The organism is Streptomyces sp. NPDC098781, from assembly GCF_044759995.1.
GTDB lineage: Bacteria > Actinomycetota > Actinomycetes > Streptomycetales > Streptomycetaceae > Streptomyces.
This window is the reverse complement of the sequence record NZ_JBIWAK010000005.1, coordinates 281,611-336,661: the sequence shown is the minus strand read 5'-3', so window position 1 is coordinate 336,661 and position 55,051 is coordinate 281,611. Positions and strand designations below refer to the sequence as shown.

Annotated in this window: 55 protein-coding genes and 1 pseudogene (2 of these 56 running past the window's edge); 28 read left to right on the top strand and 28 right to left on the bottom strand. The window is 73.4% G+C overall.

Going from position 1 to position 55,051, the window contains the following annotated elements; genetic code table 11:
• Positions 1-41 carry the final stretch of an LLM class F420-dependent oxidoreductase gene (locus ACIQWG_RS22340; RefSeq protein WP_404098499.1) on the top strand. It extends 916 nt beyond the left edge of the window, so the window shows 41 of its 957 coding nt (coding positions 917-957); the start codon falls outside the window, past its left edge; the stop codon is at positions 39-41.
• Positions 42-66: 25 nt separating this feature from the next.
• Entirely contained in the window at positions 67-669 is a 603-nt protein-coding gene (locus tag ACIQWG_RS22335; protein WP_404098496.1) for a cysteine hydrolase family protein, read from the top strand.
• A gap of 33 nt (positions 670-702) precedes the next feature.
• Here the strand turns inward: ACIQWG_RS22335 and ACIQWG_RS22330 are convergent, their stop codons facing one another.
• A complete protein-coding gene (locus tag ACIQWG_RS22330) occupies positions 703-1,434 on the bottom strand; it encodes a hypothetical protein (protein WP_404098493.1) in 732 nt (243 codons plus the stop codon).
• Positions 1,424-1,939, bottom strand: a complete 516-nt coding sequence (locus ACIQWG_RS22325) for a SigE family RNA polymerase sigma factor (protein ID WP_404098490.1) — start codon at positions 1,937-1,939, stop codon at positions 1,424-1,426. The genes ACIQWG_RS22330 and ACIQWG_RS22325 overlap by 11 nt, the downstream gene beginning before the upstream one ends.
• A 222-nt stretch (positions 1,940-2,161) precedes the next feature.
• On the opposite strand from ACIQWG_RS22325, the gene ACIQWG_RS22320 reads away from it, so the two are divergent.
• From ACIQWG_RS22320 to ACIQWG_RS22310, 3 genes are all read left to right on the top strand, one after another.
• Complete coding sequence (locus ACIQWG_RS22320; protein ID WP_404098487.1) at positions 2,162-3,214, top strand: sigma factor-like helix-turn-helix DNA-binding protein; 1,053 nt, start codon at positions 2,162-2,164, stop codon at positions 3,212-3,214.
• A complete protein-coding gene (locus ACIQWG_RS22315) occupies positions 3,211-4,884 on the top strand; it encodes a transglycosylase domain-containing protein (RefSeq protein ID WP_404098484.1) in 1,674 nt (557 codons plus the stop codon). The genes ACIQWG_RS22320 and ACIQWG_RS22315 overlap by 4 nt, the downstream gene beginning before the upstream one ends.
• 167 nt (positions 4,885-5,051) lie before the next feature.
• Positions 5,052-5,372, top strand: coding sequence for a GYD domain-containing protein (locus ACIQWG_RS22310; protein ID WP_404098481.1), 321 nt, complete (start codon positions 5,052-5,054; stop codon positions 5,370-5,372).
• 22 nt (positions 5,373-5,394) lie between these two features.
• On the opposite strand, the gene ACIQWG_RS22305 is transcribed toward ACIQWG_RS22310, so the two are convergent.
• Positions 5,395-6,759 (bottom strand): cryptochrome/photolyase family protein, encoded by a 1,365-nt coding sequence (locus ACIQWG_RS22305; RefSeq protein ID WP_404098478.1) that lies wholly within the window; start codon positions 6,757-6,759, stop codon positions 5,395-5,397.
• Between the two features lie 269 nt (positions 6,760-7,028).
• On the opposite strand from ACIQWG_RS22305, the gene ACIQWG_RS22300 reads away from it, so the two are divergent.
• From ACIQWG_RS22300 to ACIQWG_RS22285, 4 genes are all read left to right on the top strand, one after another.
• Positions 7,029-7,493: a hypothetical protein gene (locus ACIQWG_RS22300; protein ID WP_404098476.1), complete on the top strand. Its 465-nt coding sequence runs from the start codon at positions 7,029-7,031 to the stop codon at positions 7,491-7,493.
• Positions 7,494-7,550: 57 nt separating this feature from the next.
• Positions 7,551-8,105 carry a tellurite resistance TerB family protein gene (locus ACIQWG_RS22295; RefSeq protein ID WP_404098474.1) on the top strand — a complete coding sequence of 185 codons (555 nt, stop codon included), beginning with the start codon at positions 7,551-7,553 and terminating at the stop codon, positions 8,103-8,105.
• A 161-nt stretch (positions 8,106-8,266) separates the two neighbouring features.
• Positions 8,267-8,923 (top strand): RNA polymerase sigma factor, encoded by a 657-nt coding sequence (locus tag ACIQWG_RS22290; protein WP_404098471.1) that lies wholly within the window; start codon positions 8,267-8,269, stop codon positions 8,921-8,923.
• Entirely contained in the window at positions 8,920-10,026 is a 1,107-nt protein-coding gene (locus ACIQWG_RS22285; RefSeq protein WP_404098469.1) for a CU044_5270 family protein, read from the top strand. Before ACIQWG_RS22290 ends, ACIQWG_RS22285 begins: the two co-directional genes overlap by 4 nt.
• 27 nt (positions 10,027-10,053) lie before the next feature.
• Here ACIQWG_RS22285 and ACIQWG_RS22280 read toward each other — a convergent pair whose 3' ends face one another.
• From ACIQWG_RS22280 to ACIQWG_RS22265, 4 genes are all read right to left on the bottom strand, one after another.
• Positions 10,054-10,572 (bottom strand): universal stress protein, encoded by a 519-nt coding sequence (locus tag ACIQWG_RS22280; protein WP_404098467.1) that lies wholly within the window; start codon positions 10,570-10,572, stop codon positions 10,054-10,056.
• Positions 10,573-10,576: 4 nt separating this feature from the next.
• Complete coding sequence (locus ACIQWG_RS22275; protein ID WP_404099392.1) at positions 10,577-11,836, bottom strand: SLC13 family permease; 1,260 nt, start codon at positions 11,834-11,836, stop codon at positions 10,577-10,579.
• Between the two features lie 86 nt (positions 11,837-11,922).
• Positions 11,923-12,792 carry a DUF2993 domain-containing protein gene (locus tag ACIQWG_RS22270; protein ID WP_404098465.1) on the bottom strand — a complete coding sequence of 290 codons (870 nt, stop codon included), beginning with the start codon at positions 12,790-12,792 and terminating at the stop codon, positions 11,923-11,925.
• 14 nt (positions 12,793-12,806) lie between these two features.
• Positions 12,807-13,481 carry a TetR/AcrR family transcriptional regulator gene (locus tag ACIQWG_RS22265; protein WP_404098462.1) on the bottom strand — a complete coding sequence of 225 codons (675 nt, stop codon included), beginning with the start codon at positions 13,479-13,481 and terminating at the stop codon, positions 12,807-12,809.
• Between the two features lie 172 nt (positions 13,482-13,653).
• Here ACIQWG_RS22265 and ACIQWG_RS22260 point away from each other — a divergent pair, with 172 nt between their 5' ends.
• On the top strand, positions 13,654-15,279 hold the full coding sequence (locus ACIQWG_RS22260) for an MFS transporter (RefSeq protein ID WP_404098460.1): 1,626 nt from the start codon (positions 13,654-13,656) through the stop codon (positions 15,277-15,279).
• Positions 15,280-15,501: 222 nt separating this feature from the next.
• Here ACIQWG_RS22260 and ACIQWG_RS22255 read toward each other — a convergent pair whose 3' ends face one another.
• The 6 genes from ACIQWG_RS22255 to ACIQWG_RS22230 all read right to left on the bottom strand — a co-directional run bounded on the left by ACIQWG_RS22255 (position 15,502) and on the right by ACIQWG_RS22230 (position 24,006).
• Positions 15,502-16,158 carry a TetR family transcriptional regulator gene (locus ACIQWG_RS22255; protein WP_404099389.1) on the bottom strand — a complete coding sequence of 219 codons (657 nt, stop codon included), beginning with the start codon at positions 16,156-16,158 and terminating at the stop codon, positions 15,502-15,504.
• 109 nt (positions 16,159-16,267) lie between these two features.
• Positions 16,268-17,515, bottom strand: a complete 1,248-nt coding sequence (locus ACIQWG_RS22250) for a sensor histidine kinase (RefSeq protein ID WP_404098458.1) — start codon at positions 17,513-17,515, stop codon at positions 16,268-16,270.
• A 106-nt stretch (positions 17,516-17,621) separates the two neighbouring features.
• Complete coding sequence (locus tag ACIQWG_RS22245; protein WP_404098457.1) at positions 17,622-19,823, bottom strand: MMPL family transporter; 2,202 nt, start codon at positions 19,821-19,823, stop codon at positions 17,622-17,624.
• Between the two features lie 204 nt (positions 19,824-20,027).
• The gene (locus ACIQWG_RS22240) at positions 20,028-21,311 is read right to left on the bottom strand and encodes a VWA-like domain-containing protein (RefSeq protein WP_404098454.1); all 1,284 of its coding nucleotides are present in this window, start codon (positions 21,309-21,311) and stop codon (positions 20,028-20,030) included.
• Positions 21,308-22,549: an AAA family ATPase gene (locus tag ACIQWG_RS22235; protein ID WP_404098452.1), complete on the bottom strand. Its 1,242-nt coding sequence runs from the start codon at positions 22,547-22,549 to the stop codon at positions 21,308-21,310. The genes ACIQWG_RS22240 and ACIQWG_RS22235 overlap by 4 nt, the downstream gene beginning before the upstream one ends.
• A gap of 68 nt (positions 22,550-22,617) precedes the next feature.
• Positions 22,618-24,006 (bottom strand): hypothetical protein, encoded by a 1,389-nt coding sequence (locus ACIQWG_RS22230; RefSeq protein ID WP_404098450.1) that lies wholly within the window; start codon positions 24,004-24,006, stop codon positions 22,618-22,620.
• 202 nt (positions 24,007-24,208) lie between these two features.
• On the opposite strand from ACIQWG_RS22230, the gene ACIQWG_RS22225 reads away from it, so the two are divergent.
• Positions 24,209-25,138: an expansin EXLX1 family cellulose-binding protein gene (locus ACIQWG_RS22225; protein WP_404098448.1), complete on the top strand. Its 930-nt coding sequence runs from the start codon at positions 24,209-24,211 to the stop codon at positions 25,136-25,138.
• Positions 25,139-25,690: 552 nt separating this feature from the next.
• On the opposite strand, the gene ACIQWG_RS22220 is transcribed toward ACIQWG_RS22225, so the two are convergent.
• From ACIQWG_RS22220 to ACIQWG_RS22210, 3 genes are all read right to left on the bottom strand, one after another.
• On the bottom strand, positions 25,691-26,182 hold the full coding sequence (locus ACIQWG_RS22220) for an RNA polymerase sigma factor (RefSeq protein WP_404098445.1): 492 nt from the start codon (positions 26,180-26,182) through the stop codon (positions 25,691-25,693).
• Between the two features lie 94 nt (positions 26,183-26,276).
• Positions 26,277-26,924 carry a class F sortase gene (locus ACIQWG_RS22215; RefSeq protein WP_404098443.1) on the bottom strand — a complete coding sequence of 216 codons (648 nt, stop codon included), beginning with the start codon at positions 26,922-26,924 and terminating at the stop codon, positions 26,277-26,279.
• A complete protein-coding gene (locus ACIQWG_RS22210) occupies positions 26,921-27,310 on the bottom strand; it encodes a sortase-dependent protein (protein WP_404098440.1) in 390 nt (129 codons plus the stop codon). Before ACIQWG_RS22210 ends, ACIQWG_RS22215 begins: the two co-directional genes overlap by 4 nt.
• Positions 27,311-27,496: 186 nt before the next feature.
• On the opposite strand from ACIQWG_RS22210, the gene ACIQWG_RS22205 reads away from it, so the two are divergent.
• Together ACIQWG_RS22205 and ACIQWG_RS22200 are read left to right on the top strand one after the other, a co-directional pair.
• Entirely contained in the window at positions 27,497-27,904 is a 408-nt protein-coding gene (locus ACIQWG_RS22205) for a DUF6153 family protein (RefSeq protein WP_404098438.1), read from the top strand.
• A 116-nt stretch (positions 27,905-28,020) separates the two neighbouring features.
• On the top strand, positions 28,021-28,692 hold the full coding sequence (locus ACIQWG_RS22200) for a DUF305 domain-containing protein (RefSeq protein ID WP_404098435.1): 672 nt from the start codon (positions 28,021-28,023) through the stop codon (positions 28,690-28,692).
• Positions 28,693-28,750: 58 nt separating this feature from the next.
• Here ACIQWG_RS22200 and ACIQWG_RS22195 read toward each other — a convergent pair whose 3' ends face one another.
• Positions 28,751-30,706, bottom strand: a complete 1,956-nt coding sequence (locus ACIQWG_RS22195; RefSeq protein ID WP_404098432.1) for a right-handed parallel beta-helix repeat-containing protein — start codon at positions 30,704-30,706, stop codon at positions 28,751-28,753.
• Between the two features lie 208 nt (positions 30,707-30,914).
• On the opposite strand from ACIQWG_RS22195, the gene ACIQWG_RS22190 reads away from it, so the two are divergent.
• From ACIQWG_RS22190 to ACIQWG_RS22180, 3 genes are all read left to right on the top strand, one after another.
• A complete protein-coding gene (locus ACIQWG_RS22190) occupies positions 30,915-31,370 on the top strand; it encodes a VOC family protein (protein ID WP_404098429.1) in 456 nt (151 codons plus the stop codon).
• 86 nt (positions 31,371-31,456) lie between these two features.
• On the top strand, positions 31,457-31,825 hold the full coding sequence (locus tag ACIQWG_RS22185) for a DUF6479 family protein (RefSeq protein ID WP_404098426.1): 369 nt from the start codon (positions 31,457-31,459) through the stop codon (positions 31,823-31,825).
• Positions 31,826-31,914: 89 nt separating this feature from the next.
• Complete coding sequence (locus ACIQWG_RS22180) at positions 31,915-32,103, top strand: hypothetical protein (protein ID WP_404098424.1); 189 nt, start codon at positions 31,915-31,917, stop codon at positions 32,101-32,103.
• Here the strand turns inward: ACIQWG_RS22180 and ACIQWG_RS22175 are convergent.
• The gene (locus ACIQWG_RS22175) at positions 32,063-32,608 is read right to left on the bottom strand and encodes a hypothetical protein (RefSeq protein ID WP_404098421.1); all 546 of its coding nucleotides are present in this window, start codon (positions 32,606-32,608) and stop codon (positions 32,063-32,065) included. The genes ACIQWG_RS22180 and ACIQWG_RS22175 overlap by 41 nt on opposite strands.
• A gap of 182 nt (positions 32,609-32,790) precedes the next feature.
• Here ACIQWG_RS22175 and ACIQWG_RS22170 point away from each other — a divergent pair, with 182 nt between their 5' ends.
• Together ACIQWG_RS22170 and ACIQWG_RS22165 are read left to right on the top strand one after the other, a co-directional pair.
• Positions 32,791-33,249 carry a hypothetical protein gene (locus tag ACIQWG_RS22170; protein ID WP_404098418.1) on the top strand — a complete coding sequence of 153 codons (459 nt, stop codon included), beginning with the start codon at positions 32,791-32,793 and terminating at the stop codon, positions 33,247-33,249.
• Between the two features lie 72 nt (positions 33,250-33,321).
• A complete protein-coding gene (locus ACIQWG_RS22165) occupies positions 33,322-33,675 on the top strand; it encodes a VOC family protein (protein WP_404098415.1) in 354 nt (117 codons plus the stop codon).
• Between the two features lie 28 nt (positions 33,676-33,703).
• Here the strand turns inward: ACIQWG_RS22165 and ACIQWG_RS22160 are convergent, their stop codons facing one another.
• Entirely contained in the window at positions 33,704-34,513 is an 810-nt protein-coding gene (locus tag ACIQWG_RS22160; RefSeq protein ID WP_404098412.1) for a carboxypeptidase regulatory-like domain-containing protein, read from the bottom strand.
• 223 nt (positions 34,514-34,736) lie between these two features.
• On the opposite strand from ACIQWG_RS22160, the gene ACIQWG_RS22155 reads away from it, so the two are divergent.
• Positions 34,737-35,423, top strand: a complete 687-nt coding sequence (locus ACIQWG_RS22155; RefSeq protein ID WP_404098409.1) for a DUF4142 domain-containing protein — start codon at positions 34,737-34,739, stop codon at positions 35,421-35,423.
• A gap of 5 nt (positions 35,424-35,428) precedes the next feature.
• On the opposite strand, the gene ACIQWG_RS22150 is transcribed toward ACIQWG_RS22155, so the two are convergent.
• Entirely contained in the window at positions 35,429-37,075 is a 1,647-nt protein-coding gene (locus tag ACIQWG_RS22150; RefSeq protein ID WP_404098406.1) for a glycoside hydrolase family 13 protein, read from the bottom strand.
• Between the two features lie 249 nt (positions 37,076-37,324).
• Between ACIQWG_RS22150 and ACIQWG_RS22145 the strand changes: the two genes are divergently transcribed.
• A complete protein-coding gene (locus ACIQWG_RS22145; RefSeq protein WP_404098403.1) occupies positions 37,325-38,248 on the top strand; it encodes an LAETG motif-containing sortase-dependent surface protein in 924 nt (307 codons plus the stop codon).
• Positions 38,249-38,309: 61 nt separating this feature from the next.
• Here the strand turns inward: ACIQWG_RS22145 and ACIQWG_RS22140 are convergent, their stop codons facing one another.
• The 4 genes from ACIQWG_RS22140 to ACIQWG_RS22125 all read right to left on the bottom strand — a co-directional run bounded on the left by ACIQWG_RS22140 (position 38,310) and on the right by ACIQWG_RS22125 (position 41,394).
• Positions 38,310-38,603, bottom strand: coding sequence for a hypothetical protein (locus ACIQWG_RS22140; protein WP_404098400.1), 294 nt, complete (start codon positions 38,601-38,603; stop codon positions 38,310-38,312).
• A 68-nt stretch (positions 38,604-38,671) separates the two neighbouring features.
• Positions 38,672-39,655 (bottom strand): nucleoside hydrolase, encoded by a 984-nt coding sequence (locus ACIQWG_RS22135; protein WP_404098398.1) that lies wholly within the window; start codon positions 39,653-39,655, stop codon positions 38,672-38,674.
• A 116-nt stretch (positions 39,656-39,771) separates the two neighbouring features.
• Positions 39,772-41,025 carry a threonine--tRNA ligase gene (gene thrS / locus ACIQWG_RS22130; RefSeq protein ID WP_404098395.1) on the bottom strand — a complete coding sequence of 418 codons (1,254 nt, stop codon included), beginning with the start codon at positions 41,023-41,025 and terminating at the stop codon, positions 39,772-39,774.
• Positions 41,026-41,235: 210 nt separating this feature from the next.
• A complete protein-coding gene (locus tag ACIQWG_RS22125) occupies positions 41,236-41,394 on the bottom strand; it encodes a hypothetical protein (RefSeq protein WP_404098393.1) in 159 nt (52 codons plus the stop codon).
• 99 nt (positions 41,395-41,493) lie between these two features.
• Here ACIQWG_RS22125 and ACIQWG_RS22120 point away from each other — a divergent pair, with 99 nt between their 5' ends.
• The 5 genes from ACIQWG_RS22120 to ACIQWG_RS22100 all read left to right on the top strand — a co-directional run bounded on the left by ACIQWG_RS22120 (position 41,494) and on the right by ACIQWG_RS22100 (position 46,039).
• Positions 41,494-42,843 carry a tetratricopeptide repeat protein gene (locus ACIQWG_RS22120; protein WP_404098390.1) on the top strand — a complete coding sequence of 450 codons (1,350 nt, stop codon included), beginning with the start codon at positions 41,494-41,496 and terminating at the stop codon, positions 42,841-42,843.
• 73 nt (positions 42,844-42,916) lie between these two features.
• Complete coding sequence (locus tag ACIQWG_RS22115) at positions 42,917-43,921, top strand: permease (protein ID WP_404098387.1); 1,005 nt, start codon at positions 42,917-42,919, stop codon at positions 43,919-43,921.
• Positions 43,918-44,730, top strand: coding sequence for a TIGR03943 family putative permease subunit (locus tag ACIQWG_RS22110; RefSeq protein WP_404099387.1), 813 nt, complete (start codon positions 43,918-43,920; stop codon positions 44,728-44,730). Before ACIQWG_RS22115 ends, ACIQWG_RS22110 begins: the two co-directional genes overlap by 4 nt.
• A 144-nt stretch (positions 44,731-44,874) precedes the next feature.
• Complete coding sequence (locus ACIQWG_RS22105) at positions 44,875-45,735, top strand: GAF and ANTAR domain-containing protein (protein ID WP_404098385.1); 861 nt, start codon at positions 44,875-44,877, stop codon at positions 45,733-45,735.
• 25 nt (positions 45,736-45,760) lie between these two features.
• Positions 45,761-46,039, top strand: coding sequence for a ribosomal protein L7/L12 (locus ACIQWG_RS22100; protein ID WP_404098382.1), 279 nt, complete (start codon positions 45,761-45,763; stop codon positions 46,037-46,039).
• Between the two features lie 19 nt (positions 46,040-46,058).
• Here the strand turns inward: ACIQWG_RS22100 and ACIQWG_RS22095 are convergent, their stop codons facing one another.
• On the bottom strand, positions 46,059-46,829 hold the full coding sequence (locus tag ACIQWG_RS22095) for a hypothetical protein (RefSeq protein ID WP_404098379.1): 771 nt from the start codon (positions 46,827-46,829) through the stop codon (positions 46,059-46,061).
• A gap of 282 nt (positions 46,830-47,111) precedes the next feature.
• Here ACIQWG_RS22095 and ACIQWG_RS22090 point away from each other — a divergent pair, with 282 nt between their 5' ends.
• A complete protein-coding gene (locus tag ACIQWG_RS22090) occupies positions 47,112-49,109 on the top strand; it encodes an Ig-like domain repeat protein (protein ID WP_404098376.1) in 1,998 nt (665 codons plus the stop codon).
• A gap of 1,114 nt (positions 49,110-50,223) precedes the next feature.
• Here the strand turns inward: ACIQWG_RS22090 and ACIQWG_RS22085 are convergent.
• A pseudogene (locus ACIQWG_RS22085) lies at positions 50,224-50,862 on the bottom strand (hypothetical protein); the annotation flags it as partial.
• A gap of 70 nt (positions 50,863-50,932) precedes the next feature.
• Positions 50,933-52,159 (bottom strand): PP2C family protein-serine/threonine phosphatase, encoded by a 1,227-nt coding sequence (locus ACIQWG_RS22080; protein ID WP_404098373.1) that lies wholly within the window; start codon positions 52,157-52,159, stop codon positions 50,933-50,935.
• 143 nt (positions 52,160-52,302) lie between these two features.
• Here ACIQWG_RS22080 and ACIQWG_RS22075 point away from each other — a divergent pair, with 143 nt between their 5' ends.
• Positions 52,303-52,761, top strand: a complete 459-nt coding sequence (locus ACIQWG_RS22075; RefSeq protein WP_404098371.1) for a hypothetical protein — start codon at positions 52,303-52,305, stop codon at positions 52,759-52,761.
• A 197-nt stretch (positions 52,762-52,958) separates the two neighbouring features.
• A complete protein-coding gene (locus tag ACIQWG_RS22070) occupies positions 52,959-53,876 on the top strand; it encodes a hypothetical protein (RefSeq protein ID WP_404098368.1) in 918 nt (305 codons plus the stop codon).
• Here the strand turns inward: ACIQWG_RS22070 and ACIQWG_RS22065 are convergent.
• On the bottom strand, positions 53,791-55,051 hold the 3' portion of the coding sequence (locus tag ACIQWG_RS22065; RefSeq protein ID WP_404099386.1) for a PLP-dependent aminotransferase family protein. Its footprint extends 59 nt past the window's final position; only the last 1,261 of its 1,320 coding nucleotides appear in the window; its start codon lies beyond the right edge, outside the window; its stop codon occupies positions 53,791-53,793. The two genes, ACIQWG_RS22070 and ACIQWG_RS22065, sit on opposite strands and share 86 nt — an antisense overlap.

Here is a 55,051-nt window from a genome sequence, read left to right as displayed (position 1 = left end):
ACTTCTACCGCACCAAGATCCTGCCGGCCCTGCGCGGCTGACAGGCGTCCGAAGGCAGGCAAGGCCATGAACGGGTCCGCGGACAGCACGGGACCGGCCCTCGTCGTGATCGACATGATCAACACCTACGACCACGCGGACGCCGAACTGCTCGAACCGTCCGCCCGCCGCGTCGTACCCGTCCTGGTGGACCTGATCGGCAGGGCGCGGGAGGCGGACGTACCGGTGGTCTACGCGAACGACAACTTCGGGCTCTGGCGCTCCCACCACGGTGAACTCGTCGACGCCGCCCTGTCCGGCCCGCACGCCGATCTCATCGAGCCGATCAAGCCCGACGACAACTCCCTCTTCGTGGTCAAGGCCCGCCACTCGATCTTCTACGAGACCCCGCTGTCCTATCTGCTGTGGCAGCTGCGGGTACGGCACATCGTGCTGTGCGGCCAGGTGACGGAGCAGTGCGTCCTGTACTCGGCGCTGGACGCGCACATCCGCCACCTGGACGTCACCGTGCCGCAGGACGCCGTCGCCTCCATCCATCCCCATCTCGCGGAAGCCGCCCTGGAGATGATGGACCGCAACATGGGCGCCCGGATCGTGGCGGCGAAGGAGGTCGACTTCGCGCCTCCCGCCCGGAGCGGGGAAGCGGACCCCGGCCCACCCACCCGCTAGCGCGGCCGCACCGCCGCTCCTGAACGACCGCGATCACGGGCTCCGCTGAGCCCCGCTCCGCTCCACCCGCGCGGCCGACGCGCGGTCCGAGGGGATGGCGGTCGGTGTGGTGAGGGTGGTCAGGGCGATGCGGTCACCGGGGCGGACGCCGCTGTAGAACCACTTGGCGTCCTCGGGGCCGAGGGCGATCCAGTCGTCGGCGGCGGAGTAGGCGCCCAGGTCCAACTCCTTGGTGTAGGTGCCGATGTGGAGGAACCGGCCCTCTGCGTCGCGCAGCTCCACCACGTAGGGGACGCTCACCTTGCCGGACTCCTTGCCGGGCACGTCGACCGGCAGGTCGCGCGTGGTGTCCTTCGCGGTCACCGTCAGCGGGCCCGTGAGCCCCGACCGGTCGTCGGACACCGACAGGACCGGCAGCAGCCGGCCGTCGACGGTGAGGGTGCGTTCGGGCAGGGAGAGCGTGCCCGCGACGGGGTCGGGCGCGGACGAGGACGGGGACGGCGGTGCCGACGGGTCCGGCGGACTCACCGTGCCCTCCGCTGCCGGGATCCGGGGCGTGACCGGCTGGTCTGCCTGCCCGTCCAGGGCGGGCTTCAGGGCGAGGCCCAGCAGTACGAGGGCCGCGGTCCCCGTGCCGAGGACCACTGCGGTACGGCGGCGTCTGCGGCGCGTCGCGCGGACCCGGATGCCGGCGCCATCGACAGCCGGCGGCGTCGCCCCGTGCTCGGCCAACTCGCGCAGCGCGGCGGAGAGTTCATCGGACACGGCCGCTCTCCTCCCGTACCGGCCCCTCGGCCTCGTCCACCGCGAGGTGCTTCGCCAGCGCCGCCCGTCCCCGCGCCAGCCTCGCCTTGACCGTGCCCACGGGCGCACCGGTCTCGGAGGCTACCTGCTGGACGCTCAGGTCGCACAAATGGTGCAGGACGATCGCCATCCGCTGTGCCTCGGGCAGTTCGCGCAGGGCGGCCACGAGCGCGGTGTGCTCGGGGTCCGGCCCCGGCACGGACGTCGGCGGCGGCGTACGCCGTACCAGTTCCAGCCAGCGCTTCGCGCGCCGCCAGCGGCTCACCGCCAGCCGCATGGCCACCGTGCGGATCCACGCCTCGGGGGCGCTGTCCGCCAGGAACTGCGCCCGCCGGTCCCAGGCCCGTACGAACGCCTCCTGTACGACGTCCTGGGCCTCGCCGTGGTCACCGGTGAAGGCGTACAGCTGGCCGGTCAGCCGGGGGAACGCGGCAGCGTAGAAGGCGTCGAACTCGTCCTCGGTCATACCCCCACCGGAATCCGTGTCCTCTCGTGCAACCCGTCCGCCTCCGCCGTGCGTACAGGTCCCGTTGGTCGCACAGGTCGCATCCAGCGAAGCGCAACCCCACCTGAAAGACGGCTCACACGGGTTTCAGGCTCCCTCGGGTGAGGCGGGGTCGCTCATCGGCTGCTCAACCTACCCGCGCCCGCGACCACGACCGTGTTCCCGAGTCGAAGGACCGCCCACGTGCCACCCACCCACGACGTGCTCCCCGCCGGCCATGACTTCGCCGCCTACGCCCGTGCCAACTGGCCCCGGCTGGTGGTGACCGCGCGGCTGCTCACCGACGATCCGGGGGCGGCGCGGGAGCTGGTGCGCACCACGCTGGTGCGGATGTGCGCCCGGTGGCGCCGCGTTCCGCGCGACGATGTGGACTTCCATGTCCGGCGCGCTCTGGTGCGCGGCCATCTGCGCCCGCTGCGTGGCCGGCGGGCCGCGCGGACACGGGTCGTTCTGGTGCTGCGGATCTGGGAGGGGCTCGGGGACGCGGAGACCGCCCAGTTGCTGGGGTGTTCGGTGGGCGCGGTGCGGGCGCGTTACAGACACGGTCTCAGGACGGCCGGAGCCGAACCCGGGCGGCTGCGCGAGGAGTACGCCCGTGCCGTGACGGACGTCGTCCCGTCCGAGGTGCCGCTGGCGGACGTCGAGGCGCTGGGCCGGGTCCGGCGGCGACGCCGGGTGGCCGTCACCTCCGCCGGGTGCGCGGCGCTGCTCACGACGGCCCTGCTGCTCGCCGCCGGCCAGGTCGGCAACGGCGGTGCGCGGGACGGGCGTTCCGGGGGCGAGGCCCGTGCGGCGACGGTCCCGGTCCGGGTCGTGGCGCCCGGCGAGCGGGTGACCGCCGGGCCGGGGTTACGGGTGTGGCTGACCGCCGACGGCGGGCACTGGTCGGTGCCGGTGGCCGTCCCGGGGGAGCGGGGCCGGCTCCCGCTGGACGAAGCGGGCGTCGACGTACGGGTGGACAGCGTGGACGGCGGGTTCCTGCTGTCGGGCCTCTTCCGCGGGCTGGACGGCGAGCCGGGCCGGGTCCAGGTGCGGACCGGCGACGGTACGACCACCGCGAAGGTGCTGGTCCTGGCGGGCAGTCCGGGCTGGGGCCTGTGGTACGCCGGCACACCCGTGCCCGAACAGGAGATGAAGTCGCTGCTGTCCGCCGAGGGTGACGAGGAGCTCGTCACGGTGTACGACACCGCCGGCAAGGTCGCCGCGCGGTCGGACCGCGAACGGTGGCGCGTATGAACCGCGACGGAAGCGACCGGGCACGGCCGTCGAGGCGGAGGTCGCCGTCGACGCCCCGGCACCGCGAGCGCGCCCCGCTGCGGATCCGGTTCCGCCGCACCCGGGGCCGGCGGCTCCGCCAGCTGGGCTACGGCCTCGTCACGCTGGTCGCGGCCCTGTGCGCGGCGGCCGTGGTGGCGTACCAGCTGACGACCATCCCCGAGCCGCACCCCGAGACCGTCACCCAGAGCACCGTCTTCCTCGACACGGAGGGCGCCTATCTGGGCCGGCGCGGTCCGGTGGACCGCCAGGACGTCCCCCTGTCGGCGGTCCCCCGGCATGTGCAGGAGGCGGTGATCGCCGCGGAGAACCGCTCCTTCCGCACCGACCGCGGGATCTCGCCGCGGGCCGTCGCGCGGGCCACGCTCGCGACCCTGACGGGCGGCGCCCCGCAGGGCGGTTCCACCATCACCCAGCAGTACGTGAAGAACGCGCTGCTCAGCCCGGAGCGTTCGCTGTCCCGCAAGGCACGTGAGGCGCTCGTCGCGATCAAGCTGGACCGCACCCGGAGCAAGGACGAGATCCTCCAGGGCTATCTCAACACCGTGTACTTCGGCCGGGGCGCCGCCGGGATCCAGTCCGCCGCGCGCAACTACTTCGGCGTGGACGCCCGCCGGCTCACGGTCGCGCAGGGCGCCGCGCTCGCGTCCATCGTCAACATCCCGTCGTACTACGAGAAGGCGGGCTCCGATCCGAAGGTGACCGCGAGACTGCGGGACCGCTGGGAGTGGGTGCTCGACGCGATGGCGGCGAGCGGGAGCATCAGCGCGCGGCAGCGGGCGGCGGCGCGGTTCCCGGCGTTCCGGTTCTATCCGCCGGGCGAGACCGAGGGGCAGCGGCAGTATCTGATCGACGTCGCCGCGAAGGAGGCCGCCGACCGGCTCGGCATCACCGAGGACCAGCTGGCGAGCGGCGGCTACACCGTGACGACCACCTTCGACCTGGGGCTTCAGGACAGTGCCACGCAACTGGTGCAGGGCCACCCCGGCGGCAAGGGCGGTGTGCGGGTGCACACCGCCGTGGTGGGGATGGTGCCGGGCGACGGGGCGGTACGGCTGCTGTACGGGGGCTCGGACTACGCGCGCCAGCCGTTCAACGACGCGGTGAGCGGGGCCGTGGAGGCGGGGACGGCGCTGGAGCCGTTCAGTGGACTCGCGCCGCCCGGCGGCCCCCTGCGGCGGCTGCTCGGCACTCCGGCGCCGACCCCGCTGAACCTGACGTCGGCGTACGCGGCGCTGGCGGCGGACGGCACGTACGCGACGCCGTACACCGTCGCGCGCATCACCCGCGAGGGCCGCACCGTCTACCGGGCGCGGCCCGACGTCCGACGGGTGCTGGGCGAGAAGGAGGCACTGATGGCGGCCGCCCGGGCTGGAGCCCCGCCGTCCCCCGTCGACTTCGTCGGCCCGGCCACGAAGGGCTTCACCACCGGCGGCGCGGGCGGCGGCAGCACCCGCCGGACCGTATGGACCACCGCCTACGACAGCCGGCTCACCCTGACGGTCGCCCTGTTCGCCGACCGGCCGGGGCCGGGGAAGGGCACGAGGAGGCCGGCGCTGCTCCCGAACGAGCCGGCGCCGGTCGGGTTCGCGGAGGGGGTGGCGGCGGGGATCAGGGAGGCGGCCGACTGAGGCGGCGGCTCCCTCGGCGCCCGCCGCCGCGCGGCGGAACCGCTCAAGGAAAGTCCGGCTGCGGGCGGGTGAATCCGCGGGCGGGGCGAGTGGGAGCGGGCCGACGGCGGGAAGGGCATTGGCCGTAACGGACCGGCCATGGCGAGTGATGGGCAGGGAGCGTCCCGATGCCGAAGTTCCTGATCCAGGCGACCTACACCCCCGAGGGCACCAGGGGGCTGCTCGCGGAGGGCGCGAGTGGCCGGCGAGCCGCCGTCGAGCAGGTCGTCAGCGGCCTCGGTGGCACGGTCGAGGCCATGTACTTCGCCTTCGGGCAGGACGACCTCGTCATCATCCTCGACTTCCCCGACCCGGTGTCGATGGCCGCCGCCAGCCTCACCGTCAAGGCCAGCGGCGCCCTCCACACCCGGGCCACGCCGCTGCTCACCGTGGAGGAGATCGACGACGCGGCCCGACGGCAGGTCGCGTTCCGCGCGCCGGGGGCCTAGGTGTGCTGTCCGGACAGCACACCTAGGCCCCTCTCGCCTGCTTGAACCGTTCGGCCGCCGCCGTGAGATCCACGATCGGGGCGGGATAGTCCAGACCCGCGCGGTCGGCGTCGTCCAGGCCCGGGAGGCGGTGGATCGTCCGGGCGTCGAGGTCCCGGAGCTCGGGGAGCCAGCGGCGTACGTACTCCCCGTCGGGGTCGAAGCGGCGTTGCTGGACCAGCGGGTTGAGGATCCGGTTCGGCCGGGTGTCCGTGCCGGTGCCGGCGACCCACTGCCAGTTGAGCTGGTTGTTGGCGAGATCGCCGTCCACGAGCAGGTCCAGGAAGTGGCGGGCGCCCACCCGCCAGTCCACGTACAGCGTCTTGGTCAGAAAGCTCGCCACGAGCATCCGGGCCCGCCCGTGCATCCAGCCCTCGTGGCGCAGCTGCCGCATGGCCGCGTCGACCAGGGGGTATCCGGTACGGCCGTCCCGCCAGGCCTCGGTCTGCCGCGTGGCGCGGCGCCAGCGGTCGTGCCGGGGGCGGTAGTCGTGGCCGGCCGAGTCGGGCCGGGCCGCGAGGACCTGGTGGTGGAAGTCCCGCCAGGCGAGCTGCCGTACGAACGCCTGCGCGCCGGCGTTGTCCTTCGCCCGGGCCCGGTGCAGCAGTTCGGTCGGTGACAGACAGCCGAAGTGCAGGTAGGGGGAGAGCCGGGAGGTCGCGTCCGCGGCCAGGTCGTCGTGCCGCTCCTCGTACGCGGCCAGTGGGCCCGTCAGCCAGGACCGCAGCCGGCGCCGGGCCTCGGACTCGCCGCCTGTGGGCAGGCCCGGCGAGGCGCTGCCCGACGCGAGGGACCCGGCGCCCGGCAGCCGGTCCGAGCGGACCTCCGGCACCGGTACCGCCCTCGGGGCTTGCAGCACACCGCGCACGGAGGTGCTCTCCCAGCGGCGGAAGTACGGCGTGAAGACCGCGAAGTGGTCCTTGCCGCCCGGCGTGAGCGCCCCCGGCGGCACGACCGTCAACGAGGCGTCGTGGACGCGCAGTTCACGCCGGTCGTCGGCCAGCCGCGCGCGCAGCCGTTCCTCGCGCCGCGTCGCGTACCGGCTCACCCCGGCCGCGATGTGGACCGCGTCGGCCCCGGTCTCCGCCGCCACCCGGCACGTCTCCTCGACCACGTCCCCGGACCGCACCACCAGGCGACCGCCCCGCGCGCGCAGGGCGTCGTCGAGATCGGCCAGGCTGTCGGCGAGGAACGCCGCCCGGTTCGGCACGACGAACCCGGTTCCGCGCAGCCCGCTGTCGACGACGAACAGCGGCACCACGCGTTCCGCCTCCTTCAGCGCGGCCCGCAGGACCGGGTTGTCGTGCACGCGAAGGTCCGCGGTGAACAGGGCGACCGAAACCCGCACAGTCAGGTCCTTTCCCGTGCCGGAGGGAGGGGCTGTCCCGTCCTATCGCGGGCCCGCGGTCGTGCTCCGCCAGCACGCCCGGGAGTCGCCCGGACGGGGCAGGCGCGGTGCGGCTCTCCCCGGGACCGCTCCTCAGGACTGCTCCCCGGGACCCCTCCCCGTGGACGGGCCGTACGGTCGCGGCGCCTGTCCGCGGACCTTGTCGGACCTCGGACTTCGCACCTTCGGACTTCGCAGGTTCGGACAATCACAGTGTGAGGTGATCCTTGATGCAGAGCTCTCCGCGTCAGCCGGGGCGGATGCCCGCGGCGGTGGTCTTCGTCCTCGTGGTCGTCGCCGCGCACGCGCTGGGTACGGTCATCGGCGGCTGGGCGGTCCTCGACGAGAACCACAGCAAGCAGGAGCACGGCCAGGAACTGCTCATGCCGATGGGCCTGGCCTGGTTCACGGCACTGTTCGGCTGGGCGCTCGCGGCGCTTCAGGTGCACTGCGTCGTGCTGGCGCGCGGACGCCGCCCCTGGATCCGCGTGGTGCTCGCAGTGTGCCTGGTCTTCGTGGCGCTCTCGACGGCCCTCGGCTTCCTCGGCTCGCTCGCCGCCGGGACGCCCAGCGTCGCGGTCCTCCTGATCGCCGGGATCGACGTGGCCGCCGGGTGGGTGGTACTCGGTGAGAAGGGGCGGCGTTGGTTCTCCGGCGGTGGAACTCACTGGGCGGGGCGGACGTTGGCAGGGTGACACGCGAAGAGCGCACGGACGACCTGAACGACACGGGCTGAAGCCGAGGTGGCACGGATGGCTATGTGGGACCGGATCAAGGACCAGGCGAAGGGTCTACAGCAGCAGGCCCAGGGCGCTCGGGGCGCCGGGAGCGGGCACGGGCGGCCGGGCTCCGGGTCCCGCGGCGGATCCAAGGCGCAGCTGGTCAGCACGCTGAAGTCCCAGCTCACCTCGCTGAAGACGGAGCTGAAGAGCGGTGCCTACCGGGACGCCAGCATGGCCATGTGCGCCCTGGTCGCCGCGGCCGACGGGCACGTCGACCCCGCCGAGCGGCAGCACGTGGAGTCGCTGATCCTGAACAACGACGTCCTACAGAACTTCCCGTCCGAGCAGCTGCGCACGCGTTTCAACAAGCATGTGGACCAGCTGGCGTTCAACTTCCAGCAGGGCAAGACCGAGGCCCTCCAGGAGATCGCCAAGGCGGCGAAGAAGCCGGCCGAGGCCAGGGCGGTCGTCCAGACCGGCTTCGTCGTGGCGGGCGCGGACGGATACATCGCGCCGGCCGAGGAGCAGGTCCTGCGCGAGGCGTGCTCGGTCCTCGGTCTGCCCACCCAGGAGTTCGGCCTCTGACCCGACCGGTGACGACGACGTCGGCGGGGCCGTCGTAGGCTGCCGGGCGAGGCAGCCGGTCCCGCCATGTCGTCAGGAGTGCTCGGCCCTCGGCCGGAGTGTGGCGCACGTCACGGAAGTCGACGTGGGGTGCCGGACAGCTCATTGAGGTGAGCACTCATATGCGATCCCGGGTACGGGCCGGGGAATCGAGCGCGTTCGCGGAGCTCTTCGACGCTTACGCCCGCGCCGTCTACAACCATGCCTTCCGGCTCACCGCCGACTGGTCCGTGGCCGAGGACGTGATGGCCGCGACCTTCCTGGAGGCATGGCGGCTGCGCGACCGGGTGGAACCCGAGGGCGGCTCGCTGCGGCCGTGGCTGCTGGGCATCGCCACCAACACCGCCCGCAACCAGTACCGCAGCAACCGGCGTTACCGCGCCGCCGCCAACGCCGCCGCGGCGGCCGAGCTGTCGGTGCCGGACCACGCGGACGAGGTGGCCGACCGGATCGACGACGGGCGCCGCGTCGCCACCGCCCTCACCGCCCTGGCCAGGCTGCGCGGACCGGAGCGCGAGGTCGTCACGCTCTGCCTGGTCGAGGGCCTGGACTACGAGGCCGCGGCGGTGGCGCTCGGGATTCCCGTCGGCACGGTCGCCTCCCGGCTCTCCCGGGCCCGCAAGAAGCTGCGCGCGCACGCCGAGGACCGGTCGGTGCGGGCCGCGGGCGGGACGTCATACGAGAAAGTTCGTGGAAATCGGGAAGGCGGCCGTGCCGCCCGACAGACAAGAGGTGATCACACCAGCGTGATCCGGCCCGCGCAGGAGGGAAACCGATGACCGCGAACACGTCCCGGCAGCACCCCGCCGACGGGGAGCAGAGCACGACGGAGCTGCTCTCCCGGACGGCGCGTGACCTGCCGACGGGCCGCCATGAGTTCCACAAGGAGCGTCTGATGGCCCAGATCCACGACATGCAGCAGGAAGAGCGCACGGCGGCACCGGCGCCCGCGAGGACCCGGCGACTGCGGATTCCGCGCCCGGCGATAGCGCTGCCCGTGACGGCGGTCGCCCTGGCGGCGGCGGTCGTCGCCGGGGTGTGGCAGAGCGGGGCCGGCACCGGCGGGGTCCGGGACAGCGGCGTCGCGACCGGACCGGCGCTGACCACGCGGATCGGCGCGGCGAGCAGCGAGGGCGTACCGCGGCTGCTGGGCGAGATCTCGCTGGCGGCGGCCGATGTGTCCCACCCGGAGGTCAAGCCGGGGCAGTTCGTGTACATCGAGTCCAAGGCCGCCGACACCTTCGTCAAGACCGTCGACGACAAGTCCAGCCTGGCCTCCCACGCGCTGCACACCCGTCAGGTGTGGGAGTCCCCGGACGGCACCGAGGGCTGGCTCATCGACCCGGCGGTCAACGACAGCCCCGAGGGCGAGACGCTGAGCCTGCCCGACGAGCAGGGCAACACCCCGAAGGCCCACCTCAACGCCCCGTCGTACGACTACCTCACGAAACTGACCACCGACCCCGCCGCGCTGCTCGCCAAGATCTACAAGGAGACCGAGGGGATGGGCAACTCCCCCGACCAGCAGGCGTTCACCACCATCGGCGACCTGCTCGGCGAGAGCTACCCCCCGGCGGAGCTGTACCCGGCGCTGTTCAAGGCCGCCGCGAAGATCCCCGGTGTGGTCGTGGTGGACGACGCGGTGGACGCCGCCGGACGGCACGGGGTGGCGGTCGCCCGGCTCGACGAGACCAGCGGGCAGCGCGAGGAGTGGATCTTCGACCGCGAGACCCACGTCTTCCTCGGCCAGCGCAGCGTGCAGGTCCGCGAGGCCGACGGCGCGGACGCCCTCATCACCCCCGGCACGGTGCTCTACACCAGCGCCGTCATGCAGCGGGCCATCGTCGACGAGATGAAGCAGACCCCGGCCCAGGCGGGCTGACCCCGGACACTGCCGCCCCCGGCCCCCTCACCCGTGGTGTGGTGGCGGGGGCGGCAGTGTCGTGAGGTCGGGGGCCGGTTCGGGCCAGACCAGCAGGAGCGGGCAGGTGGCGTGGTCGACGACGAAGCGGCTCGCCGGGCCGAGGCTGGGCGGGCCGAGGCGGGTGCGGTCGCCGTCGCGGGCCAGGACGAGCAGGTCGGCGTCCTGCGTCGCGGCGACCACCTCCCGCTCGACCCGGCCGCCGCGCTCGACGCGGGTGCAGGGGCGGCCGAGGCGTTCGGCGGCAGCCTGGAGCAGGCTCTCGGCGGACTCGGCGGCGAGGTGCTCGACGCGGGTGCCGGGGTCGCTCCCCCAGCCTTCGGCCGGGCGGTGCCCCGACGGGTGCCCTCGGCCGAGCAGCCCGGCGAACGCGCCGTGCGCGGCGTCCGCGACATCGTGCCCGGTGACGTGCAGCAGCACGATCTCGGCGTCCTCGGGCGCGTGCGCCCGTGCGGCGTCCACACAGGCGGGCCAGGTGCCCTCGACGATCCAGACGACCACCGCCATGGGTTCAGCCTCCTCCGATCACGGCCAGTGAGGCCCACAGTGCCAGCACCGCGGCGCACAGGCTCGCGGGTACGGCGTACAGGCCGAGCCGGGTGAACTCCCCCAGCTCCACCTCCGCGTCGTGGGCGTGCACGATACGCCGCCACAGCAGGGTGGCCAGCGAACCGGCGTAGGTGAGGTTGGGCCCGATGTTCACGCCGAGCAGCACGGCGAGCACGGCACCCGGGCCGGAGTCGGCGGCCAGCGGCAGCAGCACCAGCACCGCCGGGAGGTTGTTGATGACGTTCGCCAGTACGGCGGCCAGCGCGGCGATCCCGAACAGCGCCGCGAGCCCGGTGCCGTCGGGGATCAGCCGGCCCAGCGCCGTGTCGAGCCCGTTGTCCACGACCGCCCGGACCACGATCCCCAGCGCCAGTACGAAGGCCAGGAACGGCACGGACGCGGACCGCAGCAGCGCCTTCGCCGTCGTACGGCGTCGCAGCAGCGCCCGCACGGCGAGGACCGTCGCCCCCGCCAGGGCGGCCCAGGCCGGGTCGATGCCGAGGGCCGAGGTCAGGACGAACCCGGCGAGCGTGCCCGCCACCGTCACCAGGGCGAACACCGGCAGTTCGGGCTCGTCGCCGCCGGGCCGCTCCTGGGCCCCGGCGTCCAGGTCGGTGGCGAAGAAACGCCGGAAGACGACGTACTCGACGGCGATGGCGGCCAGCCACGGCAGCGCCATCAGCGCGGCGAACCGGGTGAAACTCAGTCCGCTCGCCGCGAAGGCCAGCAGATTGGTGAGGTTGGACACCGGCAGCAGCAGGGAGGCCGTGTTCGACAGGTGGGTGCAGGCGTAGACATGCGGTTTGGGGCGGGCCCCGAGCCGGGCCGCGGTGGCGAAGACCACCGGGGTGAGCAGGACCACCGTGGCGTCCAGGCTCAGTACGGCCGTGATCGCCGACGCCGCCAGGAACACCTGGGTCAGCAGCCGCCGCGGCCGGCCTTTCGCGGTACGCGCCATCCATGCCCCGCAGGCCTGGAACAACCCCTCGTCGTCGCAGAGTTGGGCGAGGACCAGTACGGCCGCCAGGAAGCCGATCACCGGCCCGAGCCGTTCGGACTCGTCCAGCGCGGCGCCCGGGGAGATCGCCCCTGTGACGACGACCAGTGCCGCGGCCGGCACGGCGACCACGGCTTCCGGCCAGTTGAAGGGCCGGACGACGGCGCAGACCAGCACGAGCACGAGCATGGCCACGGAAAGGGTCTCGGCGAGCGGGGTGTTCAGATCCGGGTCCTTCCGTGCGGCGGCGGGCGGCGCCGCCGGTGCGTCTTCGCGCACGGTACCCCGCGGAAAAGTCGCTTTCGGAGCGCCTACCCCAGCGCCGCCGCCCGTGCCCCCGTGGCGCTCTCGGCCTTCCGCGACGCACCGTCCGGCCGGAAGGTGACGGAGCTGCCCGAGAAGTGGGCGCGCAGACCGTAGGCCGTGGTGGTGATCGAGCGCAGGCGCAGGCCGTCGGGGATGTTCCGCAGCTGGATCGGCTGCTGGAAGACCTTGTCGAGCACCGCGTTCCCGGCGGCGGGCAGTGCGCCGCCGGTGACCTCGAAGTCCTTGAAGGCGATGCGGTTGCCGGAGACGGCGGAGACGGTCGTCGTCACGGTGACCTGCCGGCCGAACGGCAGCAGGACGACCGCGCTCACCCGGCCCGGCCGGTCGCCCTGGGCGATCTCCAGCCCGAGCGAGTCCGAGACGTCCGGGTACGACAGGAAGGCGGTCGCCCGCGCCCGGCGGGCCCGCGCCTCGCTGTCGTCGTCGGACTTCGTCAACCCCTCCAGCCGGAGCGCGAGTTCGGACACCTTCAGCGGGCGGCTGGTGCCGTGGGCCGGTATGTCGTGGGCGGTGATGTCGACGCGGTCCAGTGGGCCGGAGGCGGCCTGGGTGAGCACGGGGAAGCCGCGGACGTGGACCTCCGGCGCCCGGGGTGTGCCCATGCCCTGCTGGAACGCCTTCGCCGTGCGCGACTCGATCCGCGCCGCCACGGCCCGGTCGACCCCGACGAGGAGGAGGGCGAACGCGACGAGGGCGGCGGTGACGAGGGCCACCGGCCGTCGCGGGCTCCAGCGGCGGCGGTACGACGGCTCGTACGGCTCCGTCACCTCGTCGAGAGGGGGGTGGTACGGCTCGTATCGCGAGCCGTCGTCGTGACGGGAGTCGTAGCCGTACTCGTGCGGGGAGTTGCGCATGGGCGGTGCCCTCCTCAGTGGGGTCGGTGGGTGCCGTGCAGACGGCGGACCGTGGCGGCGGCGGTGTGGGTGTCGACTCCGGCCGCGATCAGGGCGGCCGTGGTGGCGTTCGTGCCGTCGTCCGCCCAGATCCCGGCGTTGACCGTGCCGAGCAGGGCGAGCAGATGGGCCTCGATGGCGCCGCTGAGCGGGCCGGGTGGGACGACGGTGTGGAAGACGCCCTGGCGCTGGCCGTCCGCGAGGATGCCGGCGACGGTCTCGCGGGCCGGGGCGAGGAGTTCGCTCACCTGCTCGTGGCCGAGATCCTGATGGGCGAGGCCGATCAGGGTGCGGTACGCGTCACCGACCGGCCAGAGGGTGAGGACGAAGCGGGCGAGGGCGCGCGCGGGATCGGAACCGGAACCGGAACCGGAGCCGATGCCGGTGTCCGGGGCGGCTGTGCGCGCGACGGCCACCGCCTGCCGTATCGCCTCCACCGCCTCCTCGGCGAGGCCCCTGACCAGCGCGGCCCGTCCCTCGAAGTGCGTGTACAGGGTGCGCCGGGCCACCCCGGCGGCCGCGGCGATGTCGCCGAGGCTGGTGTCGGGATTGCGGCCCAGTTCGCGCAGGGCCGCGTCCAGGATGCGGGCGCGGGTGATCCGCGTCGTACGGCGCGTTCGGGCCGGTCGCGGGGGCGTCGTGCTGCTCACGTCGGCACCTCGTGCGGAGGAGGGGGGATGGGGCAGGGGCGTCAGGCGGGTGACAGGGGGCTCGGGAAGCGTCGGGGTGCCGGGGCCCTCGCCACCGATAGTTGCACACGGACGGGCAAGAAACTAGTCTGCTCATTGATGTGCAAATAAGTCACCGCTTCTGGGAGTCCCCGTGCCCTTCCTTGCCAACACACCCGTCGAGAAGATGACCGGGCCGTACGCGCGGCGCTGGTGGGCACTGCTCGTGCTGTGCCTGAGCCTGCTGATCGTCGTGATGGCGAACACGTCGCTGATCGTGGCCGCGCCCGACATGACCCAGGACCTGAGCCTGAGCAGCAGCGACCTGCAATGGGTCATCGACGGCTACACCGTTCCGTACGCCGCGCTGATGCTCGTGCTGGGCGCGATCGGCGACAAGTACAGCCGTCGCGGCGCCCTCGTCACCGGCCTGCTGATCTTCGCGGCCGGTTCGGTGATGGGCAGCCTGGTCGACGAGACCGGGCTGGTCATCGCCGCTCGCGCGATCATGGGCGTCGGCGCCGCCGTCGTCATGCCGGCCACCCTGTCCCTGCTGGTCGCGATCTTCCCGCGCGGTGAGCGCGCCAAGGCCATCACGGGCTGGACCGCCACGTCCGGCCTCGCGATCGCCGTGGGCCCGCTGGTCGCCGGCTGGCTGCTCGAGGACCACGCCTGGGGCTCGACCTTCCTGATCAACGTCCCGATCGCGGTCGTCGCGGTCGTCGGCGCGCTGGCGCTGGTTCCGCCGTCGAAGGCGCAGGGCATGGGCCGGATCGACTACGTCGGCGGTCTGCTGTCGATCGTCTCGGTCGGCTCGCTGGTCTACGCGGCCATCGAGGGCCCGCACTTCGGCTGGGGCGCCGGTCCGGTCGCCGCGGCCGTGGTGGCCGGGGTCGGTCTGCTGGCGTTCGTCGCCTGGGAGCTGCGGCACCCGCACCCGATGCTGGACGTGCGCAAGTTCGCCGAGCGGCCGTTCAGCGGGTCGATGCTCGCGGTGCTGTTCTTCTTCTTCGGCACCTTCGGGGCGCTCTACTACGCCACCCAGTACCTCCAGTTCGTGCTCGGCTACAACGCGCTGGAGACCGGCGTACGGCTGCTGCCGCTGGCCGGTGCCGTGTTCGTCGGCGCCGCGGCGACCGGGCGGCTGACCCCGAAGCTCGGGGTGAAGGCGATGGTCGTCACCGGCATGGTGATCGGCACCGCCGGTGTCCTCCTGCTGACCCGGATCGACGCGGGCTCGACGTACACCGACTTCCTGGCGTCGCTGCTGATGCTGGGCTTCGCGATCGGCCTGAGCGTGTCCCCGGCCACCGACACCATCATGGGCTCGTTCCCCGAGTCCGAACTGGGCGTCGGCGGCGGCGCCAACGACACCTCGCTGGAGCTGGGCGGCGCGCTCGGCATCGCGATCCTCGGCTCCCTGCTGGGCACCGCGTACCGCGACAAGCTCACGGATCTGATCGGCGGTCAGCTCCCGCACAGCGCGCTGGAGACGGCCCAGGACTCGGTCGGCGGCGGACTCGCGGTGGCCCAGGAGGTGGCGAAGAACCCGGCCGGCGGCGCCCAGCAGGCCCAGGCGCTGCTCGACGCCGTCCACGAGGCCTTCGCCCACGGCGTCGCCCAGACCAGCCTGATCGGCGGCATCATCATGGCCGCCGGCACGATGATCGTCCTCGCGGTCCTGCCCGGTCGCCGCAAGTCGCGCACCCCGTCCCGGGACGACATCCCCACGCCCCAGGAGCCGGCCGACCCGCAGAAGACCCCGTCGACGACGGCCTGAGCCGACATCACCCCAGAACGGGCCGTGCCTTGAGCGGCGCACGGCCACGGACGGTGCCGGAAGGGGACACCCGGCACCGTCCGGCTTCTCTCGTTCGGGAATCCGGCCCGGGCCGTGTCCGTACGGCAGGCGGGTACGGACCCTGTCCTGCGAGGCACGCCCGCCCAGGCCCGTCCCGTACGGACGCCCGTCCGGCCTCAGCCCGCGTACGGCCCCGCCCCGTCACTCCTCCGCAGGGAGCTTCGGCGCCGGTACCGTCGGCGCCACCTCCGCGACCACCGTCCGGGCCCGCTCCTGCGGTACGCCGGCCGCGATGAGGCTCGTGATCGCGACCCGGCTGCCGTCGTCCTCCAGTACGCCGGTGTTGACCGACTCCAGCAGGGCGACCGTCATCGCCTCCAGCGCGGCGCTCAGCGCCTCGGCCGGCAGATGGGTGTGGAAGACGCCGTCCTGCTGGCCGCGCCGCAGGATCGCGGTGGCCTTGGCACGGGCCGGGGCCAGGACCTCGGCCACGCGGTCGGCGCCCAGGTCGCGCCTGGCCAGGGCGAGGAGCAGCCGGTAGCGGTCGCCGACGGGCCAGAGCGAGAACACGAAGCCGGCCAGCGCGCGGTCGGCCGGTTCCGTCTCCATCAGCTTCGCGCCGTCCGCCAACGCGCCGCGCAGTGACTCGGAGGCCTCCTCGGCGAGCGCCTCCAGCAGCGCCTCCCGCCCGGGGAAGTGACCGAACAGGGTCCGCCGTACGACACCCGCGGAGCGCGCGAGCTCCTCCAACGTGATGTCGGGGTTGTGTCCGAGTTCCCGCCGGGCGGTGGCCAGGATGCGCGCCCGGTTGGCCCGCGCGTTGCGTCGCAGCGGTTCACGGGCGACGGACTTGGTCACGGGAACCTCGATGGATCGGTACGCGGGGGAACGGGCGGCGGGCAGGTGCATTCTCGCACGGTGAGCCGTGCCACCGGGAGGTCCGGCCACCCCGCCCAGGGCGGCCGGATCAGGCGCTCTGAGCCGGGTCCTCCCCCGCGCCGTGCGGTTGCAGCGGCAGCGCCGTGGTGACCTCGAAGCCGCCCCCGGGGCGGGGTCCGGCGTGCAGTTCGCCGCCGACGGAGTGGGCCCGTTCGCGCATGCCCATGACGCCGAAGCCGCCGCGCTCCCCGGTCAGGCCGCCGGCCCCGGGGGCGGCGGGGCCGTCGTTGGTGACGCTGATCAGCAGCCGGGAGCCGGAGTAGGCGAGCCGTACGGACGCGGCTTCGGCGGTGGCGTGCTTGGTGACGTTGGTGAGGGCCTCCTGCACGATGCGGAACGCGGTCAGATCCACCCCCGGGGACAGCGGCTGCGGCTCCCCCTCCGTGCTGACCGTGACGTCGACCCCCGCCGACGCGCACGCCGAGACCAGCTCGGGCAGCCGGGCGAGACCGGGCGAGGGCTCCAGGGGCGGGGAGTCCGGGTCGCCGTTCTGCCGCAGCAGCCCCAGGGTGGCCTTCAGCTCACGCAGCGCCGAGGAGGTGGTGCCGGTCAGGTCGGTCAGGATCCGCTGCGTCTGCTGGGGGTTGGTGACCGCGAGATGGGCCGCCGTGCCGGCCTGGGCGTTGGCCAGGGCCAGGTGGTGGGCGACGACGTCGTGCAGCTCGCGGGCGATGCGCATGCGTTCCTCGGTGACCCGCAGCCGCGCCTCCTCCTCCCGGGTGCGCTCGGCGTGCTCCGCGCGGGCCTGCACCGCCGTCAGATAGGCGCGCCGCAGCCGGGTCATGTTGCCGGCGGCCAGCGGCAGCAGCAGCCAGAAGAACGGGCCGATGGTCCGCAGCAGCAGCGACACATGCTCCATGGAGTCGGAGACAGCCGCGGCGACCGTCACCGCCACCATGGTCGCGACGCCGTAGACGCGGGTGGTCGCGCGGTCGGTGTGGGTCGCGAGCCAGTAGAGCGCCGTCATGACCGGCGCCAGCAACAGGGGAGTGAGCAGATAGCCCAGCGCGATCACGACCACCGTGCACACGCCGGTCACGGCGACCGCGAGGCGCGGGTGGCTGCGGTGCCGGAGCAGGGCGAGGCAGGCCACGCCCAGCAGGACCGAGGCGGTGGTGTCCTGGTCCGGTGGGTCGGCGCCGGGCAGGGTGAGCATGCTGCCGAGGGTCGCGGAGCCCATCAGCGCCGCGGCCAGGACCACGTCGACGACGACGGGGTTGCGGTCCGAGAAGCTCTCCAGGCGGTCCGCGTAGCGCCGCTCCGGGCTGGTGGTCATGGTGCTCTCCGGTCGGTGGGCTGGGTCCATGGTGGCCGTCCCCGGGAGGGAACAGCCGACGGGGCCGCCCGTGTCCTTCGTCACGGGCGGCCCCTCGGACGGTCGGTCAGACGCGCGCCACCACCGGCTCGGCGGTGGCCGGATCCGTATCCGGCCCTCGACCGAGCGCCTCGCCCTCGACATCGACCCGGGGCAGGATCCTGTCCAGCCACTTCGGCAGCCACCATGCCCTGTCGCCGAGCAGGGCGAGCACCGCGGGCACGATCGCCATCCGTACGACGAAGGCGTCGAACAGCACGGCGGAGGCGAGCCCGAACCCGATCATCTTGATCATCGAGTCGCTCTCGGCGATGAACCCGGCGAACACCGCGATCATGATCAGCGCGGCGGCCACGACGACCCGGGCGCTGTGCCGGAACCCGGAGACGATCGCCTGCCCCGGCCGCTCCCCGTGGACGTACGCCTCCCGCATCCGCGAGACGAGGAAGACCTCGTAGTCCATGGCGAGTCCGAAGACGATGCCCACCAGGAAGATCGGCATCAGGCTCATGATCGGCCCGGTCTGCTCCACGCCCAGCAGTTCGGCGGCGTGGCCCTGCTGGAAGACCACGACGACCGCGCCGAGGGCGGCCAGCACCGACAGCAGGAAGCCGAGGGCCGCCTTCAGCGGGACGAGCAGCGACCGGAAGACGACCAGCAACAGCACGACCGCCAGCCCGACCACGAGGACCAGATACGGGATCAGCGCGTCCTGCACCTTCTGCGAGATGTCGATGTTCATCGCGGTGGTCCCGGTGACCTCGAAGGTCGCCCCGGTCTCCGCCTCGATGCCCGGCCGCTCGTCCCGGACGAGGGTCACCAGGTCTTTGGTCTTCTCGTCGGTCGGCGCGGTGGACGGCACGACCGAGAAGACGGCGGTGTCACCGGCCTCGTTGAAGCGGGCCGGGGAGACGGACACGATCCCCTCGGTGCCGCCGATCTCGTCGGTGATCGTGGTGACGGCGCCCTTCGCGTCAGAGTCGCCCTTGGCGTCCACGACCACGGTCAGCGGCCCGTTGAAGCCCGGCCCGAAGGCCTCGGCGAGCGCGTCGTAGGCCCGGCGTTCGGTGGTGGACGTCGACTTCGCCTCGTCGCCGGGCATGCCGAGCTGGAGCTGGGTCGCCGGCACGGCGAGCGCGCCGAGGCCGACGACGCCGAGGAGCAGCACGGGAAGCGGGCGGCGCAGCACGAACCGCGCCCAGCGGGTGCCGCCGTTGTCGTCGGCGCTCTCCTTCACCCGGCCACTCCGGCGGGCCCGCCTCGAAAGGACGGCGTTGGGCCACAGGCCGAGGAACGCCGGGACCAGGGTCAGCGCGATCAGTACGGCGACGACGACCGCGCCCGCCGCGGCCAGGCCCATCTTGGTGAGCATCGGGATGCCGACCACCGACAGCCCGGCCAGCGCGATGACGACGGTGAGCCCGGCGAACACCACGGCCGACCCGGCCGTGCCGACGGCCATCCCGGCCGCCTCCTGCGGCGTACGGCCCTTCGCGCGCTCCTCGCGATAGCGCGAGACGACGAACAGGGCGTAGTCGATGCCGACGGCCAGGCCCAGCATCATCGCGAGCGTGCCCGTGGTGGTGGACAGGCCCAGCGCGTCGGACAGGGCGAGGATGGTGGCCATGCTGACGCCGACGCCGAGGACGGCGGTCAGCAGCGGAAGTCCGGCCGCGGCGAGCGAGCCGAAGGTGATCAGCAGCACGACCGCGGCTATCGCGACGCCGATGGCCTCGGCCGCGCCGCCCGCGCCGCCGCCGTCGTCCATGGCGCTGCCGCCGGCCTCGACGGTCAGCCCGGTGTCACGGGCCTGGTCGAGCGCCCGTTCCAGGTGGGTCTTGCTCGCGTCGGTGAGGTCGTTCGAGCCGACCTTGTAGGTGACGGTCGTATAGGCCGTCGCGCCGTCCTCGCTGACCGCCTTCGCCTGGAAGGGGTCGACGACGGACGCCACCTGCGAACCGTCGCCCAGCTCGGTCACGGCCTCCTCGACGGCCTTCTTGTGCTCGGCGGCGGTCACCTTCTGACCGTCCGGCGCGACGAAGACGACCCGTGCGGTCGCTCCGTCGGCCGTCGCCCCCGGGAAGCGCTCCTCCATCAGGTCGAACGCCTTCTGGGACTCGATGCCCGGCATGGAGAACCCCTCGTCGGAGGCTCCCGGGGCCTTCATGGCCCCCAGACCGACGGCGGCCAGCACGGCCGCCCAGACCAGGACGACGTACCAGCGCCGCCGGAAGGCCAGACGGCCCACGCGATAAAGGAAAGTAGCCACGGCAGGGGGTCTCCACATCTGGGACTCGAACGTGAGCCCAGGTTGTCCGGGAGCGGGGTGCCGTGTCGTCGTGCGGCTGCCGACAATCGCCGGTACTGAGAATGCAGTACGGGGTGGGGGTGGGTCGGCCAGGAGTACGAGGGGCGGGGGGCCTGTGGTCGCACACGGCCGTGCGCGGCGGCGTGCGGAAGGGGGAGGCCGGGGTCACCTGCTCGCCGCGCCTGCCCCGATCTCGACCACGCGTGCCCACGGGGGCGGTGTGTCCGGCACGTACGCGGAACCGTCCTCGTCCGCCGGACCGGCCCCGGCCCGCCGGGAGTGCCGGGGGAAGCGGGGGAACAGCCCCACCACCGTCCGGCACGGCGGGCGGGTGCTCGGCCACGGCGTCTGTCCGTCCGTCAGGGCGACGACGACATCGGGCCGGGGCCAGGTCCGCAGCGCCTGGGCGAAGCCCTCGCGCAGGTCCGTGCCCCCGCCCCCGACCAGCGGAATTCCCTCGGCCCGGCACAGCCGGTGCACCCCGCCGGCCGCCGCATCGCAGGAGACCACGCTGACCAGGTCACGGCGCCCGCCCACGGCCCGGGAGATCGCGGCGACCTCCAGCAGCGCGCTGCCCAGTTCGGCGTCGCTGACCGAGGCGGACGTGTCGATGACGACGCTCACGTGCGGCGGCCTGCGCCGCAGGCTCGGCAGGACGGCGCCGGGCACCGAGGCCGAACGACGTGACGGGCGGCCGTACGTGTAGTCCTCGCCGGCACCGGAGCCGGACGCGGCCGAGCGCACGGCCGCACCCAGCAACTCCCGCCAGGGCTGCGGCGGATGGAACACCTCCTCCGCCCACCGCCGCCATCCGTCCGGGGCGTTCCCCGGCCGGCCGGTGATGCCCCGCGCCACCCGGAACCGGACGGCGTCGCGTTCCTGAGCGCTCAGCCCGTGCGCGCCGTCCGGCCCGAGGTCCCACTCCCGTTCCAGCCCGTCGGCCCCGCTGCCGCAGTCCAGCCAGGCCAGTTCCTGCGTCCTCGCTCCCAGCCGGAAGCGGCGCAGGTACTCCTCCATGAGCCGGCCGTCGCCGAGCAGCAGCGTCGCCGGCAGGACGGCGCCCGCGGGCCGGGTCAGCCCGTCGCCGTACACGTCGTCGTTGATCTCGCAGTCGGCGGCGATGTTCATCCGCAGCCGCTCGCCCGGCCCGGTCAGCCCGCGTTCACGCGCCACCCGGTCGCTGCGCCCGTGATGGTCCCGCAGCAGATGGGACACCTCGTGCACCCACACCCCGGCCAGTTCCTCGACCGGGGTACGGGCCACGAACGCCGGCGACACATAGCACCGCCAGTGCCGGTCGACGGCCATCGTCGGCACACGGCGCGACTCGACGACGTGCAGGGCGAACAGGGCGGTGGCGAGGTAGGGGCGGACCCGGACGGCGTGCAGGCGGGCGGAGAAGAGCTTGTCGCGGTCGAGGGGCGCGGCTTCGGCGGGGTGCGGGCTCATCGGACGCCCGCCTCCGTCTTCCCGACGCCGGTGCCCGCCGCCCGTCCCGCCTGGTCCGCACGCCGGGACAGGGAGACGACCCCGGCGAGCCGGTCGATCGACGCCGGCACGTCCCAGTCCTCCTGCCGCAGCGAGGCGAGCGTGCTCGCGGGTACGACGATCAGGTCCGGCGCACCGGTCTGCACGGCCCGGACCAGCAGCGCCCAGGCCGCGTCCCAGCGGGCCCGGTCGGGACGCGCCCGGACCGCCTCGACGACACCGTCCAGCGCGGCCTGCCGCAGATCCCCCCGCTCGGGCAGCTCGGCACCCGCCGGATCGGCGAGCAGCAGTTCGGGATCCGGCAGATCCATCCGGTCCACGCAGGCGAGCAGCTCCAGCCCCGGCCCGTCCCCGACCGTGCCCCTGACCAGCAGGGAGAGCACCTCACGCGAGGACCCGGCCGCCGTGGCGAAGGCGACCAGACACTGGGTCATCTCCCAGCTCCGGGGTGAGGGCCACGGCCCGCCCCGCCGCGCCTCCCCGCTCGGCAGCCGGTGCACCAGCGCCGGCCGCCCGCCGAGCAGTCCGCCCACCGCCCGCCGGGCGAAGTCCACGGCCTGGGGCAGCTTCTCCGGGTCGAGCCGGGGCAGGGTGGCCCGGGGCCAGGTCCCGCCGAGTCCGCGTACGACGACCTCGTGGTCGTGGGACCAGTGCAGATGCACGAACCGGTTGGCGAGCGGCGCGCTCAGCTCCCAGCCGTCGGCCGCCGAGGAACGCGGGTTGGCGGCGGCCACGATCCGCACCCCGGGCGGCAGCCGCAGCGCCCCGATCCTGCGCTCCAGCACCAGCCGCAGCAACGCGGCCTGCACCGCGGGCGGCGCGGTGGACAACTCGTCCAGGAACAACAGTCCCCGCCCGGCCCTCACCAGCCGTACGGCCCAGTCCGGCGGCGCCATCGGAACGCCCTGCTCCGCCGGGTCGTCCCCGACGACGGGCAGCCCCGAGAAGTCGGACGGTTCGTGGACGCTGGCGATCACGGTGGTCAGCGGGAGGTCGAGCGCCTCGGCGAGCTGGGTGAGCGCGGCGGTCTTGCCGATCCCCGGCTCGCCCCACAGCAGGACCGGCAGATCGGCGGCCACGGCGAGGGTGAGGGCCTCCAGCTGGGTGTCGGGGCGGGGTTCGGTGGTGGTGTCGCGCAGGAGCGCCAACAGGTCCGCGGCGACGGCGAGTTCGGAGGTGGGCTGGGTGCGTGTGGGCATGTGTGATCACCTGGGGTGGAGTGAGAGGGCGAGCTGGGAAGACGTACGAGGTCCGGCGGTGCCGGGGATCAGCGGGCCGCTCGGCGTGGATCAGGGAAGTTCGCGTGCCGCGGGCGGGCCCGGTCCGCGGGAGAACGGCGGCCGCCGGGACCGTCGTAGGCGAGACGCCGCGGCCGCCCGGGACCGGGACCGACGAGCCCGGCCCTGAAGAGGCCGTAGGTCACCCGCCGCCGCGCGGCCGCCTCCAGTTCGTCCCGCAACGCACCGTCGCGCAGCACCGCGTCCGGTCCCAACAGCCCCTCGACGACGGCCAGCGCGCCGGCGAAGTCGCCGTGCGAGAGCCTGTCGCGGACGTCGGGCAGGCACTCAGGATGCCGGTGCGCCTCGTCGATGGCCCGGAGACAGGGCAGGGGAGTGCCGGTCAGCGCGGCGAGGAGTTCCTCGCGCCGGATCTCGTCGGGTGCGTGGTCGAGCGGAGCCAGTACGCCGTCGACGAGGCCGATCCGATGCCGGGCACCCCGGCAGTCGACTAGCCGTGGCTGCCCAACCCGGCCCCGGGGCGTGGCAGTTGCGGCCCCCGAGGCCTCGGGTACGAGCGCGGAGGCGACCAGCGGATGCAGCCGGTCGGCCTCGATGGCACCGTCCCGAAGCAGCCGCAGGTCGGGCAGCACCCAGGTGGCGGCGTCGGGCAGTACGGGTAGTGCGTGACCGCGTCGCCCGTCGGACTCCACGATCCGCGTTCCGGCCGCGGACACCTCCAGGACCAGCCGCTGCCCACGCCCCAGCCGCACGAGCACGGCACCGCTGGAGCGCCCTTCGGCCCGGAGCAGCAGCAGCGCCTCGTCCGCCCACCGGTCGACGGCACATCGACGCCAGTCGTCCGGCCCGAAGTGGCTCGGGCCTCCCCGTCCGGCCCGCACGCGCAGTTCGCCGGCCCTGCCCGCGTCCCAGAGATGACGGTGCAGATCGAGCCGGAACCGCCGATGGGGCCGAGGATGCGGATGCGAGGTGAGGCGCCCCCGGGACGAGGCCCGGTCCCCGCCCCATACCGCGAGACTGATCCGCTGCCCGGCGTCCGCCCACGCGGGCGGAGTCCGCGCCACGAGGAACAGCGGCCGCCCCGCGCTCCCGTACCGGGCGAGCGCGAGGGTCAGCCCCGGACGCAACAGCCCGTCGGGAGCGATCCGGGGCATGTGCCAGCGCAGCAGATCGGGAGCGAGACAGCGGAGGTCGTCCCGAACCCGGCCGGCGAGCTCGGGCCCGTGATCACGGGCCAGGGAACGCAGGTTGAGATCGACGTCGAACCCGGCGGCGGCACACGCCCCCGCCCAGTCCCCGGCGAGCCGGCGACGGGTCGCGGTCTCGATCATGGAGGCCGGCACAGCGAAGTCCCGCACGCGCGGCCAGAAGGAAAGCTCCGAAAGCCGGGAATCCCCGTTCGCGGTCCAAGTGCCCATCAGCACTCACCTTGCGCGGACGGGACCCCCGATCTGTCACCAGAGTGAGTAGTCATCGCCCCGAGCGTAGGACGGCACCCGCCCGCCCCGCGAGGCATTTTCGACCCGCCCGGCCACGGCAACCTTTCCGCCCCCGGCGGCCACTGACACACGGCCGCCCCCGGCTCCCCGTCCACACCCCGAACCGCGGAAGGACTCACCCGTGGCATCCCGCGCCCACCACCGGTCCCCCCGAAAGCGGCACCCGGCCCTGGCCCCCGCCGCGGCGGTGGCGGTGGTCGCGGTGGCCGTATCCGTGCTGATGGCCCTGCGCCCCGGCGCGCAGACCACGGCCGCCCGGCCCACGACCACACCCGTCACCACCCACGCCTCCGCCGCCCGCACGACACCGAGTCCCGCCGAGCCGTCCCGGTCCCCCTCCGCCTCGCCGTCGCCGACGAAGGCCGCGAAGAGCCCGAGCACCCGCCCCGCCGTGCCGGCACCCGCACAACCGGCGTCCGGCTCGGCCCCGTTGGCCGGAAGGATCCGCCCCAAGATGACCTACGAGGGGATCGCCACCTTCTACGACACCGGAGACGGCGACGGGGCCTGTCTGTACGGCCCCACCGACGACGTCATGACCGCGGCGATGAACCACACGGACTACGAGACCTCGCGGGCCTGCGGGGCATACGTCGAGGTCCGGGCCGCGAACGGTGCCTCGGTGACGGTCCGCGTCACCAACGAATGCCCCCTTCCCTGTGCCCCCGGCCAACTCGACCTGAGCCCCCAGGCCTTCGCCCGACTGGCCACCCCCGAGACCGGCCGCCTCCCCATCACCTGGACCCTGCTCAGCCCCGCCACGTCGGAGCGGATCTCGATCCGCTACAAGACCGGCTCCAGCCGGTACTGGTGCGCCATCCAGGCGGTGGGCCACCAAAACCCCTTGGCCCGCCTGGAAGTCAGAACCACCGACGACGGCTGGCGGCAACTGCCCCGCACCGCATACAACTACTTCCTCTCCGAACAGGGAGAGGGCTGCGGGTCGGCGATCAGGCTCACGGACATCTACGGGGAGACGCTGACGTTCGAGGGCGCCTCGATACGACCGGACGCCGTGCAGTCGACGGGGCTCCAGTTCGCGGCGCGGTGACCGTGACCAGACCACGGGATGGGCTGGGGTGCCTACGGTCGTGGCGTGCCCGTGCCCGTGGTCGAGGCCCCCGGGGTCGGGTCCGCCGACGGTAGTGCTCCGTCTGATGTCCGTGGCGACGACGGCTCGACCGTCGGTGCCGCCGTGGCGGTCGGGGTGCGGGATCCCGTGCGGCCGGGGTCCCGGGGGGTGGGAGTCGAGGTCGCCGTTTCGGGTGGGGTCGGGGGGGCCGTTCGGGACCGGGATTCCGACGGGGACGGGGATGGGGACGGAGGCCGTGTCGGGTCGGTGGTGGCGGGCGCCGGGGCGAGTGGGGGGGCCGGGTTGCGCGAGGGGTCGGACGGGCCCAAGTTGAGTTGCAGGGCGGCCAGTACGGCCACCGCGCAGGTCACCGCCGCCCCCGTCGCCGTACGCACCAGCCGTCGGCGGGACGCCCTGCGGCGGACGGTGTCGTAGTGGCCGGGGGGTGGGGCGAGGTGGTCCGTGGGCGGGCGGAGGATGATCGCCAGGGGGTCGTCGGGGGCGAGGTCCGGCGCGTCCGGGTCGTCGTCGTCAAAGCGTGTGGTCAAGGCTTCTCCTGAGGTGGACGCGGAGCAGTTCGCGGGCCGCGTGGAGGTCGGCCTTGACGGTTCCTTCCTTTCGTCCGGTCAGCGCGGACACCTCCCGGATCGGCATGTCAGCGTAGTAGTGCAGGAGAATCGGGGTCCGCAGGCGTTCGGGGAGGGACTGGACCAGGAGACGGACCGACGGATCCGACTGTTCCGTGTGCGCGTTGACCGCGGCCTCCGACTTCGCCCGGCGCATGGCCTTGCGCTCCCGCTCCAGTTTGCGCCAGTGGTCCCGGACCAGGTTCGCGGCGGTGACGTAGAGGAAGCCGCGCGGTTCCTCCACGCGGCTCCAGCGGGCCCACAGCCTGGTGAAGGCCTCGGAGGCGATCTCGTGCGCCGTCTCGTCGTCGTCGACGAGACGGCGGCACCAGCCGGCCAGGCGCGGGTACAGGGCGGCGAACAACTCGGACGCTGCCGTGTCTCGGGACCGTTTCAACGCTCTCCATGGTGAGGGCTCGTCGGGCTCATGAAGGAGGATGCCGGGCGGTCGGCTCGCGTTCCCTCGACCGGCCCGGACCCCACTCGACACGTCAGGGCGCCGCCCCGGCCAGGGTGGCGAAGACGATCACGTTGTCGCGGTACTCCTCACCCGTGCGCGGGCCCCCGCAGGTGATCAGGCGCAACTCCGGCCGGTCCACGTTCCCGTAGACCTCCTTCGCCGGGAAGTCGTCCTTGGCCACCGTCCGTACGGAGCTCACCGCGAACTCCGCCGATGTCCCGTCCTGCCTCCGCGCCACGATCCGGTCTCCCCGGCGCAACTCCCCGAGGCGGCGGAAGACCCCGTCCCCGTACGCGCCGACCGTCACATGGCCGAGGAGCACCGACGGGCCCACCTGACCCGGCGTGGGCGAGTGCCGGTACCAGCCCGCCCGGTCGTCGGCCGTGATCGGCGGCACTTCCACCGTGCCGTCCGCCGCCAGGCCGAGGTTCAGCACCGGGGTGTCCACGTCGATCGCCGGGATACGGAGCCGGACCGGGGCCGAACGGCCCAGCGCGCGCGCCGAGTTCGCCGTCGACGACGAGTCGGACGACGAGCCGGAGGTCTCCTCGGCGTCCTCCTGGCCCCTCGTGCGCCGGGAGTGCGCGCTCGCCGCGGGGTCCGCTCCCTGGCCGCCGCACGCCACGAGCAGCGAGGCGATCGCCGCCGTGCCGAACGCCCGCCTGGAGAGCGCCGTCATGCGCCGTTCGCCCTCCGACGCCGTACGACGAAGGTCGTCGCGCCCCCGGCGAGCAGCAGCGCCGCCGCGCCCCCGCCGATCAGACCACCCTGGCCGGAGCCGTCGCTCGACGTCGGCGTCACGCCGGTGTCGGGCGCTCCGGACGGGACTACGGAGACCTGGCCGCGGCCGGGCGCCCGGGTCGGCTCGGCCGGCGCCGGGGTGGAGGGGGCCGCGGAGGGAGGCTCGGTCGGCTCGGTCGACGGGGTCGGCGAGGCCGAGGCGGAGGAGTCGCGGGTCGGGCTGGGGGCCGGGGTCGGGGAGGCCGAGGTGGCGAGGGCCGGCGTGGCGCTCGCCAGGAGGGCGGTGCAGGTCAGGGCCAGGGCGCTGAGGGTTGTTCGGCGCATTGCGTCGCTCTCTTTCGTCTGTCCGCCGGTACGGGCGTACCGGGCGGGCCGGTGACGGGTCGAGCGGAGAGACGACGCGGGAGTGGGCCAGGTTGTAAAGAGATGGCAAAGTCACCGGAGGGGCCGAGGAGTTGACGGCCGCCTGGCCGATGAGTCGGTCCCGCCTCCCGTCCGTACGATGAGGGCGTGACCGCCCGTGCGCAGCATCACCGCGCGCCGCGGCCTCCGTTGACGGGGGTGTGGCGCACGTTTCTGCTGCTCGGGCTGCTCGCCGGACTGTTCGGGATGCACGCCCTCGGACCCGGCACCGTGGTCGCGGGCGCGTCCCACGCCGCCCACTCCGCCTCCCACACGTCGGCCATGACCGACGAATCCGTCTGTCACGGCACCGACTCCGGCGGCGGACACGCCCAGCACTCCGACCCCACCTGCGCCTCCGGCGCCGTCGCCGGCGCTCCCGCGCTGCCGGCGCCGTTGCCCGATCCGGCCGGCAGCGGCGTCGCGGGCGACCTCGACCCGCGCTCCCCGGTCACCGCGCCGGAAGGCGGGCGCGCGCCTCCCTCGCCGGCCGAACTACAGATCCTGCGGACCTAGGACAAGGCCGAGCCGTCCGCCTCCCCGCACCGCCGGGGGCGTACGGCACCCAGCCATGCCCGTGCCACGCCCTCCCGGGGGCGCGGCAGTTCACGTACACCGCAGGAGTTCTCAGCATGACCAGTACCCGCACCCGTGCCCGCGTCCGCCGGGCCGCCCTCGCCGCGACGGCCGGCACCGCCGTCCTCGTCCTCGCCGCGTGCGGCGGTGACGGCGGCTCGGACACCGCGGCCGACGCCCCCGCCTCGTCCTCAGCCGCCTCCGCCTCCGCCTCCGTGAGCGCCGACGCGCACAACGACCAGGACGTCTCCTTCGCGCAGGGCATGATCCCGCACCACCGGCAGGCCGTGGAGATGGCGGAGACGGCCGCCGGCCGGGCCTCCACCGCCGAGGTGAAGGACCTCGCCTCGCGCATCCGGCAGGCCCAGGCCCCGGAGATCCGGACCCTGTCGGGGTGGCTCAGGGCCTGGGGTGAGGACGTGCCGTCGGCCACCCCCGGCATGGACCACTCCGGCCACTCCGGCGGTGCCGGAACGGCCGGGATGATGGACGACGAGGACATGGACAGGCTGTCGGAGGCGTCCGGCAAGGCCTTCGACTCCCTGTTCCTCACCCTGATGGTCGAGCACCACGAGGGCGCGGTCGAGATGGCCCGCGCCGAGAAGGCCGAGGGGCGGTACGGCCCGGCGACGAAGCTCGCCGACGCCGTCATCACCGCCCAGACGGCCGAGATCGAGGAGATGGACAGGCTGCTCGGCAGAACCGACCGCGGACGTTCCGGCAGCTGACGCCCCGGCAGGCAGGTGGCGGCCCCACCCCCGTTCGCCGGGGCCGCCACCCACCGCCTCACCTCGGTCCCAGTCCCCAGCCCCGCCGGTACGGCTCCCGCGGCCCCGCCCGGTCCACGATCGCCGCGCAACCCGCGCGCGCCGCGCAGTCCCCCGCCGGGCCGGCCGCGGTGAGCAGCGTGTTGCCCCTGAACTCCAGGTTCTTGGGGTCCCCGCAGTCCGGTGCGGGCGGCCAGCCTCCGGGGTAGTCCCGGCGGGGCAGCCAGTCGGGCACGGTGTCGTCCCAGAAGTTGCCGTGGAAGCGGACGTTCTGGACCGGCCGGTCGCCCCAGTCCTCGCTGCAACCGCCGATCGAGGCCCGGTAGTCGTGAACGGCGTTGTCGCGCACGGTGATCCAGTTGCTGCTGTCGTCGGTGTAGATGCCGACGTTCCAGATGCCGTACGCGCTGTCCGTGACCGCGTTGCCGCTGACGAGCGCGCCATCGCCGTACGACGTGCCCTGCTCGCCGCGCAGGTAGATGCCGCCGCCGTCGGCCAGGAGCCGGTTGGTGGTGAACACCCGGTTGCCCACGATGCGGTTGCCGCTCATCAGGCCGCGTACGTCCTCGGCGGGGCCGGAGAGGATGCCGGTGTAGGGCAGGTGGTCGATCTGGTTGTGCGCGATGGTCGTCCGCCGGCTGCCGCCGTCCCAGATGCCGGAGGAGGCGTGGTGGTCCGCGCCGGTGTGGTGGATCCAGTTGTCGGTGACGCGGTTGTCCCGGCTCGTGCTCCTGGTGTCGGGCGGCAGGACGCCGAGGGCGACACCGCCGTCGGAGATGTCGGTGAAGACGTTGCCGGTAACGGTGTTGTGCGCGCTGTTCCCGGAGAACCGCAGGCCCTGGGCGCCGAGGTGGACGAACCGGTTGCCCTGGAAGGTGATGCGTTCGGCGGTGTGGAAGGCGACGTTCCCGGGCACGGTCAGCAGCCGCATGCCGTCGTCGCCCTTCCCCGGCCGCAGGTACATGCTCCACGCGGCGGCGAACCCGGCCGGCTCGCTCGGCCTCAGCCACCCGGCGTGCGCGAACGTCAGCCCCCGGAAGGCGATGTCGTGCACCGGCCGCCCCGCGCTGCCGGTCCCGCCCACCAGCGTCTGGAGCACCGGCGCCGTCACCTGCGCGCTCCGCATGTCCTCGCCCGCCCTGGGCCGGTAGAGCAGCTGGTGGTGCCCGGCGCGGGAGCGGTCGAGGTACCAACTCCCCTTCCGGTCCAGGAAGTCCGGTGAGTTCTCGACGTCGGACGGCAGCGCCAGCAGCTCCGGGCCGTACAGGGCGTGGGCCATCCGCCAGCAGGGCTGGTCCATGGTGATCGTCGATCCGGGTCCCGGCCCGCGCGAGACGTCCGCGATGCCGCAGCGGCCCTCCAGGTAGTCGAAGCGGAACCGCAGTTCCATGTCACGCGGGGCGTGCCAGCCGCGCGGGACGGCGCTGGTGGTGGTGAGGCCGGTGTCGGTCACTTTGAGCCTGCCGGGGATCCCGTCGCCCAGACTCGCCCGGCCGGCCCGCTTCCCCCCGACGTAGAGCTGACGCGTGTTCAGCGTCCCGACGTCCGTCCGCCACACGCCTCGCCGCCGCGGGTCGGGCCGCCAGCCTCCGATGTCCCGGCCGCCGCTGAGGGTCACCGGCTCCTGCCGGGCCGTCCCGTAGCCGTACGCCTGGTAGACCACCCGGTGTCCGCCGCGACGGGAGTCACCGGCGGCCCGCGACATCCGCAGGGGAGCGGTGAGCCGGTACGTCCCGCCGCGCAGGTTGACCACGATGTCCGAGGTCATCGAGGCCGTCCTGGCCCGCACGGCCTGCTGGGCGCGGGCCGGCGTCGCGAACGGACGCTCGGCCGTACCCGGCCACCGGTCGTTCCCCCAGGGCGCCACGTAGACCTGCTGCTCGGCCCCCGCCCGCCCGCTCGCCGCCGGCGCCGTGCCGGCCGCCAGCACCACCACGATCGCCGACACGACCGCCCCGACCCGCAGGTCCGCCATGTTCCCGCTCCTCCCGTTCGCCGGACGTGTCCATGGTCGAGCGGGGGCCCGGCGCCGAGCGTCGGCCGATGGTCGCTCGCGGTGCGTCTTTGGTCGCCGGTGTGGCCTACGGAGGTTGCGCCGCCCGCCCCCGGCCGGGGGCACCCTTGGGAATCAACGCGCCGTCCCCACCGGTTCACCCGGCACGACCGTCGAAGAGGAGTCCGTCATGTCCGGTACACCGAGCGAATCCCCCGCCCCCGTGCACGAGCTCCGTCTGGTGGTCACCGCGGCCGACTACGACGAGGCTCTGCGCTTCTACCGGGATGAGCTCGGCCTGCCCGAGCGGGCCGCGTTCGCCTCCCGCGACGGCCGGGTCACCATCCTCGAAGCGGGCCGGGCCACGCTGGAGCTGACCGATCCGAACCATGCGGAGTTCATCGACGAGGTGGAGGTCGGCCGACGCGTGGCCGGGCACATCAGGGTCGCCTTCCAGGTGGACGACTCCACGGCCACCACGGCGCGGCTGGCGGCGGCCGGCGCCGAGGTCGTCGCGGAGCCCACCCGCACTCCGTGGAACTCCCTGAACTCACGCCTCGAAGCCCCGGGCGCCCTCCAGCTGACGCTCTTCACGGAACTGGACACGGCGGAGGCGGCCGGATCCCCCGGCGAGGAACGCGCGTAGACCTGCTGCCACCTGCGGCCACCTCCGGCCACGGAATCGATCGTTCCTCCGGGAGCTTATTCGCCCGTTTCGGTGATAATTGGGGCATGGGTACGACAACGCTTGAACTAGCGGCCACGTCGAGCGAAGTACTCAACGTGATCGCCGCCTTCGTGGGTGGAATGATCGTCGCCGGCGCACTGGTCTGGGCGGTGCAGTTCGGCATGCGGGTCCGTGACCGGGAACTGCCACGGCCCACTCCGGACGAGCAGTCGCATCTGCCCGACACCGGGCCCGTCCGCGAGGAACGGGAGGTCAGGGAGCCCGACGAGGTCCCGCACGGCAACGGCCGGGAACGCCTCCTGCCACACGAATTGCACCCCGCGAGCAGCCGGCGCAGCGAGGACCAGCACCGCAAGCGCTGGCTGCCCGGCAAGAGCGGGTCCTTCGGCGGGGGCGGCATCGGGCACGCCTGAGCCGGGAAAAGCGGGCGACGGGGGTCACCGGCTGATGCCACCCTGTCCGGACGGACAGGGTGGCATCAGGGCGAGGGCTGGGGGGCGATGTGAGCCGACGACGTTTTGTGGCCAGGGGCGTGCCCGGCGGCTACCGCGTCTGGGACAACCACGGTCGCCGTTTCTGGGGCGACCACTACGAGCTGTGCCCCGACGACCTGCTCACCGAGCTGAACGGCCGCAAGGACCCGGCCCGGATCAGCGAACTGCTGAGGCGTTACCGCGCCCTGAAGCGCTAGCGGTGTCCGGTGCCAGGGCCAGCGCGAGGATCACGAAGAAGTCGATCCCGACCATGACCACGGACCAGACCGGCGTATACGGCAGGAACAGGAAGTGGGCGACCATGTTCAGGGACGCCAGGAAGATGCCGGTGATGCGGGCCCACCAGGCACCCTGGAGCACGCCGTAGCCGACGCCGACCGCGAGCACGCCGAGGACCAGCAGGATCCAGCCCCACGCCGTGAGGTTGGCCTCGAAGACGTACTCGCCGATGGTGGCGTAGACATCGTCGTCGGCGATGGCGCCGATGCCCTGGAAGATGGCCAGCAGCCCGCCCACCACCAGCAACACACCGGCGAAGAGAAGCGCGCCGGGGCCCCAGTCGGAGGTGGGGGCGGCGTCGGACGTGGTCTCGCGGGAGGACCAGGCCGCCTGGGACGGACCGGACCCGCCGGGCGCTCCGGGCGCCGGCGCCCCCGGAGGGCTGTGGGCGGCGTCGCTGGCATGCGGCTGCGGCTGGCTCATGGCCGTACCCCACTTCTCGCGGGTCGCGCGATCGGGTTCTGCGGTCGGTACGACGATGCGGCGGCCCGGGGTCGCCCACCACGGGGGGCGGGCCGATCGGGTGAGGCCGGAGTGCGGTCCCGGGCGTTCCGCATTTCACTGAGGGCACCGGATCGCACCCTCTGGAGTCCCCTGGAGTCGCCATGCCCGGTCCCCGCACCCGAGGGACGACGACCGCCGCCCTCCTGGCCGCCGCGGCCCTGGCCGTCCCCGCCCTGACCGCGTGCTCGGACGACGACACGCCCACCTCGGTGGCGAGCAAGGCGGCGTCGGCCTACGCCACGGCGACGGCGGAGCCCGGACGCCGACTGGACGACATCACGGGCGGCGTCGACGTCAAGGGCTCGGTGAGCGTGGGCAAGGCGACGACCGACTCCGGCGGCCGTGCCTCGGCGGAGGTCACGGCGCGGAACACGACCGGCTCGACGCGGTCCTTCGCCGTGCAGGTCGACTTCAAGGACGACAGCGGCAACCTTCTGGACGCCACGGTGGTGACCTTGTCGGACGTGGCGGGGGGCGAGTCGGGCAAGGGCACCGCGCGCAGCACCCGCGATCTGAGCGGGGACGTGCGGGCCGAGGTGGCGCGGGCGGTGCGCTACTGACCGGGCACTGAGTCCGCCGGACGAAGCCGCCCTAACGCGCCGCCCGGACGGCCGTCCTGGCACGATGGCCACATGGAACGTGTGCTGGGAATCGGTGGTTACTTCATGCGGGCTGCCGATCCGGCGGCCCTGAGCGCCTGGTACCGCGACTGCCTGGGTCTGGACGCCGACGAGAACGGCCTGTGGGGCCAGGAGGCCGGGCCCACGGTGTTCGCGACGTTCGAGTCGGAGACCGAGTACTTCGGGTCCCGCGCCCAGCGGACCATGCTCAACTTCCGGGTGCGCGACCTGGACGCGATGCTCGGGCAACTGCGGGCCCGGGGCGCGGACGTGGCCGAGGAGACGCAGGACATGGACGGGGTCGGCCGGTTCGGCTGGGTCACCGACCCCGAGGGCAATCGGATCGAGCTGTGGCAGCCGGCCTGACCGCGTCCGGCCCCCCGGCCGAGGTTCCCTAGCCCGGGAGCCGGCCGCCCCCGCCGTTCGACACCGTGTCCTTCTGCGCCGCCCCGGCCCCGGACACCATGATGTCGATCTGCTCGCTCAGCGCGCTGACGCCGTTCAGCGTGGCAGTCGCCTGGAGGCGGCCCGTACCGGTGGGCAGCGCGAAGCCCGGTACGCAGGACCAGGCGCCGTCCGGTGCGGCGGTGGCCGCGCAGACCTCCTGCTCCAGCGCGTCCCGCACCGTGACCTGGGCGCCCGGGTAGGCCGTCCCCGAGGCCCGCGGAGTCGCGCCCAGCGGCACGCCCGACGCGGGGCCGGACAGGGTCGGCGCGGGCAGGCCGACCGTGACGGAGCAGGTGCCGCGCTGCCGTACGGTGCCCTTCGCGTCCCGCAGGACGAGCGTGCAGTCGGGCAGCCGGGTCCCGGGCTCGGCGTCCGGGGCGAGCGACAGGACGAAGGGGAACGCGAGGTCCTTCCACCCCGCGGCGGACGCGCCGCCGAAGGTGTACGTCCCGCTGCCCCCGCCCCGCACCACCGCCCCCCGGTACCCGAGCCCGGCGTACGGCGCACCCGTCACCCGGGTCCTGGCCGGGGCCGACAACGTCAGGACCGATCCCGCCCCGAGGGCCTCGGCGCCGAAGCCCCTGACCTCGACGACGCCGGACCGTCCGGGCTCGATGGTCGCGACCGCCCACAGGCCGTCGCCGCCCGCGCCGGCCGGGGCTCCGGTGCCGTGCGCCGTCCCCGGCACGGCGATCACACCGGCGGCGGCGAGCGAGGCGAGAAACGCTGACTTCCGGGATCTGCGGGACCTGCTCATCGTTGGCGGAGCTCCTCACACACGCGGCGGGCACCCCCACCGGCGATTGTTCCGACCGCTCCCGCCGCCGACACCCGTGTTCGGCCGTACGGACCAAGGGAGGGCAGCACGGGCATCGCTTTACGGACCCTGTACCAACCCAAGAGGTCCCGCACCCCCGGGTTCTCCGTAACTCCCTGCGTACGACCACGATCCCGGCCCGGCAGGAGGCAGCACGGTGGGCATGACGCGGCACGCAACCGGAACTCTCTTCGTGGGCGGCGCCCTGAGTCTCACCCTCGCCGCCCTGGCCTGTCCGTCGGTGCTCGGCTTCAGCACCGTCTCCCAAGCGCAGGACCGGGTCATCGCGCAGACCTCGACGGGACCGCTGACGGAGGCCGACCGTGACTTCGTGGTGAAGGTGCGGGCGGCCGGGCTGTGGGAGTACCCGGTGGGGAAGATGGCCCTGCGCAAGGGCACGACCGACGCGGTGCGCACGGCCGGGCGGCATCTGGTCCTCGGGCATGCCGCGCTGGACGCCACCTGCCGCAGGATCGCCGTACGGCTGAACATCACCCTGCCCGACCGGCCCAGCCCCCAGCAGCAGGGCTTCGTCGCGACGCTGGACGCGGACACCGGCAGGCAGTTCGACAGCGACATGGCGAACGTCCTGCGCACCACGCACGGCCAGATCTTCGGCACGATCGCGAAGATCCGGGCCACCACCGAGAACTCCCTGGTCCGGCAGCTGGCCGAGCAGGCCAACGACACCGTCCTGGACCACATCACGGTGATGGAGAAGACGGGGCTGGTCGACTTCGACCAGGTCCTCTTCCAGGAGACGACTCCGCCGAAGCTCCCGGCCGAGGACCTGACCCCGCCCCCTCCCACGGCGGGCGAACCGCAGGTCTCCCTCACCCCCGTGAGGTGACCCGGTTACGTCAGCCAGGCCGTCGTGTCCGGGGCCAGCCTGCCGTCCTCCAGTGGCGAGCTGGTGATCAGCACCTCCCCCGGCGGCAACTCCACCGCCCTGTCCGACAGGTTGGCCACGCACCGCCACCCGTTGGTGCGGGCGAAGTGCAGGACGCCGGGCGGGCTGTCCGGCGCCCAGTCCAGTGCCTCGCCCTCCAGCAACTTGTGGCGCAGGCGCAGGGCGCTGCGGTAGAGCTCCAGGGTCGAGCCCGCCACACCGTCCTGGGCCTCGACTGCGTACGCCGCGAAAGCCGACGGCTGCGGCAGCCAGGAACCGCCCGCGCCGAAGCCGTACGACGGACCGGTCGTCGTCCACGGCAGTGGCACCCGGCAGCCGTCGCGGCCCTTGCGCACCCGGCCCGTCTGCTCCCAGATCGGGTCCTGGAGCACCTCGAAGGGCAGGTCGGCGACCTCGGGCAGACCGAGCTCCTCGCCTTGGTAGACGTACGACGAGCCGGGCAGCGCCAGCATCAGCAGGGTCGCGGCGCGGGCGCGGCGCAGGCCCGCGGACTCGTCGACGGCCGGCGCGTGGCCGCCGGACAGCAGCCAGGCGTTGTCGTCGGTGCCGGGCGGGAGCATCAGGCGGGAGGTGTGGCGTACGACGTCGTGGTTGGACAGCACCCAGGTGGCGGAGGCGCCTGCCGCGCGGGCCGTGGCGAGCGAGTCGGTGATGACCTGCCGCAGCTCCTCGGCGTCCCAACCCGTCTGTAGGTACTCGAAGTTGAAGGCCTGGCCCAGTTCGTCGGGGCGGGCGTACAGGGCGCGCCGGTCGCTCGGGTTCACCCAGGCCTCGGCGACGGCCATGCGGGGCGGGGCGTAGGCGTCGAGGATCTTGCGCCAGTCGCGGTAGATCTCGTGGACCTCGTCGCGGTCGTAGAAGGGGTGGTCGCCGGGCGGGAAGTCCGGCAGGGAGGCCTCACCGCTCAGTTCGGGGGCGCCGAGGTCGCGCAGCGGTTCGCTCAGGTCCTTGGCCAGGGCGTGGGCGACGTCGACGCGGAAGCCGTCGACACCGCGGTCGGACCAGAACCGCAGGGTGGTCCGGAAGTCGGTGCGGACCTCGTCGTTCTCCCAGTTCAGGTCGGGTTGCTGGGGGGTGAAGAGATGGAGGTACCACTGGCCGTCGGGGACCCGTTTCCAGGCGCTGCCGCCGAAGACGGACTGCCAGTCGGAGGGCGGGAGTTCGCCGTGCGGGCCGCGGCCGTCGCGGAAGACATAGCGGTCGCGGGCGGCGGAGCCGGGGCCGGAGCGCAGCGCCTCCTGGAACCAGACGTGCTGGTGGGAGGTGTGGTTGGGGACCAGGTCGACGATCACCTTCAGGCCGAGGCGGTGGGCCTCGGCGACCATGGCGTCGAAGTCGTCGAGGGTGCCCAGGCGCGGGTCGACGTCGCGGTAGTCGGCGACGTCGTAGCCGCCGTCGGCCAGCTCGGAGGGGTAGAAGGGGCTGAGCCACAGGGCGTCCACACCGAGGGCGGCGAGGTGGTTCAGGCGCTGGACGACGCCCTTGAGGTCGCCGAGTCCGTCGCCGTCGGCGTCGGCGAAACTGCGGGGGTAGACCTGATAGATGACGGCCTGGCGCCACCAGTCGGGGTTGCTGGAGGAGAGGTCGGGCACGCGGGCTCCTCGAGGTTCGTACGGACGACAGTGAGAACTCTGTCCACTTGGTCGGAAAAGTGAACCCCACGAAGAGCGGAGTAGATCGTTCCCCGCGTGACGGAATTGTGATTGCCTCTTGAACTTCCGTTGCGTTTTCGCAGGTTGACACCGGTCCCCCGGCCCCCGACGATGTGCTCACTCTGAGGCGCATGTGACCACTGCGCCCAGTGTTCCTGCTTCGATCTCTCACCCCACGATGGGATACGCATGTCCATAGCGAGACGTGTCATCGCGCGACGCCTGTTGGGGACCGGCGCCGCGTCGCTCGCCCTCTGCGCGGCCACCGTCGCCGCCGCCTCCGGCGCCTGGGCCCACGGCACGCCCGGCGGAGACGGTTGGAAGTCGGGCGGCACCTACAAGCCCGGCACCGGCGCCGGCACCGAGACCGCCACCGACCGCTGCGAGTTCTCGCTCGACGGTACGAACTTCTACGACTCGGTCAAGGTCGACGACCAGAACCTGAAGGTCACCGACGACGGCAAGGTCCACATCACGGTCCGCGCCGCCGCCGACGCCACCACCTGCACCGCCTCGCTCGCCTCCTACCTCGCCCACGGGGCGACCTTCGCGACCTCCGGCGAGCAGGTCTTCGTCGACTTCGACTCGGTCACGGTCAAGCCGGGCGGCACCGACACCCTCGACATCGCGGTGCCGGACGCGGGCTGCTTCGCGCAGATCGACCTGTACCGGGGCGCGGTGAAGTTCGACGGCAAGCTCGACGCGAACGACGGCTTCGAGCACGGCGACCTGCCCAAGGGCCCGGACCGCCCGGTCATCAAGGACAAGCTGATCGCGGCCTGGAACGGCGGTTCGAAGGACTGCACGACCGAGCCTCCGGCGACCGAGGAGCCCCCGACCACCCCGCCGGCCGAGCCCTCGGAGCCGGCGACCGACGAGCCGTCGACCCCGGCCGAGGAGACGACCCCGCCGGCCTCGGAGACCCCGTCGACCCCGGAGCCCTCCGAGTCGACGTCGGCCCCGGCCCCCTCCCCGAACGGCGGCGACGACGACCTCGCCCAGACCGGCGGCAGCAGCGCGACGGGCCCGATCGCGATCGGCGCGGTCGTGCTGGTCGCGGGCGGCGTGGCATTCGTGGCCGCGTCGAAGCGGCGACGCACGGCGCGTTCCTGACCGACGGTCATACGAAGGGCCCGGGGTGATCACCCCGGGCCCCTTCTCGTCCGATGAGCCGTCAGGCCCAGGGGAAGCCGTGGCTGATGCCGAAGAGCACGGTGAACAGGGCCATTCCACCCGCCGGGACGATCACGAACGAGTCGGGCCGCTCATGCCGCACCGCGCCCCAGACGAGGGCGGCGATCGGGCCGAGCAGTCCGGCCGCCATCAGTGACCACCCCGCCGTGTTGTGCCCGAACACGTTGAACGCGACGAACGCCGCCGTGATGAAGCAGAAGGGCGAGGCCCACAGAGTCTTGAGTGGGTCGCGTGCGGCGGCTTCGGAGGCCGGGGCCTCGGGCGTGGCGGTCATGGCTGTTCCCTCGTTCGTGCTGGTCAGGCACGCTCACCCTACCCAGGGCCGGATAGCTCGGATGATCCTCAGCCTTCTTGAGAGACGCGTTCCACCGTCTCCAGGTACAACTTCGTGAAGCGGGCCACGTCCACGTCCAACGCGACGTCGACGAGGGCCTGTTCACGGACACCGACGTGGATCTCGGACTCGCCGGGGCGTGGGCGGCGGTCGACGATCGTCTGGCCTCGGGTGGGGCCGGGGGTCAGGGAGACCTCGACCGGCAGCAGGCGGCTGGTGATGCCCGCCGGGTCCACGACCGTGCAGACCGCGCCCGCGTCACCGATGCCGCCGGCCTCGGGGTCGGCGGTGACGTCCGGCGCGGCCGGCCGGTGGGCGAGCAGGTCGCCGGCCATCCGGGCGCCGGGTTCCGTGCTCGCCCGCAGCCGCCGTACGTCCGTGCCGGGCACCACGACCCGCTGGAAGACGTCCAGGCCGTACATGGTGATCGGCACCCCCGCGGTGAGCAGGATCGCCGCGGCCTCCGGGTCGTGCCAGACGTTGAACTCCGCGACCGGCGTGGCGTTCCCGCAGGCCACCGCGCCGCCCATGAAGACGATCCGCTCGATGTTGCGGGTCACCTCCGGATGGGTGCGCAGCAGCAGCGCGATGTTGGTCAGGGGAGCGGTGGGAATCAGGGTGACCGGACGCGGGGAGGCGAGGATCTCGCGGCGCAGCAGCGTCACCGCGTCCACGTCGGCCGGGGCGCGCGTCGGGGCGGGCAGGCCGATGTCGCCCATGCCGTCCTCGCCGTGCACGTGCCGCGCCGAGCGCGCGGACTCGATCAGCGGGCGGGCGGCGCCCCGGGCGACGGGGATCTCCGGGGCGCCGGCCTGCTCCAGCACGGTCAGGGTGTTGCGTACGACGCCGTCCACGTCGGTGTTCCCGGCCACGCAGGTGACCGCGCGCAGGTCCAGCCCCGGATGGCGGACGGCGAACAGCAGGGCCAGCGCGTCGTCGACGCCGGTGTCGCAGTCGATGATCACCGGAATGGGCGTGCCGTCGTTCGTCACGGCGGGGCTCCCCTCGCGCGGGTGCGGTGGCGGGCTCTACGCAAGCGACCTTACGGTGTGCCTCAGGTGGAGTGCGTCGCCGTATGGCGTCGCCGTACGGCTTCGTGCGGGCGGCGTCATACGGCGTCTCCGCGTTCCGGGGCGTCCCACAGCTCGGGACCGCGCGCGGCGACGCGGGCGGCGATCCGGTCCACCAGCTCCGCCGCCGGTACGGCCCCGGGCCTGCGCCCGTCCCGCAGCCGTACGGCCGCCGGTTCGCCCTCCGCCCCGGCCTCCCGTTCCCCGATGACCGCCTGGTACGGCACCAGGCGGGCCGCGCGGACGCGGGCGCCGAGGGTGCCGTGCTCGGGACCGGCGATCTCGGCCCGCAGACCCATTCGGCGGGCCCGGCGAAGAAGTTTCTCCGCCTGCCCGGTCTGGGCCTGCGCCACCGGGAGGATCAGCAGCTGCACGGGGGCCAGCCAGACCGGGAAGGCTCCGCCGTGCTGCTCGACGAGGTGGGCGACGGCCCGCTCCACGCTGCCGATGACGCTGCGGTGGACCATGACCGGCCGGTGTTTGGCTCCGTCAGGCCCGATGTAGTGCAGGTCGAAGCGTTCGGGCTGGTGGAAGTCGATCTGGACGGTGGACAGGGTGGCCTCCCGTCCCGCCGGATCGGCGATCTGGACGTCGATCTTGGGGCCGTAGAACGCGGCCTCCCCCTCGGCTGCCTCGTACGCGACGCCGGAGCCGTCGAGGACCTCCCTCAGCAGGGCGGTGGCGCGACGCCACAGCTCGGGATCGGCCACGTACTTGCCGGCACCTCCGCCCCCGCCGGGGAGCGAGAGCCGGTACCGGGCGGCCCGGATACCCAGATCGGCGTACGCGCGCTCGATGAGTCTCAGGGCGGCCGCGGCCTCCTCGACGGCCTGGTCGAGGGTGCAGAAGACATGGGCGTCGTTGAGGTGGATCGCGCGCACACGGGTGAGGCCGCCGAGGACGCCGGACAGCTCCGAGCGGTACATGCCGCCCAACTCGGCCATGCGCAGGGGGAGTTCGCGGTAGCTGTGGGATCGGGAGCGGTAGATCAGGGCGTGGTGCGGGCAGAGGCTCGGCCGCAGGACGACCTGCTCGGCACCGAGTTCCATCGGCGGGAACATGTCGTCGCTGTAGTGGTCCCAGTGCCCGGAGATCTCGTACAGCTCCCGCTTGCCGAGGACGGGCGAGTACACGTGCCGGTAGCCGGCCTCCCGTTCCACCTCCCGGATGTACTCCTCCAGCGCGTGCCGTACGACGGCCCCGTCGGGCAGCCAGTACGGCAGGCCGGCGCCGATCAGGGGGTCGGTGTCGAAGAGGTCGAGTTCGCGGCCGAGGCGGCGGTGGTCGTGCATGGCTGCTCCTCCAGGGGAACGGACGAGCACCCACGACGAAGCCCCGGGGCACTCGTCCCGGGGCTTCGGATTCGCTCAGCTGTCAGCGCGGCGCCGGGACGGGGTCCGGCGTCGTCGTCAGAGACGGGTTGGCGCGCTGCATGGGGGGACCGTAGCAGCGGGTGGGCGGGGGTGTCGCGGCGATTTTCGCGGGGGGGGGAGTTCCGAGTGTCATCCGGCGATGATCTGCTGAACCCGCTGCTGTGCCGGGTCCTGCTCGGCCGCCCGCGCCGGTCCGGCGTTGGCTGCCAGAATCAGGGTCACCACGGCGACCAGCGCCGCCGCGACCCCTCGGGTATAGCGCTCGGTGGAGCTGGTGCGTTCCTGCACGGCGACCTCGCAACAGCCATGGGTTAACCACGTTTAATACGCGGTTTAACCTAGGCGCTGTCGGACTCGAACGGCAAGGGGCACAGGGGGAGTTGAACGATGTCGGACCGCGATGATCCCGGGACCATCGGGCGAAGGGTGCAGCAGCTGCGGGCCGATCGGGGGCTGACGCAGAAGCAGTTGGCGGAACCGGCGTACACCCCCGCGTACATCTCCACCCTGGAGGCCGGCCGCGTCCGTGCCTCCGACGACGCGCTCAGGCACATCGCCGACCGGCTCGGCGTCGCCTTCGAGGAGCTCGCCACCGGACGGCCCGCGTATCTCGTCACGGACCTGCGGCTGCGACTGACCGAGGCCCAGCGCGTGCTCGCCACCGGCGACGCCGAGGCCGCCGTGCAGCAGTACGCAGCGCTGCTCGCGGAGGCCGAGGCGCACGGGTTCGCCGAGGAGCGGGCGGCGGCACTGCTCGGACTCGGCGAGTGCGGGCTCGACGCCGGTGAACTCGCCGCCGCCCGGAACCACTTCGAGCAGGCCGAACAGGTCCTCGCCGAGGCCGACGCACCGCTGCCCGCCCGCGTCCCGGCGCTGCGCGGACGGGCCGTGTCCCACTACCTCGCCGGGGAGCTGCGGTACGCCGTGTACCTCCTCGAATCCACCCTCGACGAGCTGAACCGAGGCGGACTGCACGACCCCGACGCCCTGCTGCTGCTCTACGCCAGTGTCATCGGCCCGTACATGGACATGGGCGCCCACGCGCGGGCCGCACAGGCCGCCGAGTACGCCCTCGCCCTCGCGCCGCAGGCCGGTGACCCGGCGCTGGTGGCCCGGATGCACCGGTCCGTCGCCCGCACCCTGCTCGCCGAGGGGCGGGTCGCCGAGGCCGACGCCTCGCTCGCCAAGGCCGCCGAGCTGTACCGGCAGCTCCAGATCCGTACCGAACTCGCCAACTGCCACTGGATGCGCGGCTACGTCTACGCCCAGAACGGCGACCTGGAACGCGCCGAGGCCGAGCTGCGCGAGGCGCAGACCATGCTCACCGCCAAGCGGGCCGCGCTGTACACCAGCCAGGTCGCCGTCGAGCTGGCGGACGTACTGCACCGGCGCGGCAAGTCCGAGGAGGCCGCCGCCCTGCTGCACGAGGTGCTCAGCGACCTCAGCCCCGAACGCGGAGCCCTGCACTCCGCCGCCGCGCACCGCCTGCTCGGCATCATCGCCGAGGACGCCCGGGACACCGAGACCGCCGAGGAGCACTACGTCCGCGCCCTGAGCCTGCTGGAGCGCGCGGGCGCGGCCGGCGACCTGGCCGACCTGTGCCGTCTCCTCGGTGACCTGCTGCGCCGCACCGGCCGGGTGGAGGCGGCGCTGGACGCGTACCGGACGGGCCTGGGGCACCGTACGGCCCCCGGCACCACGACCCTCGGGCCCGCGCCCGCACAGCCTCCTCTGTGAGGAAACCGAGCCTGCCCACAGCTCCCACCGGTTAGCCTTCGCGGAGCTATTCGAACAGGTGGGGACAGGCACGGTGGAGAACCAGCGGACCGTGGTGGACGGGCTGCGGCTCGTCGTACGCACACTCGTGTACGCCGTGCTCGGCGGCGCCGCGATCCTCGCCATCGCCACGGTCGCCTCGGTCCTCGGGCCGATGCTCGCCCTCAACCTCTACACCCCGCCGGTCGCCGCCTGGTGGACGGTGTTCACGGCCATCGCGGTGCAGGGCGTGCCGTTCCTGCTGCTCGGCACCGTCGTCTCGGCGGCGATCGGGGCCTTCGTACCGGAGAAGGTCTTCAGCCGGCTGCTGCCGCGCAACCAGGCCCTCGCCGTGCCCGTCGCCGGTGCGGCCGGTGTCGTCCTGCCGGGCTGCGAGTGCGCGTCCGTGCCGGTGGCGGGGAGCCTGATGCGGCGCGGGGTCGCCCCGGCCGCGGCGCTGGCCTTCCTCCTGTCCGCGCCCGCGATCAACCCGGTCGTCCTGGTGGCCACGTCCGTCGCCTTCCCGGGACAGCCGAAGATGGTGCTCGGCCGACTGGTCGCCTCGCTGGCCACGGCCGTGGTGATGGGCTGGCTGTGGGCCCGCTTCGGCCGGGACGAGTGGCTGCGGCAGCCGAAACGGCACGGCCATCCGGCCGCCACCGGCCCGCGCGCCTTCGCCGCCGGGCTGCAACACGACTTCCTGCACGCGGGCGGCTTCCTCGTCCTCGGCGCGGCGGCCGCGGCGACCTTCAACATCGTGGTGCCCCGCTCGGTACTGGACCTGTTCACCGGCTCGCCCTGGCTGTCGGTGCTGCTCCTGGCGCTGCTGGCGGTCGTGTTGTGCGTGTGCAGCGAGGCCGACGCGTTCGTCGCCGCGTCCCTGAGCGGCTTCTCGCCGACCGCGCGGCTGGCGTTCATGGTCGTCGGCCCGATGGTGGACCTGAAGCTGATCGCCCTCCAGGCGGGGACCTTCGGACGGTCCTTCGCTCTGAGGTTCTCCTCCGTGACCTGGGTGGTGGCCGTGGTGAGCAGCGTGCTCGTGGGGTGGTGGCTGCTGTGAGGCGGTACGGACCGGCGGTGCTGCTGCTCCTGACCGGGGCCGCGATCCTGCGGATATCGCTGTTCAGCGAGCTGTACCTGCGGTACGTGCAGGCGGGGCTACGGCCATACCTGGTCGTGTCCGGAGTTCTGCTGGTGCTGCTGGGGGTGGCCGCGGCGGTCGTCCGGCGCCCGGAACAGGAAACGGACGCCGAGCAGGGCGAGCAGGCAGAGCGCGACGAACACGCCGCCGGCCACGAGCGCGGCGAGCAGGAGCAGCACGGCGACCGCGACGACTCCCCCGGCCATGGCCAGCATGATGATCACGGCGCTCACCATAGCCCCCGTGTCGCCTGGCTCCTCGCCCTCCCCGCCTTCGCCCTGCTCCTCTTCCCGCCCCCCGCCCTCGGCTCCTACAGCGCCGAGCGCGAGGCGGCGCAGCGGGCGGCGCAGGGGGTCGGTCACTTCCCCGCGCTGCCGGCCGGGAACCCGGTGCGGCTGACGCTGGAGGAGTTCGGCTCCCGGGCGATCTACGACAGCGGGCGGTCGCTGTCGGGCCGTACCGTGCGGCTGACCGGGTTCGTCACCCGCGACGACGACGGCACCTGGTACGTCACCCGCCTCCTCATCTCCTGCTGCGCCGCCGACGCCGCCACCGGCAAGGTCGAGATCCGGGGCGCGGACGCCCCGACGGACGACACCTGGATCACCGTCACCGGTACCTGGCACCCCAAGGGCGGGCTCGGCACGGACGCGGCCTGGCCGCCGGTGCTGGACGCCTCGTCGGTGCGGCGGATCGCCGAGCCGGCGAACCCGTACGAGCGGCGGTAGCGGGGTCGCGGCCGCCCTGCACGACCGGGTTTCGCGGACCCGGCCAGGGGTAGTCGGGCGTCGGTCGGGACGAGGCGGTGGAGTGACCGCCCGGTCCCGGGCCGGGCCGGTCGCGCTCAGAACGAGGAGGCTGAGGAGGCTGCCGTGCAGCCCAGAGACGATCAGCGAGGTGAGCCGGGGCGGAAGCCGACGGGTGGTGCCGCGGACGCCCTCGTCGAAGAGGTCCGCGACGCGGGTCCCCGCGAGATCCCGGCGCGGTTGTGCGCGGTCGCGGTGGAACTGCTCCCGGTGTCCGGTGCGAGCGTGTCGCTGCATAGCGAAGGACTCCCCGTCCAGCTGGGCGCGAGCAGTGCGCAGGCCGCGTATGTGACCGAGCTCCAGGCCACCTTGGGCGACGGTCCCTGCCAGTCGGCCGCGCAGAGCGGTGCGCCCGTGTTCGCCTGCGATCTGACCTGCGGCCAGGACGTTCTGCGCTGGCCGGTCTTCGCCCAGGAGGCGACGGCGGCCGGGGTGCGGGCGTCGTACTCGGTGCCGCTCGGCAGCGAGACGGTGTGCGTCGGCACGCTCGATCTGTATCGCGACTCACCGGGCGACCTCACGGACCGGGATCTGCGGATGGCACGGCTGGTGGCCGGGTTGATGACCGTGGCGCTGATCGAGCTGCCGCACGCCGACGAGGCGGACGAACCGGGCGGCGACAGGTGGCTGAACGGGCTGGCCGCCGACCATGACCAGGTCTACCAGGCGACCGGCATGATCATGGCCCAGCTGGGCGTCGGCACGGAGGAGGCACTGGCCCGGCTGCGGGCCCACGCGTTCGCGCACGGGCGTACGGCGCTGGACGTGGCGGGGGACGTGGTGGGCCACCGACTGCGCTTCGAGGGCGATGGCGGCGGCTTCGACCAGGATCCGGACGTCTTCGACCGGGACCGGGGCGGCTTCGACGGGGGTCAGTACGGCTTCGGCCGGGACCGGGGCGGCTTCGGCCGGGATCAGGGCGGATAGCCGGCCGCGCATAAGATCGCTGCCCATGGACGCAATAGGCATCTTCCTCGCAGCGGTCGCGCTCGTCATGGTCTTCACCATCGAGAACCGGATCTCCCGCGCGGACCGGCGCGTTGCCCGGGTGGAGCGCAAACTCGACCTGGTCCTCGACCACTTGGGGCTGCGGGAGAACGACGACCCCCGCATGTCCGAGGTCGCCGCGCTCCTGCGGGACGACAAGAAGATCCAGGCGATCAAGGTCTACCGGGAGATCACCGGGGCGGGCCTGAAGGAGGCCAAGGAAGCGGTCGAGCGGATGGCGTAGCGCCCGGGCGGCGTCTCGCTCACACGCTCTGCCGACCCTTCTTCCTGACCTCGTCCAGCCGGTGCGCGCCCAGTTCCACGGCCGCCCAGGTCGCTTCGTCCGGCACCTCGCCGAGACCCCCGTTGGTGACGGTGATCGTGTCGTCGCCGACGCGGACGGCCGCGACGTCGAGGGTGAGGGTGGGCGCGTCGGCGTACTCGGAGATACCGGTGAGGACGAGACGCAGCCCCTGCCGTGCGTCCCCGACCTGCGGCAGCTCGCTCTCCCTGACCTCCACGGCCATCCGCCCGCCGCCCGCGGTCGCCGTGAACCGGCCGCACTCGTCCGGCATGGAGCCCAGCCACGCCAGCGTCCGGTCCACCTCCGCCGGCCGGTGGGCCACGACCTGGTAGCGCAACTGGGCCCCGTCCCACTCGTCGTCCAGCCCGACCGAGGCGCGGGTGCGGGCATCCGCCCCGAACAGGTCCTCCGCGTAGAGGGCGTCGAGCAGCCTTCCGCACTCCGCCGGCTCGGCGCTCGCCTTCAGCATGCCGTCCCGCCAGGTGGCGAACCCCTCGGTGGGCACCCACGGTTCACCGAGGTCCGCCTCGCTGATCAGGGCGGCCCGCGCCTGCGCCTCGGTGAGTGTCGGATCGGCCGCCGGGGCCTTCGAGGCGGTGCCCGCGGCCCCCGGGGAGGCCACGGTCCGGCCCGCCCGGTCCGGGGCGACGACCGAGCACGCGGGCGCGCTCAGCAGGGCACCCGCGGAACACACCGCGACGAGGACTGCACGGACCGGGAAACGGGGCATCGCGGGCCTCCTGGGCCGGGGTCGAGGACGCGCTCAAGATCGGCACGCCCTCCCAAGGCACCACCCCGCCGACACCTCCACCAGCGCGCCGGGCCGTCCGGGTGACGGCCGATCAGGCGTCGCGGGCCTCACGGGCCTCCTCGTTCTCACCCCCCTCTTACGCCATCCTTCATACGGATGTCAGTGCCATGACCTAGCCTTCGATCACTCAGGCGCACGCGTGCCCGTTCGCTGCCGCGTCCGCCGTCCCTTTCTTTTTCGTTCCGGGGGGTTCGAAAAATCGTGCGTAGACGCACTCTTCCGGCCGCGACGGCACTCGCGGTCCTCTTCAGCTCGGCCGCCCTCGTCGCGGCCGGCACCGGGTCGGCGCTCGCCGACTCCAGCATCGCCCTGCCCGTGCGGTCGACCGGCGACGTCGTGGTCGACGGGGCCCACCAGCGGGTCTTCATCAGCGACCCGACCTCCGGGAAGGTCGTCGTCACGGACTACGCCGGTGCAGTCGTCGGCACCGTCGGCTCGCTGCCGGGTGTCCGCGGCCTGGAGCTGTCGCCCGACTCGGGCACCCTCTACGCGGCCTTGGGGGACGCGACCGCGATCGTGGCCATCGACACAGCCACCGCGACCGAGGCCCACCGCTGGTCCACGGGCTCGGTCAGTCCCAAGTACGTGGCCCTCACCGGCGGCAAGGTCTGGTTCAGCTACGGCTCCGGCGGCGACGGCAACATCGGCTCGCTCGACCTGAGCGGCACCGACCCGGTGCTCACCCTGGGCCAGGACACCGACCGCACCTTCTACGAGGCCCCGATCCTGGACGCCGCCGCGGCCGCCCCCGGCACGCTGGTCGCCGGCGCGCCGGGCCAGAGCCCGGTCGAACTCGCCGTGTACGACGTCTCGGCGGGCACCGCGAGCCGCACCGCGTACGCCTTCGACCCCGGGAACACCGGTGGCGGCAACCTCGCCGACCTCGCGGTCACGCCCGACGGCAAGGACGTGATCACGGCCAGCGGCGCCCCGTACTACCAGCCGGTCTACAAGCTCTCGGACCTCTCGGCGGACGGCAAGTACGTCACCAACACCTACCCGAACGCGGTGGACATCGCCCCGAACGGCGACGTGGCGGCCGGCACCAGCTCCTGGTACGACCCGGACGTGCACGTCTTCAAGCAGGGCGATTCCATCCCGGTGAAGCAGTACGACTTCCCCAACACCGGCAACAGCAGCGGCTCCGACACCCTCGCCGCGCGCGGACTGGCGTGGGCGCCGGACGAGAGCAAGCTGTTCGCGGTGTCGATGAACGACAGCGACGTGTACTCGCTGCGTGTCTTCGACGCCCCGACCAAGACGCCGGTCACCCTCACGGCGAACGCCCCGGCGACCGCGCCCCGCGCCAAGCCGCTGACGGTGACCGGGTCGCTCACCTCCGCGTCGGCGTTCCCGGCCGGCACCCAGGTCTCCGTCACCCGCACCGACGACGAGTCCCCCGCCGGCAAGGCGCTGGGCAAGGCGACGGTCGCCTCGAACGGCTCCTACACCTTCACGGACACCCCGCCGGCCGGCGGCAAGGTGACGTACACCGTCTCCTACGCCGGTGACGCGGACCACGCGGGCGCCACCGCGGCGCGCTCGGTGACGGTCGCCAAGTCCGCGACCACGCTGACGCTGAACAACAACCTCAAGGTGTACGGCTACAACAGCAGCGTCACCTTCACCGCGCACCTGGGTGCCACGTACAAGAACCGCACGGTGGAGATCTGGGCCGACCCCTACGGCTCCGACAAGCCCAACGCCCTGGTGAAGAAGGGCACGGTCGACTCGGCCGGCAATCTGACGGCGACGGTCCGGCTGACCCGGGACGCCAAGGTCAGCGCGAAGTTCACGGGGGACACCCGGTACGCGCCCAGGACGATCACCAACACCGTCTACACCAAGGTGAGCGTGACGTCGTCGCTGAGCGGCGCATACAAGACGGCGACGGCCTGGAACGAGAAGTACTCCTACTTCCGCCAGTCCAAGGACCCCGTCTACAACACGGCGATGACCATGTACCCGGGGCGCAAGTACCAGTTCCAGATCCAGCAGTTCTACAGCGGGGCCTGGCACACGACGGCCACGCAGTACTTCGGCCTCGACCGCTACGGCAAGGACTCGGTCCTGCTGGAGGACAACCCGCCCACGGGCGTCCGCTTCCGGCTCCGCTCGTCCTACATCGACACGGCGTCGGGCGACAACGTCAACGCGACGACGTACGGCACGTGGAAGTACTTCACCTTCACCCGCTGACCTGGAGCTGCTCCATCCGCTGACGCACATTCGCCAGGGCGCCCCGCCGGCGCCCTGGCACCTGACTCCTCAACTCCGTGAGCGCGGCCCCCAGTTCACGCGCGCGTTCCGCGTCCCGGACCTGCCCCCACTGGTGATGAGCCCGGTCCACGGCGGCCTCCACCGCGGGCGCGTCGGCCGCCTGCCCCGCCCCGAGCCGCACCGACGCCACCCGCAGCCAGGTCCGGCAACTCCGCACGGGATCCCCCGCCAACATCGCCAGATCGGCCCGCACCTCACTCCAGTGCAGAGCCTCCGGAGACCCGACCCCGAAAACCTCCGCGGCCCCCTGCTCCTCCCTGGCAGCCAGCGCATCGGCATCACCGTGCCGACCTGACTGGACGGCGGTGCTGATGGCGTCGTGGGGATCGCCGGGGTTCTCTTCGGGGGCGGGCGCGGGGTGTTGCGCAGGGCTCGTCGCCGGGCTCGTCGCCGGGCTGAGCTGGGTGCTCGGCAGCGGGGTCAGCACGAGCGTCGGCGGGTTGCCGGGAACGGCGGCCGAGGCGGGACTGGGAAGAGCGCTCGGGACAGGGGCTCGCGTGGTGGTCGGCGCGGGACTCGACACGGAGACCGGCGTCGTGGCCGGCATGGTGTCCGGAGCCAGCCCCGGCAAGGGCTGAGGCCCCGGCAAGGAGGTTGGCGCCGGGCTCGTCGTAGAGACGCCCGGCATGGAGGCAGGCGCGGGGCCCGACGCTGCGCCCGTCTCAGAACCCAGTGCGCTGCCCCGCATGGAGCCCGGCGCGGCGTCCGGCTGAGGACCCGGCACAGAGGTCGCCACGAGACCCGACGCAGCGCCCGCCTCATAATCCGCCGCGGAACCCGGCGTGAAGTGGGGCGCCCCGCCCGGCTGAAGACCCGGAACCGAACCCACCCCAGCGCTCACCGCCGAGACCGACCCAGAGACCGGCACCGAGCCGGCCGTAGCCACCGGCACCGAAGCCGACCCGGAACTCGCCACAGGCACAGGCACCGAACCCCCAACAGGACCCCCCACCGCCCCCCACCCGTCATTCGTCGCCGTCACGGGCGCCAGGGTCGGCATCGGGCCCGGCAAGTACCCGGGGACCGGGGGCCGTACAGGTGCGTGGGCCGTCAGGACGATGTCCGTGGTCGGGCGCGCGTCCGGGGTGATTCGGGACAGGGCCTGTTGGTGGAGTTGGTCCAGGGGCGGGCGGTGGCCGCTGCGCAGGAGGGTGGCCACCGCCTTCATGTACGCCGGGCCCGCCACCGTGCGGCGGCTGGGGGGCGGGGCGATGCGGCCGTACACCGTGCTGCCGCGGCCCGAGTCGAGGGGGTTGGCGCGCAGCCACTCCCAGGTCTCCTGGTCGGCGTGCAGATCGACCACGAGGGAGGTCGAACCCGGTGCGCGCAGGCGCAGTTCCTCACGGAACCAGTGCCAGGGGAAGCCGGTGTAGCGCACCGAGGCCGGTGTGGAGCGGGCCAGCGCCAGATGCGGGAGGTGCTGGCGGCGGTCCAGTTGGAGCTGGCCGGCGACGAAGACGGTGAGCGGCCCGGGGGCGACCGCCGCCGCGCGCAGGCGGGTGAGAACGGCCTGGGGTTCCAGCGGGTCGGCGAGCTCGACGACGTTCGCGGTGTCGGTGCCCGCCAGTACCGCCGGCGGCACCGCGGCGAGGATGGGAAGCACGGAGGCGGCGTCCACCAGACACCCCTTGCCCACCGGCGAGGCGGCGAGCAGCAGCACGGTTCCCGGCATCGGTCCCTCCCCATCCCCCGTCGATCACGTACGGCAGCACCGTAACCGCTGCGGGTACAAAGGAGGGATCTCAGGGCTGCAAACGTCCGTTTCCGTCCCCATTCCCCACGATCCCCGCACGGTTGCGCGCACCGTCGCCCGCACCCCCGTCCCGCCGTACCGCGAACACCGTGGTGTCGTCGGCCAGATGACCCCCGCTGTGCCGCAGGGTGCGCTCCCGCACGAACGCCACCAGCCGCTGGGGCCGCGCGATCCCGGGGTCCGCGGCCACGGCGGCGGCGACATCGGCGGCCAGCGGGTAGAACTCGCCGGCGCCGTCCCGGGCCTCGGTCACCCCGTCCGTGGTGAGCAGCAGGGTCTCACCGGGACGCAACGGCACCCGCTGGGCGGGCGGCGGGCCGATACCGGGGGTGAGTTCACCCAGGCCGAGCGGGAGGCTGTGGCTGCGCGGCGGCAGCGGCCGTACCCCGTCGGGGCCGACGACGAGCGGACAGTCATGGCCGAGAACGACGGTGTCCACCGCCTCCGGATCCGACGCGGGGAAGCCGAGCAGTACGGCGGTGGCGAACCGGTCGCCCTCCTCCCGGCCGAGCGCCACCCGCATCAGGACGTGCCGTTGCAGCCGCTCCTCCAGCCGGACCGCGACCGTCGCCAGGTCGGGCTCGTGGTACCCGGCCTCACGGAACGTGCCGAGCAGCGCCGCCGCCACCTCCACCGCGCCCAGCCCCTTGCCCTGGACGTCGCCGACGATGACGCGGGTGCCGTGCAGGCCGATCTGGATGTCGTAGAAGTCGCCGCCGACCCGGGCCTCGCTGTCGGCGGCGAGATAGACCGCCGCGTGCTCCAGACCGCCCCAGCCCGGCGGCAGCGGGCGCAGCACGGTGCGGCGTACGGTCGCGGTGACGTCCTGCATGTGCAGCATGCGCCGCTCGCCGCGCACCCGGACCACGCAGGCCAGCGTGGCGAGGACACCACCGATGCCGGCCAGCACCAGATCGGGCAGTCCGGCCTGGTACTCGTGCGGCAGGGCGGCGTCCGCGGCGACGTACGTGGCGGGCGCGAGGACCGCGAACACGGCCGTCCCCCACACCCCGCAGATCGCGGCGGCGATACCGGGCACCAGCACGATCCAGGACAGGATCCGGAAGTCGCTGCTGGTCCGGAAGTCGACCGCGACGATGGCGACCAGCAGCACCAGCGGCGCCAGCCAGGCGACGCTGCGGCCCCGCACGCGCAGCATCCCCTGCCGGCGCGCGTCGCCCTTCAGGCCGGTTGCACCGTCGCTGACGGCCCTCATGCGCCTCAGACAAGCACGACGTTCGGCCCGCCGCATCCGGGTACCCGAGCACCGGGCCACCGAGGCCGACCCCCGCGTCGACTTGCCGGCCGGACGCCCCAGGTGTGCTCTGGAGGGCGGGGGCGAGAGAGAGGAGTGCTCTCATGGCTCATGCGGCACCCGCGCCCGGCGGACGGGCCTCGGGGACGGTGACGGCCCGCCCGAGCATGCTGCCCGACGTGTTCAGTGCGCGCACGCACATGATCGCGAGCGTGGCCGTACCACTCGTCCTCGGACTGATCTACGGCTACTGGGCCGCCGCGAACCGGCGCTCCGGCGGCGAGATCACCGGCTGGAACCTGCTCTTCGGCTTCCTCACGGCGCTCGCGTTCATCGTCGCCTACGTCGGTGTCCGCGCCCTCGGCCCGCACATGAGGCGCGAGCTGCACGCCGTCGTGTGGGCGGCCTTCGTGGGCGGCTCGTTCGGCTTCCTGTACAGCCAGACCGACGCGTCCGTCCTCAGGTCCTCGCTGATGGGGCTGGCGGTCGGCGCGGCCTGGTTCGTCGTGATGTTCTACCGCTACTACACGCACGAGGACGCCCAGGGCCACCGTCTGGGCTGAGGGCGCGCACGGGCCGGCCCCGGCACCACGGCCGGGACCGGCCCGTTTCCCCTTCATCCACCCACGCACCCGGTCCGCTCGCTCCCCTGATCCATGAGACACCCGTTCGGGTGAACCCTCCACCGGAGAGCGATGCCGTGCGGCCGTATGCAGGCATCCCGCTGGCGGCCTCGCCTCCCCGACCTTTGCCTGACAGGGTGCCCACCCGTCTGCGGAACGCCCTGTCGGCAGTGCTGATCGCCCTGTCGTGCCTTCTCGTGCCGTTCGGCGCGCTCGCGGCCTGGGTGTTGTACGGGCTGGCCGACACCGGCAGATACGTCGCCACGATGGCGCCGCTCGCCACGGATCCGGCGGTGCAGGGCGCGGTCGCGGACAGCGTGGGCACCGGGATCATGCACCACGTCGATCGCGAGCTGGAGGCGTCGCCCGCCGCGCCGTCGCCCGCTACCGTGCGCCCCTTCGTCCACGACGCGGTGCGCTCCTTCACCCGGACCGAGGCCTTCCGCACGGCGTGGGACGCGGGCAACAAAGCGGTCCACGACGCCCTGCTCAGGGCCCTCAGGGACGACCGCGCCCGCACCGTCACCGTCGACCTGGCCCCGGTCACCGCCCAGGTCAAGCGCCGGCTCACCGACGACCACATCCCGTTCGCGCACCGCATCCCGGTCCGGCACACCGCGGTCCGGGTGCTCCCGGCGCGGGAACTGGACCGGCTCAGGAAGGGGTACGGCGTGCTCGAAGTCGCCGGTTTCTGGCTGCCCGTCTCGGCCGCCGTCCTCGCCGCGGCCGGCATCGCCGTCGCCGCGTGCCGCCGCCGCGCGGTCACCGCGACCGCGCTGGGCACGGCGCTGGGCGGCGCGTTCCTCGCCCTGGCGGTCGCGCTCGGCCGCCGGCTCACCCTGGCCGACGTGCCGGAGGCCGTGCACCGCCCGGCCGCGGGCGCGGTCTACGACGCCCTGACGGCGACCCTGCGCACGGTGTCCTGGCTGCTGGTCGTCCTCGGGGTGGCCGTGGCCCTGGTCTGTCGGTTCACGGAGTACCTCGCACGACGTCGGCGAGCGTCCGCAGGGCCCGCCGCAGATCCGGCTCGGGAGCCGACGCGAGCCCGAGTCTGACGGCGTCCGGGACGCGGCCGGGGCCGACGGCGAAGGCGGGGCCGGGGGTCACCGCGATGCCGTGCGCGGCCGCGGCGGCCGTGAAGGTGTCCGCGCGCCACGGCGCGGGCAGCTCCCACCAGGCGAAATAGGCGCGTGGATCGGACCGTACGGCGAACGGGCGCAACTCCTCGCCGAGGATGCGCTGTCTGCGTGCCGCGTCCGCCCGCTTGGCCGCGACCAGCCGCTGAACGGTCCCGTCCCCGATCCACCGCACGGCCGCCTCCAGCGCGAACGACCCGGCGCTCCACCCGCCGGACCGCACCGAGGCGGCCACCGCCTCGACCCGCCCCTCCGGTACGACGACGACTCCGATGGTGAGCCCGGGGGCGACGCGCTTGGACAGGCCGTCGACGACATGGGTGAGGCCGGGCGCGTGCGGGGCGAGGGGGTCGCCGTCGGCGAGGAAGGACCAGATGCGGTCCTCGACGACGGGGATGCCCAGGTCGAGCGCGGTGCGAGCGAGCCGGCGGACGCGCTCGGGGCCGGTCGTCAACGCGGTCGGGTTGTGCAGGGTCGGCTGGAGATACAGCGCGGCCAGGGGAGCCGCACGGTGGGCGGCGGCGACGGACTCGGGGCGCGGGCCCTCCTCGTCGCAGGCCAGCGGCACCAGGGTGATGCCGAGCCGGGCCGCGATGTCCTTGACCACGGGGTACGTCAGCGCCTCGACACCGAGCCGGCCGCCGGGCCGGACCAGGGAGGCGAGGGTGGCGGCGACGGCCTGGCGGGCGTTGCCGGTGAAGAGAATCCGTTCGGGGGCGGGCCGCCAGCCCGGCGTGGCGAGCAGGCCGGCCGCCGCCCGGCGGGCCGCGGGGGTGCCGGTGGCGGCGGCCGGGCGCAGGGCCTCGGTCAGCACGTCGGGGCGGCCCAGCGCCGTGAGGGCGGGGGCGAGGAGGGCCGACTGGTCCGGTGCGGTGGGGTAGTTGAGTTCCAGGTTCACGGGTGCCTGGGTCGCGGCCTCGACGAGCGCGGGCCCGGTGCCCGCCGGGGCGGCCCGTACGAAGGTCCCCCGGCCGACCTCGCCGACGACCAGCCCGCGCCGGACGAGTTCGCCGTACACCCGCCCCGCGGTCGACCCGGCGATCCCGCGGCGCCGGGCGAACACCCGCTGTGGCGGCAGTCGTTCGCCGGGTTTC

Bases quoted from the DNA above. Each gene is read 5' to 3' on its own strand.
- ACIQWG_RS22075 (WP_404098371.1), top strand. From the start codon at position 52,303: ATGGCTCATGCGGCACCCGCGCCCGGCGGACGGGCCTCGGGGACGGTG.
- ACIQWG_RS22095 (WP_404098379.1), bottom strand. From the start codon at position 46,829: ATGCCCCGTTTCCCGGTCCGTGCAGTCCTCGTCGCGGTGTGTTCCGCG.
- ACIQWG_RS22310 (WP_404098481.1), top strand. From the start codon at position 5,052: ATGCCGAAGTTCCTGATCCAGGCGACCTACACCCCCGAGGGCACCAGG.
- ACIQWG_RS22280 (WP_404098467.1), bottom strand. From the start codon at position 10,572: ATGGCGGTGGTCGTCTGGATCGTCGAGGGCACCTGGCCCGCCTGTGTG.
- ACIQWG_RS22215 (WP_404098443.1), bottom strand. From the start codon at position 26,924: ATGACGGCGCTCTCCAGGCGGGCGTTCGGCACGGCGGCGATCGCCTCG.
- ACIQWG_RS22210 (WP_404098440.1), bottom strand. From the start codon at position 27,310: ATGCGCCGAACAACCCTCAGCGCCCTGGCCCTGACCTGCACCGCCCTC.
- ACIQWG_RS22170 (WP_404098418.1), top strand. From the start codon at position 32,791: ATGCCCGGTCCCCGCACCCGAGGGACGACGACCGCCGCCCTCCTGGCC.
- ACIQWG_RS22285 (WP_404098469.1), top strand. From the start codon at position 8,920: ATGACCGCGAACACGTCCCGGCAGCACCCCGCCGACGGGGAGCAGAGC.
- ACIQWG_RS22230 (WP_404098450.1), bottom strand. From the start codon at position 24,006: ATGGGCACTTGGACCGCGAACGGGGATTCCCGGCTTTCGGAGCTTTCC.
- ACIQWG_RS22155 (WP_404098409.1), top strand. From the start codon at position 34,737: ATGACGCGGCACGCAACCGGAACTCTCTTCGTGGGCGGCGCCCTGAGT.
- ACIQWG_RS22190 (WP_404098429.1), top strand. From the start codon at position 30,915: ATGTCCGGTACACCGAGCGAATCCCCCGCCCCCGTGCACGAGCTCCGT.
- ACIQWG_RS22120 (WP_404098390.1), top strand. From the start codon at position 41,494: ATGTCGGACCGCGATGATCCCGGGACCATCGGGCGAAGGGTGCAGCAG.
- ACIQWG_RS22185 (WP_404098426.1), top strand. From the start codon at position 31,457: ATGGGTACGACAACGCTTGAACTAGCGGCCACGTCGAGCGAAGTACTC.
- ACIQWG_RS22140 (WP_404098400.1), bottom strand. From the start codon at position 38,603: ATGACCGCCACGCCCGAGGCCCCGGCCTCCGAAGCCGCCGCACGCGAC.
- thrS (WP_404098395.1), bottom strand. From the start codon at position 41,025: ATGCACGACCACCGCCGCCTCGGCCGCGAACTCGACCTCTTCGACACC.
- ACIQWG_RS22290 (WP_404098471.1), top strand. From the start codon at position 8,267: ATGCGATCCCGGGTACGGGCCGGGGAATCGAGCGCGTTCGCGGAGCTC.
- ACIQWG_RS22295 (WP_404098474.1), top strand. From the start codon at position 7,551: ATGGCTATGTGGGACCGGATCAAGGACCAGGCGAAGGGTCTACAGCAG.
- ACIQWG_RS22175 (WP_404098421.1), bottom strand. From the start codon at position 32,608: ATGAGCCAGCCGCAGCCGCATGCCAGCGACGCCGCCCACAGCCCTCCG.
- ACIQWG_RS22200 (WP_404098435.1), top strand. From the start codon at position 28,021: ATGACCAGTACCCGCACCCGTGCCCGCGTCCGCCGGGCCGCCCTCGCC.
- ACIQWG_RS22195 (WP_404098432.1), bottom strand. From the start codon at position 30,706: ATGGCGGACCTGCGGGTCGGGGCGGTCGTGTCGGCGATCGTGGTGGTG.
- ACIQWG_RS22325 (WP_404098490.1), bottom strand. From the start codon at position 1,939: ATGACCGAGGACGAGTTCGACGCCTTCTACGCTGCCGCGTTCCCCCGG.
- ACIQWG_RS22240 (WP_404098454.1), bottom strand. From the start codon at position 21,311: ATGAGCCCGCACCCCGCCGAAGCCGCGCCCCTCGACCGCGACAAGCTC.
- ACIQWG_RS22270 (WP_404098465.1), bottom strand. From the start codon at position 12,792: ATGCGCAACTCCCCGCACGAGTACGGCTACGACTCCCGTCACGACGAC.
- ACIQWG_RS22250 (WP_404098458.1), bottom strand. From the start codon at position 17,515: ATGACCACCAGCCCGGAGCGGCGCTACGCGGACCGCCTGGAGAGCTTC.
- ACIQWG_RS22100 (WP_404098382.1), top strand. From the start codon at position 45,761: ATGGACGCAATAGGCATCTTCCTCGCAGCGGTCGCGCTCGTCATGGTC.
- ACIQWG_RS22145 (WP_404098403.1), top strand. From the start codon at position 37,325: ATGTCCATAGCGAGACGTGTCATCGCGCGACGCCTGTTGGGGACCGGC.
- ACIQWG_RS22300 (WP_404098476.1), top strand. From the start codon at position 7,029: ATGCAGAGCTCTCCGCGTCAGCCGGGGCGGATGCCCGCGGCGGTGGTC.
- ACIQWG_RS22080 (WP_404098373.1), bottom strand. From the start codon at position 52,159: ATGAGGGCCGTCAGCGACGGTGCAACCGGCCTGAAGGGCGACGCGCGC.
- ACIQWG_RS22315 (WP_404098484.1), top strand. From the start codon at position 3,211: ATGAACCGCGACGGAAGCGACCGGGCACGGCCGTCGAGGCGGAGGTCG.
- ACIQWG_RS22235 (WP_404098452.1), bottom strand. From the start codon at position 22,549: ATGCCCACACGCACCCAGCCCACCTCCGAACTCGCCGTCGCCGCGGAC.
- ACIQWG_RS22160 (WP_404098412.1), bottom strand. From the start codon at position 34,513: ATGAGCAGGTCCCGCAGATCCCGGAAGTCAGCGTTTCTCGCCTCGCTC.
- ACIQWG_RS22335 (WP_404098496.1), top strand. From the start codon at position 67: ATGAACGGGTCCGCGGACAGCACGGGACCGGCCCTCGTCGTGATCGAC.
- ACIQWG_RS22165 (WP_404098415.1), top strand. From the start codon at position 33,322: ATGGAACGTGTGCTGGGAATCGGTGGTTACTTCATGCGGGCTGCCGAT.